The following is a 42393-nucleotide window of genomic DNA, read 5'->3' as shown; positions in this document are numbered from 1 at the left end:
CGCGCGGCGCCGGCCGGCGGCCTGGCTCACGTCACTGCGCCAGCTCGGCGACGCCGGCCTGCGCGAACTGCTCGTCCAGGTCGCCGCTGGGCGCACCCGCGACGCCGACGGCCGCGATCGGAGCGCCCTTCGACTGGATCGGGGCACCGCCGGCCAGGAACAGGGTGCCCGGGATGTCCTTCAGGTTCGGGGCCTGGGCCAGCCGCTTGGCCAGCTCCGAGGTCGGGGCGTTCCAGGACACCGCGGTGAAGGCCTTGCGCTCGGCCGAGACCGGGGCCTGCGGGCCGGCGCCGTCACCCTTCAGCAGCACCCGGGTGACACCGTCGCGGTCGACGACCGCGACCGACACGTGCTGGCCGGCCCTGGTGGCCGCGTCCAGGGCGGCCTGGGCGGCGCGGGTGGCGGCGTCGATGGTCAGGCCGCTGCTCGCGGCCAGGTTCTTGTTCTGGGTGTCGGCCTTCGCCGCCACCGGGACGGCCGGGGTGTCGGTGGACTCGGCGCTGGCCGAGACGGCGCCCACGGTGGCGGCGGCGAGCGCGGCGGCGGCGACGGTGCCGGTCAGCACCCGGGTGCGCACGGAGGTCTTCTTCATGGTCCAGCTCCTCAGCGGATCTGCGGGGTGGGTGTGGCGGGGTGGGGTGGGGCGGGGGTTCGGGGGCCGCCGGGCCGTTGGGGGGATCGCCCGGCGGCGTGCTTCGATCCTCCGCCCGGGGAAGACGCCGCCACATCGACGGTCCGGCGCGGACGTCCGGGCATGATGGTGGACGCCGGGGTCAACCGATCGGCTGATGCGGCCCCGGGCCGGACGGGTCACCATCGAGGGATCGACGCAGGTCGGTGCGAGGCCGGACCGCGACGGTACGGGCCGGTGCAGGCCGGTCCGGGCCGGCGCAGGCCGCGCCCGCACCACCCGTTCAGCCAGGAGCCACCCGTGCAGCAGCCCCGTCCGACCGCCGGCCGCGGCGCTGCGGACCGCACCGGCACCGGCCGCCGGGACGCCCTCGGCACCGGCGACACCCTCGACACCCGCGACACCGGCGACCCGGACGCGGGCCGGTTGGCACTGCTGCTGGACTCCGCCTTCCTGCTGCTGCTCGCCGCCTCGCTCAACCGCTACCTCACCCACCACTCCGGCACCGCGCAGGCGCCCTGGGTGATCGGGCTGAGCGCGGCCCTCGCGGTCGCCCGGCCGGCCGGGTCCTGGCTCGACCACCGCCGTCCGCCCGCCCCGGGCCGGCCCCGCCGGTGGCCGCTGGCCCTGGTGGTGGCCCTCTGGGTGGTGCTGGTGCTGCTCGCGCCGAGCTTCGCCTGGTGCGCCGTCCCGCTGATCTACAGCGTGCTGCGGGTACTGCCGGCGAGGGCGGCCATCCCGCTGGTCGGGGCGCTGACCCTGCTGGTGGTGATCGCCGAGATCCGGCTGCCCGGCGGCGCCGACGCCACGCTGGTCCTGCTGCCGCCCACGGTGGCCGGGCTCGCCACCGGCGTCTTCCTCGTCATGGCCCGGCAGGCCGCCCGGCAGCGCGCGCTGATCGCCGATCTGGTCCGCACCCGGCGCGAACTCGCCGCCACCGAGCGGCGGGAGGGCACCCTGGCCGAGCGCGAGCGGCTGGCGATGGAGATCCACGACACCCTGGCGCAGGGCCTGTCCAGTCAGCAGATGCTGCTCCAGGCCGCCGAGCGCACCTGGGACACCCACCCGGCGACCGCCCGCACCCACGTCCGCACCGCCGCCGAGGTGGCGGCCCGGAACCTGGCCGAGGCCCGCCGCTTCGTCCACGACCTCGCCCCGGCGGAGCTGTCCGACGGCCGCACCCTCGACCGGGCACTGCGGTCGCTGGCCGAGCGGGAGTCCGCCGAGAGCGGGCTGCCGGTCCGCTTCCACCTGGACGGCACGCCGGTGCCGCTGCCCGCGGCCGCGCAGTCCGCGCTGCTGCGGATCGCCCAGGGCGCACTGGCCAACGTCCGCGAGCACGCCGGGGCTTCGGCCGCCGCGATCACGCTGTCCTTCCTCGGCGACCAGGCCGTGCTGGACATCGCCGACGACGGACAGGGCTTCGACCCGGACGCGGCCGGCCCCGGGGGCGGGCGCGGGTACGGCCTGCCGGCGATGCGGGCCCGGCTGCGGCAGCTGGGTGGCAGGCTGACCGTGGAGAGCACGCCCGGTGAGGGCACCGTCGTCTCCGCCGCGATCCCCCTGACGCAGCGATGAGTCGGAGCACCCGTGCACCCGGCGCGGCAACCGGCCCGGAACGCCGACGGGCCCGGCGCGGCCATGACCTTGGAGCAGAGATGAGCACGACTCCCGTCCGGACGACCCCGGTCCGCCTGCTGGTCTGCGACGACCACGCCGTGGTGCGGGCCGGGCTGCTGGCGTTGCTGGCGAGCGCCGGCGACATCGAGGTGGTCGGCGAGGCGAGTACCGGGGAGGAGGCCGTCGCGCTGGCCGCCCGGCTGGCGCCGCAGGTCGTGCTGATGGACCTCCAACTCGGCGACGGCATCGACGGGGTGGAGGCCACCCGGCGGATCACCGTCGCCCCGGGCGGACCGCACGTCCTGGTGCTCACCACCTACGACACGGACGCCGACATCACCCGGGCCATCGCCGCCGGCGCCACCGGCTACCTGCTGAAGGCCGAACGGCCGGAGGAGCTGTTCGCCGCCGTGCACGCGGCCGCGCGGGGCCGCACGGTACTCTCGCCGCCGGTCGCCTCCAGGGTGATGGCGCAGATGCGGGCGCCCTCACCGCAGCTCACCGAACGCGAGCAGGACATCCTCGAACAGTTGGCGCAGGGGCTGGGCAACCGGGAGATCGCCCGGGCGCTGTTCATCAGCGAGGCCACGGTGAAGACGCACCTCGGCCGGATCTACGACAAGTTGGGCGTGGACACCCGGGCGGGCGCGGTGGCGGTGGCGAAGGAGCGCCGGCTGCTGCGCTGAGGCCGGACCCGCTCCCCGTTCCCCCGGCTGCGCTGGGCGCCCGCCCGGTGTCACTGCGTGCTGCCATGATGCTCGGAATGTCGGATTCCGAGCCGGTGCCCGCCCGTGGGCTCCACCGGCCCGGTGCGGGCGGCTCGGGCGCCGGCCGTCCCGGATCGGCCACAACTCCCTGGTCCGAGGCCTTTTCGGGTTCCGCTGAGGGCCTCGCCACAATGTGGATGTTTCGTGGATTTCGCTATTGACAAACCAACCACGCGGTTTGTTAGTTTGAGATCAACGACGTCCCCGGGGGTGGGGGCTCGCCGGGGCCTGTGCGGACCGCTCTCGCCGGAGGGTGTGGCCAGGGGGGAACGGCGGGTTTGCCCGGGGTGTCGGGGGGAGCGGCAGCGCCGAAGCCGCGCGACGAGGCGGCGTGGAGCGGGTCCGGGGGGACTCGCTCCACGCCTCCCCCGGTTCCCTTCCAGCAGCTCCCCCGGTTCCCTTCCAGCAGCTCCTCCGGCCTCCCCGGCGCGTCCCGGCGCGTCCCGGCCTACGCCAGGGCGCTCCAGTACGGACAGCGGACGTACGGCAGCGGCGGCGCGCAGTGGTCGACGCTCCCGGACAGCACCGGGCCCCGCTCCGAGCGGGCCACTCCCGGCGAACTCGCGGTCAGCCCGGCCTCGCCCGACTCGCCGAAGCGCAGTGCCAGCCGGTAGCCGTCCGGGGTGGTCGCGGCGACGCCCGGGCGCTCCTGGCCGGCGTTCAGCGAGGTGATCGTCCAGCCGCGCCGCCGCCAGTGCCGCTCCACCACGTCCGCCAGCACCGCCCGCCGGGGCAGCGAGACGACGGTGAGGAGGTCCCGGCCCCGGGTGACGTACCAGAGCAGCTCCGACTCGCGCCCCGGCAGCGGCAGCCGCGCCCCCGCCCGTGCGGGCGCCCCCTGCCAGACCGGCGCCGGACGGACCGCGTCCAGGGTGTCCTGGAGCAGCGTCTCGCAGTGCTCGGCGGCATCGAGTTGATCGACCGTCACCCCCGGCTCCGACCCCGGCCCGGACCCCGGCCGACGGACCGGCGCGACTCTCGCGCCTCCGGGGCCGCCGCCCGGACATCCGACGTTCAGCTCGGCACCACCTGACTGCACAGGGCCCTCCGTACTCCTCCCGGCGTTCAACCCGGGCAGGCATTCCGTCACTGCTTGGACGGCGGGCGGGTACGGGCAGTTCCCCTCCCGGCTCCATCCCTCACCGTTCCCACACCTCAAAGTGCACTGCACGGTGCAGTTGAATCACTGATCTGCACCGTGTAGTTTACTTCTCGTGCCGAGCCGCCGGGCCGAAACCGCCGTCCGGCCGCTTGCCGCACGTCTTCTGACCCACCGTCCGCCCCCTGTCGAGAGGACCCGCCATGCCCGTCATCACCGTCGGCACCGCCCGCATCCCCTACCGCGTCGTCGGCGACGGCCCCGACACCCTCGTCCTGGTGCACGGCACCGGCCCCGGCTCGGCCATGTGGGACGGCCTGCTGGACGCCTTCACCGACCGCTGCACCGTGCTGCTGCCCGACCTCTCCGGCAGCGAGGCCGCCGACGACGACGGCGCGCCGCTCACCCTGGAGGCGCTGGCCGCCCAGGTCGCCGCCGTGATCGAGGACGCCGGCCGCGGCCCCGCCGACGTCCTCGGCTTCTCGCTCGGCGCCGTCGTCGCCACCGCGACCGCCGCCCTGCACCCCGAGCGGGTCCGCCGGCTGATCGCCGCCGCCGGCTGGATCAGCGCGGAACAGGACGAGTACCTGCGGCTCTCCATGGCCACCTGGCTCTCGCTCGCCGACCACCCCGCCGCGTTCGGCGGCTACGCCACCCTCACCGCCTTCAGCCGCGGCTTCCTCGACCGGATCGGGCGCGCCGCCGTCCAGGCCAACACCGCCTACATGCAACCGACTCCGGGCACCCTGCGGCACATCGCCCTCAACCTCGGACTGGACCTCGGCCCGCTGCTCCCGCGCGTCCAGGCGCCCGCCCTGGTGATCGGCTGCACCCAGGACGCGACCGTCCCGGTGGAGAACGCCCGCCGGCTGCACACCGCCCTGCCCGGCAGCGCCTACGCCGAGTTCGACACCGGCCACATCGTGCTCGCCGAGGAGACCGAGGCGTTCACCGGCACCGTCCGGGACTTCCTCGCGGCCGCGTGACCGGCCGTCGCACGACCGACCGCCGCGCGACCGGCCGTCGTGCAACCGACCGCCGGGAGGGAGCGGGCGGCGGCGTACGGGAGGTCCGGCCGGCGGGCGCGCACGGCCCGGGCGACCGGCGCGCGGAGCACACCATTGCCCGAGAGGCAAGCCCTGCTCCAGAAAGGCCGATTACCGCGCATGGTGATCCTTATCGAATTGACTGAACGTCAACTTCAAAGGTGAGACTGCCTTGTCAGCGACATCCGCAAGGAGACCACCATGCGCATACTCTTCACCGGCCCCACCGCGGCCGGTCACCTCTACCCGATGGTGCCCACCGCCCAGGCGCTGCGCGCCGTCGGGCACGAGGTCCTGTTCGCCGTCGGACAGCCGGTCGAGCTGATCCGGTCCGCGGGCTTCCCCATCGTCCAGATCGGCGACGGCCGGAGCCTGCGGGAGATCATCGAGGAGGCTCTCGGCGGCAAGGTCGAGTACGTCAACCGAAACAGGACCCAGGACGAGATCCTCGACATGGCGGCCGCGATGTTCGCGCGCGCCTCCCGTCCCGACGTGGACGGTCTGCTGGCGGCCGCCACCGACTGGGGCGCCGACCTGATCGTCCACGACTCCTTCGCGGCCGCCGCCCCGCTGGTCGCCGCCCAGCTCAAGATCCCGTCGGTGGTGCAGAACTTCGGTGCCAGCCCCGGCGGTCCCATGACCGAGCTGGTGGCCTCGCACGTGTCCGACCTGTACGAGGAGCGCGGCCTGACCGGCCCGGGCATCGCCGCGGTGCTCAACGTCGGCCCGCTCGGCGGCGACCCGGACGGCCTGCCGATGCGCTACGTCCCGTACAACGGCGGCGGCATCGTCCCGGCCGAGTTCCTCCGCAAGGCCGACCGCCCGCGGGCGGTCGTCACCCTGGGCACCGTGCTCGCCGAACTCGACGGCGTCCGCGCGGTGGTCCGCCTGGTCGAGGCGGCGGCCGAGGTCGACGCCGACTTCCTGCTCGCGGTCGGCAGCGCCGACCTCGCCCCGCTCGGCACCCTGCCCGCCAACGTCCGCGGCCTGCCCTGGGTCCCGCTCAACGAACTGCTCGGCCGCGCCGACGCGCTGATCCACCACGGCGGCTCGGGCACCATGCTGACCGCCCTCCAGGCGGGCCTGCCCCAGCTGCTGCTCCCCCAGGGCGCGGACCACTTCCTCAACGCCGACGCCATCACCGCCACCGGCGCCGCCCTGAGCTCCACCTCCGACGCCGTCGACACCCCGCTGCTCACCCGCATCCTCACCGACGCCGCGCTGCGCGACGCCGCCCACCGCCTGCAGGCCGACAACGCCGCCCTGCCCACCCCGGCCACCCTGGTCCCCAGCCTGGAGGGCCTCGCCGCCCGCCGCTGATCCACTGATCCATTGCCGGCTCCGGCCCACCCGGACGGCGCACGACAGCCGCGGGCCGACCGGCCTGCGGCTGTCGGCCGTCTGCGGGCGCCTGTCGGCGGGGCCGGGTCGCGCCGGGGCTCGACGCACACCCGCGCCGGCCGGCTCCGCCCACCGGATACCAGCTGGCGGCGCCCCGGAACCAGATCGATCCCGGCCACTTCGACGCTCTGCCGCCCCACGAACACCGCACGCCGCACGCCGCACCGGGTGGGCGCGGCGGCCGGGGGCGGGACGGGTTCGTGGCCGTCAGTCGCCCCGGAGCAGGGCGCGCAGCCCGGCGGTGTCGACGACGTCGGCCCGGGAGGGGAGGACCCGGCGGAGCAGGACCTCGTGGACCTCCGGGTCCGGGTCGGCGACGCCGTCGGACAGGACGAGGAGCCGGTAGTCGCGGTCGGCCGCGTCGAGGACGGTGGACAGGACGGCGCCGCCGGTACCGAGGCCGCAGACGACCAGCGTGGTGATGCCGCGCTCGCGCAACTGCCGGTCGAGGTCGGTGGTGGACAGGGCCCCGTAGCGGGTCTTGCGCACGAGGATGTCGCCGTCCCCGGGCGCCAGGTGCTCGTGGACGGCGGCGGCGGGGTCCTCGTGGTGCATGGCGCGGTGCCGGGCCAGCGGCGCGAAGATGGCGTTGGCGGCCGGGACGGCGTCCCAGTCGGCCTCGGTGAAGCCGACGCGCACGTGGGCGATGGTGCCGCCCTCGGCGCGGACGTCGGCGATCGCCCCGGCCACCCGGCCGAGCAGGGCCTCGCGGTCCCCGTCCCCGGGCAGCGCGGCCAGGATCGCGGGCTGGCAGTCCAGGACGAGGAGGGCGGTGTGCGCGGGATCGAGTGCCCGGTCGGTGCTCATGCGGGTGTCCTCCGTACGGATGGTGCGGCCGGCGGGGTGTCCGGTACGGCGTCCGGCCGCGTCCGGTCGGGTTGGGGAAGCAGGAAGGGGGTGGCGAGGATGAGCAGTCCCGCGACCGTGAGGGCGGTGCGCGGGCCGGTGGCGTCGGCGAGCAGCCCGCCGAGCGCGGTGCAGACGGCGATGGACGCCTGCTGGCCGATCGACCAGGCCGACAGGGTGCGGGCGACGAGGTGCTTGGGCGTGCGTTCGAGCCGGTAGGTGGCGAGCACCGGGTTGAACAGGCTCATGTTGATGATGATCGCCAGCTCGACGGCCATCACGGTGACGAGCCCGACCACGCCGGGGCGGACGAAGGCCAGACCGATCAGCCAGACGGCCCGCAGGGTGCCGACGACCCGGAAGACCCGGTCCCGCCCGTGGCGCTCCACGACCCGCCGGGCCAGCCGGGAGCCGATCAGCCCGCCGAGGCAGGGGGCGGCGAAGGCGAGGCCGTACTCCCAAGGAGCGAAGTGGAGTTGGCGCAGGAGAAGGACGGCGAGCACCGGCTCGGTGGCCATGATCAGACCGGAGACGAGCATGTTGTTGAGGTAGAGCGCCCGCAGACCGGGGTCGCCCAGGATGTGTCGCCAGCCGTCGAGCACCGCGCCGGCCCGGAGCGGGCTCCCGCCGTTCCGGGCCGGGTTCCCGCCGGCCCGGACGGGCGGCTCCTCCCGGTCACGGATCGCGATGATGCCCAGCGCGGAGAGCAGGTAGCCGAGCGCGTCGGCCACCACGGTGGTGACCGGCCCGAACCAGCCGATCGCCGCCCCGCCGAGCGGCGGCCCGATCGCGATGGAGCTCCAATTCGTGGACTCGAAGCGCGCGTTGGCCACAAGCAGGTCCTCCGGCCGGACGAGCGCCTTGAGGTAGGCCCCGCTGGCCGCGCCGAACGCGATCTTGGCCGCGGCGATCACGATCGAGACCACGAGCAGCTGGACGAAGCCGAGCCACCCGAGGGCGTAGGCCACCGGGATCGTCGCCATGGCCGCGAACCGGATCAGGTCCGTCGCGATCATGACCGGCCGCTTGCGCCGGAACTCCACCCACGGCGCGAGCGGCACCGCGACCAGCGCACCCACCGCGGGCCCCACCGCGGACAGCGCGGACACCTCGGCGGGCCCGGCGTGCAGCACCAGGACGGCGATCAGCGGCAGTGCCCCGAACCCCAGTCCGGACCCGTACGCGCTCGCCGCGTACGCCGCCCACAGCCATCCGAACCGCCGGCCCAGTCGTTTCCCGCCCGTCATGCGCGATGCGCTCCCCTCGACGTCCCGACCCCGGCCGAACAAACCGGGGTTGACCGGTGAGAGCCAATCGGTCGCCACTACGGCAGGTCAAACAACCGATTCACCCACTCCGCACAACCTCTGGTTGTTCTCTAAGGTGGGTCGCGTGGACCTCGAAGCAGTACGCACCTTCGCCGCCATCGCGGAGGCCGGCCAGTTCCAGAAGGCCGCCGTCGACCTGTCCGTCACCCAGCAGGCCGTCTCCAAGCGCGTCGCCGCACTGGAGCGCGACCTCGGCGTGCGGCTGTTCACCCGCACCCCGCGCGGCGCCGAACTGACCATCGACGGGCAGGCGTTCCTGCCCCACGCCCGCGAGCTGCTGCGGGTCGCCGAGCGGGCGGTCGCGTCCGTGCGCGCCGGCCGCCGCCCGCTGCGGGTCGACGTGATCAACTCACGCGGCGCGGTCTCGGGCCTGATGCGCGGCTTCCACCGCAGCCACCCCGACATCGACCTCGACGTGCTGATGCTGTTCGACATCGACACCGCCGTCGCCGCCATCCGCTCCGGCACGATCGACGCGTCCTTCCGCGCCGTCGCCGCGCCCGGCAGGCCCCTGCCCGAGGACATCGAGTCCGTCCGGGTGCTCGACGAACCGCTCCAACTCCTCACCGGCCCCGACCACGCCCTCGCGGACGCCGGATCCGTGACCGTCGCCGAACTGGTCGGCCACCGGATCTGGATGCCCGGCATCGCCCCCGGCACCGAGTGGGGCGCCTACTACGCCGACCTGGTCGCCGAGTTCGGCCTCACCATCGAGGCCACCGGCCCCAACTTCGGCTCCGACGTGCTCCTCGACACCATCGCCGACACCCCGGCCCTGGCCACCTTCATGAGCGAGCGGACCCGCCTCGTCTGGCCCGCCGGCCACGGCCTGCGCCGCATCCCGGTGACCGACCCGACGCCCGTCTACCCCCACTCCCTCCTCTGGCACCGCGACAACCCCCACCCGGCGCTGCCCACGCTCCGCGCCCACCTCGCGGCCGCCCCCGCGGACCCCGCCGCCCCGGACACCTGGACCCCCGCCTGGGCCCTCCCCCACTGACCGCCCGAACCGGCCCGGCCCACCCCGGCCCGAACCGCCCGGCCAACGCGAAAGGGACAGAGCCGGACCAACCGAAACAGCGGCCACGGCGGGGGCCGTGCTCCACCCCGCCCGGGATCCCCGCCGGCGGCCACCCGTGAGAGGGACGTGGCCGGAGGGCGCGATGCACCGCCGTCGGGCGTAATGGAAGGACCCGCCCCGGCGGACTGCACCGGGGTGCCGGGGTCGATCGAGCCGGTGTCGAGTGCCCGCGCGGGAGCAGAACGGCGGCGGGAGCAGGACGGCGGCGGGAGCAGGACGGCGGCGGGAGCAGGACGGCGGCGGGCAGGGATGAGCGGTGAACAGCGATGAGCGGTGAGCAGCTGTCCGGCGCGGCGCGACCGGACCGGCCGGAGGGGCACGGCGAACGCCTGCTGGGCACGCTGCTCGATCAGACCCATGAGCTGCCGCCCCAGCTGATCGCCCCGCTGGTCGCCGCCGCGGTGCGCGGGCTCGGCGGCCGCGACCCGGCGCTCCTGCTGCAGGACTACGGCCAGCTGGTGCTGGTGCCGTTGCCGGGGCGGGGGTTGGCCGCCGGGGAGCCGGTGCCGATCGACGGCTCCCCCGCGGGTGCGGCCTTCCTGCGCGGTCTCGCCGTCGAGGAGCCGCGGCCCGACGGGGTACGGATGTACCTGCCGTTGCTGGACGGCGGCGACGAGGTGGGGGTTCTGGCCCTCACCCTGGACGCGGTCGACGAGGGCGACCGGCTGCTGCTGCGGCGCCTCGCCGCCCTGGTCGCCGATCTGCTGGTCACCAAGAGCGGCTACACCGACCGGATCTTCCAGGCCCGGCGCCTCGAACCGATGAGCGTGGCCGCGGAGATCCAGTGGTCGCTGCTGCCACCGCTGTCGCTGTCCGTTCCGCAGGTCGCCGTGGCCGGCATCCTCGAACCGGCCTACCAGGTGGCCGGGGACAGCTTCGACTACGCGCTCAACGACGGCCTCCTGCACGTCGCCACGATCGACGCGATGGGCCACGGGCTGGACGCCGCGACCATGGCGACCGTGGCCATCGGCGCGTACCGGCACGCCCGGCGCGCCGACATCGGACTCGCCGAGATCTACGCGTTCATGGACCGGGCCGTCGCCGAGCAGTTCGGGCCGGACCACTTCGTCACCGCGCAGATGATGCGCCTGGACACCGGGACCGGCCACCTGCAGTGGGTCAACGCCGGCCATCCCCAACCGCTGCTGATCCGCGACCACGTCGTCGTCGAGCGGCTGGAGAGCGAGACCACCCTGCCGGTCGGCTTCGGCGGTGAGGAGCCGGTGATCAGCGAGCGGGTGCTGCGGCACGGTGACCGGGTGCTGTGCTTCACCGACGGCCTGGTCGAGGAGCGCGAGGCCGGCGGGGAGCAGTTCGGGGAGGAACAGCTCATCGACTGGGTCAACCTCGTCGAGCGCTCGCAGGACGGGGTGCGGGCCGTGGTGCGCGCGCTCTCCCACGTCCTGAAGGAGAAGCGGGGCGGGCGGACGAGCGACGACGCGACCCTGTTCCTGATCGAGTGGCGCTGAGCGGGCCGCCCCCACCACGGCTCTCACGACCGGCCGGGCCGACCCGGTGCGGGCGGAGTACCGTGGGATGTCGGAGCGGCCCGTGCCGCCGCTCCCCCGAGGGCCGCCCCTCGCTCGGTGGGGTCGGGCCGCGTCCGCGGATAGGTGGCGAGCCATGTCGGACGAAGCCGGTGCCGCGTTCCCGGGCCTTCTGCCGGACCGGTTCCGGCAGGCCGCGCGGCCGGGGACGGTCCTGTTGCGCCTGGAGACCACACAGTCGCGCGAAGGCCTGCTCGACGGCGCGTGGTGGCCGCGTTCACGAGACGTCGGCGCCGAACTCCCTGGCCTGGTCAGGGCGTTGACCGAACACCTCGGCCCGGTGGCGAGGGTCGGGCTGGACACGGCAGCCTGGGACGACGTACCGGCCCGGCTGGTCGTCGACGGCCGGTCGGTGCACATCGACCGGTTCCCCGTCGGCGACGACACGGTGATCGTCACACGGGGCGACCACGATCACTTCAGCCTGCTGGTCGTCCCCCCGCAGGCGAGCCAGGAGGCGGCGCTCGCCGCGATGGCCCGCGCGGTCAAGGCCGGCGGAAGCGACTCGGCTCGGCAGATCCTCGTCGCCACCGGCATCGACTCCGAGCCACCGGGCGAGGCGTCCTGAGGGACGGTCCCGCGGGCCCGGCTCCTCGGACAGACAGGAAAGGCGGGACGGGGAGATGTCCGTCTACGTGAAGCTCTCGGCCGACGCCCGGGCACCGGCGGAGCCGTCGAAGGGGCCGTTGGACATGCAGTACGAGGACGGTGCGGACGGCGTCACCTTCGAGTACGACCTGCATCCGAGTGGTGCGCTGCGCGTCCTGCGGGTCTTCGAGGACACGCCGTACCGGATCGAGGTCTGCTTCGGCCCCGGGGCGTGGCTCCAGGTCGTGGGCAGCTACCTGCGGAAAGGCGCCGAGTACTGACGGCGATCCGCGTCGGCCCCCTCCGCCGTGCGGTTCCGGCGCAGAGGGACGGGGGCGAAGGCCGGTGCTACGACCGGTACGACGACGCCGATGACGCCGAGGACGCGGGTACCGGCCAGGAGGCGGCCCTGTTCCGGGCGACATCCGCCCGCCTGCCGGCCTCACCGGCACCGCCGGAGGGAGCGGGGGCCGACGGCAGGAAGTCGGAACGGGGCTGCCGCTCTGCCGCTCCACCGCCCGTCTCCGCGGCGATCAGGTCGCTCGCGATCCGGATGTCGGCCGGGTCGGCCGCCTCCGACATCAGCCGGGCGGCATCGACGGAATCCGTCTCCGGCGGGACGACCAGCAGGTTCAGCCGGCGCGGGGCGTACGAGAACACCGCGACCGTGTGCTCGTCCTGCTCGGTGGTGAACCAGCCCGCGTGGACGATGTGCCCGGTGACCGGGATGCGCCGGGGGATGACGGGCCACTGCGCGGGGTTCACGGTGATCCGGGTGATCCGGCCCCACCGCTCGTCGATTTCGGCGGCCAGGGCGGGGAGTTCGAGAAGAAGATCACGCGAGCGGGGCCACCAGGCTCCGTCGAGTCGGCCGGACCGCGCACCACGAGGTGCCAGGGAGAGCCGCACGGTGGGTTCCAGGGCGCGAGGCGTCGTCGCACGATCGAGCGTCGTGGCCATGATCAAGGACCTGCCTCCGGGCCCGGCCCGCGGGGCCGGGTCCGGCATTGCCGTTCGCCGGAGACGACGCCAGTATCCGGGTGCCGGCATGCGAAGTGCCTTCGGTACTGCCCAGGTTACTCTCGGTCCACTCCGAACCCTGCATGTCGCGGTGGGTTCCCACCCGACGCCTGCGGTAGGACACCGGAGTACGACGGGGCGGCGGCCCCTCAGACGCGCCCGTAGCGGACCGCCTGGTCGGCGAACTCCCGGGCCATCTCCTCGGAAACGGTCGGACGGGTGCGGTGGATCGCGTCCAGATAGACCTGGGTGCTGGGCTGGGTCCGCTCCCCCGTGTCGAGCGTGCGCTCGAACGTGCTCTGGGCGACCGCCATGGCGACCTGCCGGATGTCGGCGGGAGTGAAGCCCTCGCTGGCTTCCGCGAGGACCGCCGTGTCCGCGGCGGTACCCGTTTTCGCGGTGTAGCCGGCCCACAGCGCGTCGCGGGCCGCGGCGTCGGGTGGCCCGACCGGCAGGACGTAGTCGAACCGGCCGTGGCGCAGGAACGCCGGGTCCAGCGCGGCCACCGAGTTGGTGGCGCAGACGAGGAGCCGGCCGTCGCGGTCACGGAACCGCACGATCGACTTGAGGAGTTCGTTGACCACGCCGACCGACGCGGGGGCGGCGAGGCTGCGTGTCCCGGCGACCTCTTCGACCTCGTCGATGAAGAGCAGCACATGGTCGAGCTGCACCACCTCTTCAAAGCGGCGGCCGAGTCCGGTGGCCAGCCCGTCCTCGGAGACGAGCCGGGAGGGGAAGATCTCGATGAACGGCCAGCCGAGCCGGCCGGCCACGGCCTTGGCGAACGTGCTCTTGCCCGTGCCCGGCGGGCCGAACAGCACGACCGCGCGCGGCGGTTCCACCCCGTGGGCGTCCGCCAGCTCGGGGTTCGCCAGGGGCAGCACCAGTCGCCGTTCGATGAGCCGCTTCTCGTCGGCCATGCCCGTGAGCCGCTCCCAGAGACGGGCTTCGGGCATGACCGCGCCCAGCATCGCCAGGACCGTCGCGCCCTGGGCGCTGACGGCCTCCGACTTCTCGAAGTACGTGAGCCCCCGGTGGGGTTGGAATCCGGAGTTGACCAGTGCGGTGGCGCCGGTCTCCTCATCGGGCAGCAACGCCGCGACGATCCTGGCGCCGGCGTCCCGCAGACGGTGCTCCAGCGCGGACAGCAGGGCGGTGCCCATGCCCAGGTTCCGCCAGGCGGGGTGCAGGGCGATGCGCAGCACCCATGCCCGGTCCCCGTCCACCCGGCCCACCGCCGCGCCCACCAGATGCCCGTCCGCGACCGCGACGACGCTCGGATTCCGTGCCTGCAACGCGGCGACCACGTCGGAGAGACGGAAGGCGGCGGCGCGATCCGTGGTGGCGCTCTCGGCGTCGAGCCGAACCATCGCTTCGAGGTCGTCCGGAGTGAAGTCCCGGACATGCCATACAGCCATACGCCGCTCTCGCATACGCCGCTCTCGAACGTCGCGCGCCCCTGGACTTCCATCATCGGTCGACTCCGGCCCGGTCGCTCGCCAGGGCGGACGACCACGGCCGGTGCGCACCGAGGCGGGCGCCGCCCGGCTCCGGACATGACCGCCCGGACACGCTCGACCCGGAACGCCCCGTCGATCGCCACGGTGATCACCCGGAGGCACGACGAACATCAACTCCCGTGCATGGCACATGCGTTCGCAGCCATGAAGCCAGCTCCCCCGCGGCCCCCAGGGCGGCCCCGCCGCACCCGGCCCGGACAACGCGAAAGCCCCAGGTCGCTGACCTGGGGCTTTACCGCTGGAGCGGGCGACGAGAATCGAACTCGCGCTCTAAGCTTGGGAATCTTTGGGCTTCCGGGCCAAAAAGCGCTCCCGACCTGCACCGATACCGGCGCGACCAGCCCGCCGAACACCCGACGCAGACCGCCGGTGCCCGCCGTTCTCCACCAGTTCTGGCACGGATCTGGCACGCGCCGGACTCATCGCCGCAGCCCCCAAGTTCCGCCTCGCATTCGCCGAGCGCCATCGGGCTCGTGCGACCCTGCGGGACCTACGCACCACGAGACCCCGGACGACGACCATACTGGCCAGTTCCGCCCCACGCTCCGCCGTGCCGTTTCGCCTGATCAGGGTATGTCGACGACTCCGCCTCGACACCCGATGCCTCCCCACCCAAAGGCATCCTGCCGCACATGGCACCACCTGGTGACGTCCGCCCAGCCAGCAGGGCCTATGCGGGCTCTGCACAGCACGTCGCGTCTACCGCTCAGGCAAGTCAATGAGGGTGGGTTGCGATTGACTCTGGCCGCCGCCCGTCACCCGAAGATAGTCAGGATTCGGGACCATCTCGCGATGGAGGTACCGGAGGTCCGCGCCACAGCGCAAGGCGAGTCGCTCCTGGCGCGCGCGGTCGGCTGTCGAGATGGTCTCGCCGTTGCGGGTCGTGATGACGATCGCGGGTCGCTCCACCGAATCGACGGCTTCATTCAGTGCCGCCCAGACGAGGTCCCGGAAGGTTCCAGCACGGCCCCAGCAGACGTACCGAGCGGCGGCGTCGGCGATCGCGTAGCAGTGGTTCGGCTTCTCTCCAACCGAATCGGGCTTCATCGCCCAGCCGCTCCCACACGCCGCCCGAACAATTTCCTCCGGCCCTTGGAATCGATTTACCGCATAACGGACATAGTTCCCGATTCCCTCCTGGGCCCGGGCGTACTCCTTCATGGGGACGTCTTTGATCCAGACCCTGGCGTCCTTCTCCGGTCCATAGGAGAGCAGGATGCCGCCGACCTTGGGATCCTCGATCCACTTCCGGTACTGGTTGGTCTTGTCAGCGTTACTCAAGAACTCCCAGTCCAGGTCATTGGCCTGCTGGTAGATCTCGATGAGGAGGCGTTCACGGATGGGCGCAGGCAGCTGCTGCAAGGACACGGTCATTACTCCTGTGGGGCGAGGGCGGCGGGAAACTGGAGTCGGTGCTCGTCGTACGCGGTCTCGAGGCTGGCCGCATCCTTAATCCACTCGTCCATGAGAGTGGCCACCTTCTGGTCGCTGAAGTCGATGTTCGACGGGGTGAACCTGGCCAGGGTCTCGATTTCACCATCGCCGCCAAGGGCACGCTTGAGCTTGAGCGCAGCAGCGATGCGGCGGAGGTCGCTGACGAAGTCCAACACCGCGACCCGGTCCTTTCCCTCGCGCAAGCGGAGCCCTCGCCCGAGCTGCTGCACGAAGATCCGCCGGGAGTGAGTAACTCGCGCGAAGCAGAGGATGTTCACGTCTGGCACATCGACGCCCTCGTTGAGAATGTCGACCGCCGTCAGAATGGGCACCTCGCCTGAGCGGAAGGCAAGTAGGCGGTTCTGCCGCTCCCTCTTAGCGAGTCCGGCGTGGATGGCGAGGGCACCGGACCAGAGCGGGGTACGCCGCAGCATGTCGGCAAGCCGTTCAGCGTGTTCGATAGTGCGGCAGAAAACGATAGCCCGCGGATTGAGCGTGGTGGCCCATGTGGCGGCGAGCTCGTCGCGGATGGCTTCGTCTCGCTGCGGCAGGAAGAGCTTCGCGTTGAGTTCGGCCAATCCGTACGAGTGGTTACTGGCCTCGCGGACGATGTCCCAGTCGATGTCGTCGACGAACAGGCGGTAGTCGACCTGAGCGAGGTAGCCGCGCCGCATTCCATCCTCGATCCCCAGGGTGAAGCTGGGGGCGCCGAGCTGATGGGTGATGTCGTGCTTGTCGCCGCGCCATGGGGTCGCGGTGACGCCCAGGTGGCGGGCCGAGTTCAGGAGTTCCAGCAACTCGTCGTACTGGCCTTCTTCGCCCAGGTGGTGGGCTTCGTCGATTACTACGAGGTCTGGGCGATAGCCGAAGCGCGCGGCGGACAGCGCCGACGCGACTGTCGCGCACGTGAGTCCGGAGAGGTCATCAGGGCGTGTGTCCCCAGTGAGGAGGCGCGTTGAGACCTCTTTAGGCAGGTGACGCCAGAGCGCCCGCTCCAGTTGCTGGACGAGGTCCTTCGCGTGCGCGACGACCAGGACTTGGTCTTGGGGCTCGCCTCGCAGATGCTCCGCGATCACCTCACCACCGACGACGGTCTTGCCCAGCCCGGTAGCCAAGACGAGCAGCGCGCGGCCCGAGGCGTCGAGGTCGGCGGTCAACGCTTGCAGGGCCTCAGCTTGATAGGGCCGGAGCGTTACCTGCCCGAAGCGGCGGGGTACCCGATCGAAGCTCGTTGTTAGGTCCGTTCCTCCCCAAAGGAGGATTCCGGGACCCAGGCGTGCCAGATTCGCCACACGCTGCCGAGCGTCAGGACTGAAGCGGGTGTTGGTGACGACGACGGCGTGGTGTGCGCGGTAGTGATCCCGTGCGCGAGCGACCTCGTCCACCGCGTCGGCTCCTACGGCCCCACGTCGCTTCCACTTGCACTGGATTACCCAGGTCTCGCCTTTGTGACGGGCGAGGATGTCGCCGCCCTCGTCGCCGGAGCCGTCGATGTTGGACACGTCGGAGAAGCCCAAATGCCAGAGGAGGCGTTCGATGCGGCGGGGAAACTGCAGCGGTCCGGCGTCCAGCAGCGAGGCAGCGTTGAGGAATTGCATCCTGCCCTCCCTACGTGTTGTCGGCGAGGTCGCGCGCGATGAGACGGCAGCTGATCCTGATCCGGGCCAGCTCCTCCACATCGAGGCGTGGACGGTGCTGCTCCAGAAGCGCGAGGTCTCCGAGAGGGTTGATCAGCCGCTCCACGACGAGCGCTCGAGCCCCGGGATCACTGAGAGCGATGTATCCGCGCTTGAAAACGGATCCGTCAAGGAAAGTCTCGGGGGAGTCTTGGATGATGCGGATGACGGCGCTGGCCGGAACATATCGGATGAATTCGCCGTTGGTGACCGCGTTACTCCAAGGGGACGTTCCACCAGCCTCGACCGCGAACCGGCGCTCGGCGTCCGCTCGTTCGTCCTTCGTGAGCAACAGCCAGTGCACCGCCGGGTTCGCCGAGACGGGCGTCACCATGGCCAAGCGCACCTGTTCGAGGAGCCGCTCGGATTCCTCCGCCATCGCCGCCGGCGTCAGCCGGGGACTGGAGGTGTGGACCTTGAGCTGCGCGACGATCTCACTCAAGGGCATCGACACGTTATTCGCCCGAACCCGCATGAACTCCGCGACCTCGACGAGCGCCAAGTCGCGCATGTCCGTCCCGAATTCGCGGAAGATCGAGTGTCCGGTATCGATGAACACTTCCAAGCGCGGGGCTCGGACCATCGAGACGATCACAGGCGCGACCTGCCCGTCCTTGGTGACAAGGTGCTGGCTACGAACCGCCCAAGCCGTCAGATCGACGCGCCCCAAGTCTTCGAGGTAGTACGGGCCCGTCAGATCCACGATGGGGTCGGCGCTGTCACGGTATCGCTGAAGCCGCTGGTCCAGCGTCTCCACCGGTGCGGTAATGTCCTCGGGCGGTTCTTGGCCAGCAATGGTCGAGGCCGGCGCGGCACCGCCCTCAGCCTGGTCATCCGGGTCGAGGAGTCCGGCCCCAAACCCGGGGAGGATGTCGTCATTCCCCGGTTGAGGTTCCACTGTTACCGGATTGTCGTGCTGGTAAGCGGCGCGGTACCACGCCTCGTCGGTCTGATACTCGTAGTGGCCTGCCCGCATGAACGTGGCCCACTGCGCGGCCTTCTCATGGAGGGCGTTGCGTCCGTCACCCGGGATCAGGTAGTTGAGCCCCGGGTCCTGCCGGCGGAAGCCCGCGTAGAGCAGGGCGAGGGGGCTACGGTTCTCCAGCAGTCCGAGGTTCTTCGCGATCTTTGGGCGCAAGGGGCTTGTTCCGCGGACCTCACGCAGGACTTGCCGCCACTCGGCCGTCTCGAACTCGAAGGCGGTCTTCTGGTAGTTCGGAGCGACGTGATCGCAGTGGATCTCACCGACGATCCGGCCCATCTGCACAGCTCCGGAGTCGATGGGGTACTCGAGCTCCGCCTCAGCGAGGCTGTCCTCGTCCTCCCAGTAGAAGACCCGCTTGTCCTTAAGCATGATCTTGCGTCCGTTGCGGAGGAAGTCCAGCCCGTAGTCGGTGCGGTGGACGTAGCGCTGAATCCCGATCCAGCCCCAGATCTTGCGCTCCCTCAGTTCGAGGCGATCCTGCCCGCATTCCTCGCAAAGCTCGGCGTCGGCGGAACTCCAGTACCCGCAGGCCATGCAGGCGTTCTTGGCGCTCAGCACGTGGTTGATCTTCTGGACGGCGTGGATCTCCACGCCTTGGCGGGTGACGGTCCGCTTCTCGTCCCAGACGCAGGGCAGGCGCGGCTTGACCTTCTTGCCGTTGAGCGTAAGCAGGAAGCCCCTCTCCGCCAGCAGGTAGCTGTAGACCTCCCCGAGCTTGTCCCTGATCACGTTCTGCGTCTGCGGGCGGCAGAGCGTGGCGTACTGCTCCTGCTTGAGGTCGCTGATGGTGACGGTGGTGCCATGCTCGTCACGATTGGCCTTAGGCACCGCGCGGTATGGCGCCTGGTACTTGGAGGAGTTGGCGATCTGCACCAGGTCCAGCGTTACCTCGATCCAGTCCGGATCGCCTGCCCGACTGGTACGCACCGTGGTACGCCGACCGAGTCGCGCCGTACTGATGTTGAATCCCATCCCGAACAGGCCGAGAGAGCCATGTCGGCCGTTACTGGTCCAGCCCGCGCTGATGGCGTTGGTGACAGCCTTCAGGCTCATGCCCCGGCCGTTGTCCTGCACCGTGATCTCAGCCGTCGCACGCTGCGAGTTCGCCGGGGGAAGTGAGATCGCGACCGAGGGCCGATCCACCGTCCCGCTGGCCGCCTGGAATTCGTCGAAGGAGTTGTCGATCAACTCAGCCAGGCACTGCCAGTGTGAGAACTCGATATCACCGAGCACGCCCAGGATTCGCGGGTGCGGTGTGACGTTGATGTACTGGTCCTCGGTCACAGCCGACCCCCGTCTTGGTGGTGAACACATGCTTGGCAGGCGGATGTGCTCGCGCGACCATCAGCAGTCTGGCGTGCACCATCGACCCCAGTCGGGCACGCTCCAGGAGCATCCATCAGCATGCCCTCAACCCTAATGGGCGGCACCGGCGGGTGCGGGACAAAGATCTCGAACCCTGCTGATGCCACCCCGCAACCGGGAGGAGTGCCTCAGAGCTTCGCGTCTGGCGGACTCGGCCCATACTCCGGGAACCTGCGGAAGTCACCATCGATGCGAGCGGCCGAGTGCAGATCCCGATGGGGATTCTCGCCGAGGCCGGTCTCGACACTGGGAGTACAGTCCTCGCGTACAGCGACGGTGACGGCCGGATCGTCCTACGCAGGTTGACCGACGCCATCGATGGCTTGATGCTCGACGGGGAACTGTAGCTACGCCTCGCCGGACGCTCCGCGGACCGCCAAGATGACCCGCTTCGCCACGTCCTCCGGTGCCTCATGCTCCCAAGCCCGGATGACCGTCCAACCCGCCTCCTCCAGGATTCGGCTGGTCTCGGCGTCCCGCCGCTGGTTGTCGGCGAACTTCTCCTCCCAGAAGTCCACGTTCTTGGTCGCCGGTCGATGATGCTCCGGGCAGACGTGCCAGAAGCAGCCATCAACGAAGACCGCGACTCGCGCCTTTGGGAACAACACATCCGCACTGCGCCGGAGGCCCTGGAGCGGCCGCGCGTTGACCCGGTAGCGAAGCCCTTTCTTGAAAAGCAGAGAGCGAAGGACCTTCTCGGGCTTCGTGTCCTTTCCGCGGTTACCTCTCATCGAGGCACGGACCGCCGGGGTCGAGGCTGTCGAGTCCTCGGGCAGCGTCTCCTCCATCAAGAGGCCCATCGCCCAGGCCAGCCGCCAGCCCTCAGCCAGATTGGCCGCGCGGGTGTCCTGCTCCACCTCGCCCAGGTAGCGCTCTGGAGACTTCCGTCCGTCGCCCCAACGCAGGGACGCTCGGATCCGCCGCGTCTTAGGCAGGACCCTCAACGAGACCGAGGCGTGAGCGATCCGGCCCTCACCCAAGTCAACCACCCGTCGATGGCGACCACCCGCTGCTCGGTCCTGTTCAGCGGACAGAGCCTTCCGTGTCCTCCCCGGCCGCCCCTTCCAGGCGCGATCGGGGGGCAGCCGGTCATTCCAGCGGCTCTGGGACGGTTCCGCCGCATCGCTCACGACTGTGATCCCGGTGCCGCGTCGAGGGCCTTGGCCACCGCGTCAGCGAATACGGCACCGAGCTTCACCGGGACCGCGTTGCCGAGTTGCCGCATCTTCTCCCCCCTAGGGCCTTCGAGCTTCCAATCGTCAGGGAAGGTCATGACCCGGGCGGTCTCACGCACCGTCATGTAGCGATGCCTGTAGATGGTTCCGCCGGAAGTCTCAAGGTCGTCGGTCAGCATCACGGACTCGCCGCCAGGGACTCCGTGCACGCCGGCCTTCACAGTCTTGGCGGGACGGTCCAGTTCGTTGGGCGTGTGGCCCTTGTAGATGCGAGCGTCGGGCCATCCGATGTGGTCGGTGAACCCCCCGGCGCGGTACTCCTGGCGGTCAAGCCTGTCCCAGGGGATCTTCGGTAGTGGCTTGCCCTCGTTCTCATCGATGCCGGCGATGGCGTCCCGGAACGTACGCCAAGGCTTCGAACCGTCTGGGATGAGCGAAACGTCCTTGGGGATCCTGGCCATGACCCGGGCGCGGACATCCGCGGGCACCGATGAATGCCGCTTCCAATACGAGCCGTCGAGCATGGTCCGGAACAGCGCCTCCTCCGAGTACTGGGGACGCACATCCTTCTTGAATTGGTCGATGTCGACCCCCAGGTCCTCCCGGAAGGCGACGATGAAGATGCGGTTCCTGACCTGGGGGACCCCGTAATCGGCGGCGTTCACGCGCGTCATCACCACCTTGTAGCGCTCCGCCGGGTCACCGGCGGCCCTGCCCTTGGCCTCGATGAGGGCCTTGTCGTGCTTCTGCCAGCTGATCTCCGGATCACGCAGCTCGAAGGGCATCTCCATCTCGCGCAAGATGTACTCGAGGTACGGCTTGAACGATGGCCTGAGCAGTCCGACGACGTTCTCGCAGATGACGGCCTTGGGTCGAATCTGGCGCATCGCCTTGAACATCTGAGGGAACATGTTCCGCTTGTCCTCGTCCCCCTTGGCGATCCCGCCCAGGCTGAACGGCTGACAGGGCGGACCGCCGGCGAGCACGTCGACACGACCGAGCAGGTAGCTCATATCGAGGCCCTGAACGTCCCCCGCCGCGAGCGGCCACGGCTCCCCCGGCTCCGGGATCCGCTCCTCATCCCCGCGGGGCTTGGCCCCGTTCGCCTCCAGGGTCTGACAGGCTCGTGGGGCGAACTCGTTGAACAGCAATGGCCGGAAGCCCGCCCCATGGACGGCCATCGCGAGGCCGCCCGCGCCCGCGAACAGCTCGACAGCGGTGCGATCATCTTTCGACTCTTCTTGCAGTTCAGGCATTGCAAAAGCATACCGCGGAAATAGCGATCACCGGGACTGTTGTCAAGAAGTCTCACCTCACCTTCACGAGTGACCGAAGCGGTACGACCAGCGATCGAAGTGGCCGCCACAAGCGGGGACAGCACTGTTCCGATTCCCGCACGCCAGGGCGAACGGCCACATGGGCGATGCCGCCCAGGTCCGGTGATCAGGTCGCCGACCGGCCGCGAGGGAGCCTCCTAGCGGCGATCACCCGCGAGCCGGACGCTGGCACCGGCGGCCAACCCGTCTGCCCCTCAGCTGAATCGCCAGTTAGCGACAGAACCCGGTACCCGTCGCTGAGACCATTCACGGACGAGGGGGCCTACCGCGCCAGCTCGCAAACAAGCCCAGGCCAACGCTGGTGACCGCCGTGAACGCCTCAGACCCGGCGATCAGGAAGACGGCCGCCGCCAGCGTGGTCAGAAGCAACAGTGCGACCAGATCAAGCACCCGGTCACGGATCGGTTCCACCGACACCGGCCTTGACCTGGAGTCAACCCGAGGAGAGGAGGGCGAGGTGGGCTCTTCGATTTCATCCATGCGACCAGCACACCAGGCTCACCCGCCACGACTCCTATGGCACGAACAGGCTCAGACATACCCGATCGCCGCAGGCCGACGCCGTACAAGATGGTGCGCGGAGCGAACACCCAACTCTGTATGGTGGTGTTCGGCGAAATTCGGTCCTGTTCGGTAGCCAGCGCCCTACGCTGAGTCCCGCAGACCATCAGGGGGACATGCGTGGCGCATGGGGATTCTTCGGGGATGACACCCGAAGCCGCGTTCCAGCGAGGACTCGCCGACTTCGCCACCGGACTCCGGAGACTGCAGATCGAATGCGGCAACCCTTCCCAGCGCATGATCAGCCGCGCCGCACCCTCCGGGCGGCCACTGTCGGCCTCCGCGATCAGTGAGACCCTCACGGGTAAGCGTCTGCCCAGTCGAGACTTCCTCATCGCCCTCGTCCGGACGCTGCTCAGCCACTCGAACGATGGCCAGTCCCCTGTAGGCCGCAACGACCCAAGGGTCGAGTTCTGGCGCACGAGCTGGAACCGAGTGGCGCACCTACAGTCCGAGGCCCGTCACGCACCCGCAGCATTCAATTCGGCACAGTCGGTCACGGTTGCTGAGAGCGATCCACCACCCTCTGCACCCACTCAGCCGGGAAGCGACACACCAGCGAACCCTTCTGAGTCGCTGACGCATAGCCGAAGCTTGAAATTTCGCCGCGCGTCTGTGCTCCTGCCTCACTCCGGCTTCGTATGGTCTGTGGCGTTCTCCCCCGATGGCAAGCTTCTCGCGACCGGCAGCGCCGCTGGGAAGGTGACGCTCTGGGACCCCGTCACCCACCAGGCCATCAGCAATCCCGAGACTGCCCAGAAGAGCACAATCAGGTCGGTGGCGTTCTCTCCGGACGGACGTTTGCTGGCGGCTGCCAGTGACGAACATGGCGTATGCCTATGGGACGTGAGGTCAGATCAATCATCCGGAGCTCTCCAACTCACGAAGCGACAAAAGGTCGCAGCAGTCGCGTTCTCCCCGGATGGCACCGTGCTGGCCACCGCCAGCTTCGACCGAACGGTACGGCTCTGGGACCCATACACGTGCGAAGCGGTCGGCAAGCCGCTGACCGGACACACCGGCCCCGTCACGGCAGTCGCCTTCTCGCCCGAGGGGAGCGCATTGGCCACCGCTAGCTTCGATGGCATGGTGCGGCTCTGGGACCCAGCAACCCACCAAGCGATCGGCAAACCGTTGCTCGGCCACACCGGGCTCGTCAGGTCGGTGGCGTTCTCCCCCGACGGCAAGCTGCTAGCTAGCGCGAGTGACGATGGCATGGTGCGGCTCTGGGACCCAGCAACCCACGAAGCGGTCGGAACGCCCCTGGCCGGCCACACCGGCTCCGCCACTGCGGTGGCGTTCTCACCCGACGGCAGCCTGCTCGCCACGGCCAGCGACGATGGCATGGTACGGCTCTGGGACCCGGCCACCCACGAAGCGGTCGGAGATCCCCTGACCGGTCATGCCGTCCCCGTCAAGTCGGTGGCGTTCTCCCCCGACGGCAGCCTGCTCGCCACCGCTGGCTACGATCGCGTCGTGCGGGTATGGGAGGGCAAGGAGACATTGCCATTGCTTGTCCCGACGCAGCGCACTCGGGACAAAGACGACCCGCATGACAACCTGCTCAGCGAGGACGCCGAACTGCGCTCCCGACTAGGTGTTCTGACCGCACGCGGCCTCGCCAGTCGAAGCGTCCTAACCGCGCTCAAGAACGGCGAAGGCATCTATCTGGCGCCCCTTGTCGGACACCGTGACGCGGTCTGGTCAGCCGCGTTCTCCCCCGACGGAACCACACTGGCTACCGGGAGCGCCGACGATACGGTGCGATTCTGGGACCCTGCTGACCGGCAACCCGTCGGAAGGCCCCTGACCAATCACCGCGACTCCGTTCGGTCAGTCGCGTTCTCCCCCGACGGCACCCTGCTAGCAACCGCAGACCGTAGCGGGGCGGTTCGCCTGTGGGATGCGGGCACCCGGGTACCGGCGGGCGGGCCATTTGCCGACAACCTCGGCCCCATCACATCAGTGGTCTTCTCGCCCACCGGAGTCCTCCTTGCCATCGTTACTGACGCTGGCGAGGTACAACTGTGGTTGCCGGCCGCGCAACAGGCTGCCAGTGATCCTCTGGCCAGCCGACGTGGGGTCATCACCGGAGTTGCGTTTTCCCCCGATGGCACGCTAATCGCAACCGCCACCGATGCTGGCACGGTGACACTTTGGGACTCTGGCACGCACCAGCCGACCGGCGAACTCCGTGATGGCCACAGCGGCTCAGTCAGCTCCGTGGTGTTCTCCCCGGATGGCAGCTTGATCGCGACTGCCGGTCACGATCGCTCGATGCAGCTGTGGGACCCAACCACCCATCAGCCCGTCGGAAAGCCCCTTATGGGTCATGACGGTGCCGTTACAACCATGGCCTTCTCCCCCGACAGCGCACTCATCGCGACGGGGAGCAACGATCGCACCGTGCGGCTGTGGGACCCAACCACCCATCAACCTGTTGGTGAGTCCCTCGCCGGCCATCGCGGCACTGTGACATCGGTTGCCTTCTCCCCCGATAGCTCCGTGCTCGCCACCGGCAGCACCGATTGCACCGTTCGGTTGTGGGTGCCTCCCGCAGTCAACAGCTTCGCTCGACCTCAGGGCTAGGAGAGGGAGCTGCCCCTCTTGGACGCTGGCTTCGCGGTCCGAAAGCGTTCCAGGACGCGCTCGATCTAGTGCCGCATCAGGCAACGTTGGCCCTGGCGACGACTGCGCGTAGGCGTTCGTCGGCGGCGTGCTTGTTCCGCCAGATGATGTAGCGGCGGATCATGCTGCCCTGTTCCTTGTGGCTGGCGTGGTCGGTGCCGTCGAGCGCGAAGTAGCGCAGGGCGGTGAACTGGGCCTCGATCCGGTTGAGCCAGGAGCTGTTGGTCGGGGTGTAGGCGATCTCGACGTTGTTCGCGGCCGCCCATGTCCCGACCCGCTGGCACCGTTTGGTGGTCAGGTGCGGCGAGTAGTTGTCGGCCACGATCGCGATGCGCACGTCCATCGGGTGCAGCGAGCGCAGGTAGCGGCAGAACTCCAGGAACTTCGAGCGGTTCTTGGTCTTCTTGATGTGGCCGTAGAGCCGATCCTTGGCGAGGTCGTAGGCGGCGAACAGGTGCCGGACTCCGTGCGGGCGGGTGTAGGTCGCTCGTCGGCGGGGCCGGGGCTCACGGTCGGGGTCCTTGTGCCTGCCGCCGCGTTCGGCCCACTGGCGTCCGGGGTGGGGCTGGAGGTTGAGCGGCCCGAACTCGTCCATGCAGAAGACGACTTCGGGTTCTCCCTGCTCGGGTATGACCTCGCCGTCGGCGATCGCGTAGAGGTGCTCGACCCTTGCCTTCTTTGCGGCGTAGTCCGGGTCGCGGGAGGTCTTCCAGGTCTTCACGCGTTGAAGGAGACGCCCTCCTCGCGGAGCAGGACCCGCAGGCCCTCGTGGCTGATGTCGTCGACCACCCCCTCGGCGACCAGGAAGTCGGCCAGCTTGGCCAGGCTCCAGGTCGAGAACGGCAGGCCGTGCTCGGCCGGCCTGGACTTGGCGATCTTCTTGATCTCACGGCGCTCGGGCAGCGTGAAGGTCCTCGGCCGTCCGCCCTTGTACTTCGGGTAGAGCGAGTCGAAGCCGTCGGTGTTGAAGTTGTGGATCACGTCCCGGACCCGGTCCGCGCTGGTGAACGTCACCTCGGCGATCTTCGCCACCGCCATGCCCTGCGCGGACAGCAGGACCATCTGGGACCGCCTCCAGGTCACCACGGACCCGGTGCCCCTGCGGACGATCCGCAGCAGGCGCCTGCCCTCGTCGTCGTCAATCTCCCGCACTCTTACGCGTTCAGCCACGTGATCATTCTGGCCGCTCGGTTGCCACCTGGCGGCAACCGAGCGATGCGTCACAACGGGGCGAACGCAGTCTGATGCGGCACTAGTCAGGCGGTTCTTGCAGCGAGTTACGTATACCCATACTGCAAGAACATGGCGCCCTACAGGGCCTCTCACCTGCGAAGATCTTGACCGTTCTTGCAGTTCCGTACGGATTCTCCCGAAGATGCCGGCCCGCACCACACGATGTCGGAACCGGGTGACAGCATGCGCCTGTGCTGATCCCTGGATACGAGAACGATCCTCTTGCCATCGGCGAGGAACTGGTCCACCTGCCGGGCTTCTGGGCCGCGTATCTGCTTTGGCTCGCCGAGGGGGAGGATCTGGATCCCGAGCCCGCACTGTTCGGTGCAGACGGTGCGGACGTGGACGCCGCATACGAGCGGCTCTCCGACCCGACCGCCTGGCCCACCATCCGGCTGTCCATGCAGCATGGCCACAGCGTCCTGATCGTCCACCGCAACTTCGTCGAGGACGGAGGGGTCGACTACTACGTGGCCCACCCCGACTGGGACCGACCACGCTCACTGGCAAGGATCGACGGCCACTTCGCCGGCCCCGGGCTCGCCTGGTGCGAACTGGTCCACGTCGCCCGGCACCTCGGCGACGGGCCGGGGATCACTGACCCGGACGCCCGCCTGCTCCTCCTGCTGCCCATCCTCGGCGACGTCGACCTGCCAGCCGACGCCACCGCGACCGTCGCCGACGCCCTTGCAGCCATCGGCGCCCCGCCCGAGTCCACAGCCGCCCTCGCTGAGGCCCTGCTCGACCACCCCTTCTGGGACGGCGAGACGTGGTTCTTCGATGGGAGCTCTCCTCTCAGCGGCGCCACCACCACCCACCTCAGCCGCGTGCTGCTCTGCGGCGGCCCCTACGGCCCCCGCGACGTCCGCTTCGGACTCGCCCCCGACCAGGACACCCGCCTCGCCGAAGCCCTCGGCACCGGCGGCTGAGGACGGCTCCTGGCGCCCCCACCGAGCGCACCCCGCCCGGGGGGCGGCTGCCGTTCCAGGAGCGTTCTGGCACGGATCTGGCACGGCAGGCCCAGATTGGTCCAGACAATGCGAAAGCCGCAGGTCGTTGACCTGCGGCTTTACTGCTGGAGCGGGCGACGAGAATCGAACTCGCGCTCTAAGCTTGGGAAGCTCATGTTCTACCATTAAACTACGCCCGCCTGATGAGCCGTCAGAGACCGCTCGATCCAGTGTCACTGTACCCCATCTGCGACGGTGGTTGCACAGGGGGTCGGTGAACGTGGCGGAGCACGGTGGGGCGGGTGCGGGGGCGTACTGTTTGGGCCGCGTGCGAGTGCCCCGGTGGGTGGGGGCCGGGGCGGCGAGCCATGGTGAGGAATGTCCGGAACATCCCTTCGTGTGACGCTGTCCCGGGGCTCGGCCGCCGGGGCACGTGAGTACGGGTGAGTACTGGGTTAGGGATGGGAAGGGGATCGATGGAGCAGCGCGCCGTCGTTCGTTGTGCCGAGGGGCACCTGTTCAGCACCACCACGTTCCCGATGCAGAACCTCGGTCCGGGCCGGATCGGCCCCGGGCGGTTGATCCGATGTCCGCAGTGCGGACGGCTGCGGAGTTCGGTGCTGGCCGACGTGCGGGAGCTGTCGGAGCCGCAACTGGCGCGGGCGATGCGGCTGGAGGCCGCGGAGTTCCTGGCCTGAGGGCCGGCGGAAGGGCGGACGGGCCCCGGGCGGATTCGTCCGGGGCCCTTTCTTGCACGTAACCTCGAAGCGTGCTGCTCTCTGACAAGGACATCCGGACCGAAATCGACCGGGGCCGGGTCGTCGTCGACCCGTTCGACCCGTCGATGATCCAGCCGTCGAGTATCGACGTGCGCCTCGACCGCTTCTTCCGCGTGTTCGAGAACCACAAGTACCCGCACATCGACCCCTCGGAGGAGCAGCCGGACCTGACCCGGCTGGTCGAGCCGGAGGGCGACGAGGCGTTCATCCTGCACCCCGGCGAGTTCGTGCTGGCCTCGACGTACGAGGTCATCACGCTGCCCGACGACGTCGCGTCCCGGCTGGAGGGCAAGTCGAGCCTGGGCCGGCTGGGCCTGCTCACCCACTCCACGGCCGGCTTCATCGACCCCGGCTTCAGCGGCCACGTGACGCTGGAGCTGTCGAACGTCGCGACGCTGCCGATCAAGCTGTACCCGGGCATGAAGATCGGGCAGCTGTGCCTGTTCCGGCTCTCCTCGCCCTCGGAGCACCCGTACGGCTCGGAGCGCTACGGCTCGCGCTACCAGGGCCAGCGCGGCCCGACGCCGTCGCGCTCGTACCTGAACTTCCACCACACCAAGGTCTGAGCCGAAGGGCTCCGCAGAGCGCACGCACGACGGGCGGCCACCCCCTTCCGAGGTCGGAAGGAGGGGTGGCCGCCCGCGGCGTTCCTCAGGCCCGCTTCGGGCTGGTGACGGCGACCAGTTCGGTGCCGTCCTCGGACAGCCGCAGCTCGGTGCGCAGCTCGGCCAGCTCGCCGAGGTGGTGCAGGTGGGTGCCGCCGCAGAAGATCTGCGCGCCGCCCTCGGGCAGCTCGCAGTGCCACTGGCGGCGGGCGGTCAGCTCGGGGCCGGGCACCTCGATGCGGACCGGGGCGTCCGCGGCGACCCAGGCGGCCAGCCGGGCGTTGACGGCCTCGGTGAGGGCCGGCAGGGCGTCGGCGAGGGCCGGGAACTCCTCGGTGGCGTCCACCGTGAAGCCCTTCTTCTTCAGCGACTTGCCGAGCCGGTAGGTGTCGGTGCTGGCCGCGGTGTCCATCACCGAGCTCGCCATGGCGAGGCTGTCGAAGTCCGGGTGGCCGAAGGCGTCCGAGCGGCCCGGGTCCTTGCGCCAGCGCGGGGCGAGCGCGGCGTTCAGGGCGAGGGCGAGCAGGTGGCAGCCGCTGTGCGAGGCACTGAGGGCGCCCCGGCGGTCGGCGTCGACGGCGAGCGCGGCGGTGCGGCCGACGATGTCGCCGGGGTCGCCGTCGAGGACGTGCAGGACCAGCCAGGACCACTCCTCGTCACCGCGCCGGACCGGGATGTCGGCGCCGACCAGCAGCTCCCCACCGTCCGGGCCGACGGCGCCGGTCAGGCAGTCGACGACGGCCAGCCCGGTGCCGTCCACGGTCAGGGTGCCGAGGTCGGCCGGCTGGTCCGGCCAGGTGTGGTCGAGCGGGTGGAACGGGGTCGCCTCGGTGACGACGGCGTACCGGCCGTCGGCCAGCGGGTGCACCGCGAGCACCGGGGACTCGCCGGTCACCGCCCCGGCCGGGAAGCTGACGTGGGTGGTGGGGAGGGTCATTCCTGGCTCCGGTGAAGGTGGGACGACGAGGGTGGGCGGGCCCGGCGCTCGGCCGCGACCCGCCCCCATTCTGCCTTCCGCCCGCCGAAGGGTTCCGCCCACCGAAGCCCGCCGGAGCCGTCCGCCCGCCGAAACCCTCGGCCCGCCGGGCGCTCAGCCCAGCGTCGGCAGCTTGATCAGCACCAGCAGCGCGACCAGCTGTACCGCCGAGGCGGCCGCGGCCTTGCCCCAGGGCAGGTCGTGCAGCCGCCGGACCATGCTGGTCAGCAGGTACGCGCAGAGCATCCAGGTGACCCAGCCGACGACCTGGACGACGGCGCTGCCGGAGGGCAGCACCAGGTCGAGCAGCAGCCGGGGCGCGTCGGTGAGCCAGCCGATCAGCGCGGCCAGGCCGACGGTCGCCTTCCACGGGCCGTCGCCGCCGAGCTGGCGGGCCAGCGCGTAGGTGACTCCGCCGAAGAGCGCCCCGGTCACGGTGAAGCCGATGGCGGCGGCGAGGATGCCGGTCAGCGCCACGGTGAAGGTCGAGTTGACGATGTCGTCGTGGGTCAGCCCGATGCCGAGCACCGCGAGCGCGCCGTACAGCAGCGAGACGGTGAGGGCGGGCAGCCAGACCTGGTGGTCGCGGGTGCGGTCGAAGATGGCGGTCGGGGCGCGGAACAGGCCGGTGAACAGCTCGCGCCAGTGCGGCCGGGGCCCGGCGACGTGCGGAGCGGACTGGCCGCCGGCCCGGTAGACGGCGACGTTGTCCTGGCCGTACGGCTGCTGGTCGTACCCCTGGTCGGGCCCGTACCCGTGGTCGGGCCCGTACCCGTGGTCCGGACCGTACCCGTGGTCGGGCCCGTAGCCCTGGTCCGGGCCGTAGCCCTGCGCGGGCCCGTACGGCGGCTGCTGCGCATACGGGCCGCCGTCCGCGTACGGGTCGCCGGTCGGGAAGGCCCGGGTGCTGCCGGGCCGGTCCGCCGCGTACGGGTCGTACCCGTCCCCCGCCGGGTGCCCCGGACCGCCGGGCGGGCCGGCCGGACCGCCGGGACCGCCGGGCGTCGCCGCGTGCGGGGCCGTGAAGTACTCCGGCCCGTCCGTCCCCCCGTGCCCCCCGGGCACCGACGGCGGCGGAGGGGCCGACCACCCGCCGTGCGGACGGTCGGCGCCCTGACCGCTGTCGTATCGATTACCAGCCACGGTCCGAAGGTACCCGCCCGGCCCGGCCCGCGTCGGCCCCGGACGGAGCCGGGGCCGGTTTGCAGCGAGGCTGAGACGAACGGGGCCGAAAACCCGCCGGAACGACCCCCGGGAGCCCAACAGCCCGGCACCCCGGGAGCCCGGCAGCCCCCGGAGGCGCTACCGCTGCGCGCCGACCGACGGCCCGTGCACCGCCGCGGCCGCGCTGGTGCCGGCCGGGCAGCCGCCCGGCCCGGCCGTGGTGCGGACGGCGCCGACCGGCAGCAGGGTGCCGCAGGCGATCCGGATGCCGTTGGGCAGCTCGTTGTCCGACTCCACGATCGCGCCGTCGCCGATCACCGCGCCGTCCAGCGCCGAGCGGTCGCCGACGGTGGCGAAGGCGCCCACGATCGAGTCCTTGACCAGGGTGTCCGGGCCGATCACCGCGCCCGGCAGGATCACGCTGCCCTCGACGATCGCGCCGGCCTCGACCACCGCGTCCTCGGAGACCACGGTGCCGCCGCTGAGCACCGCGCCCGGGTGGACGGTGGCGCCGGGCAGCAGCAGGGCGTCGCCGGTCGGGCCGGGGACGGCCGGGGAGTCGACCTTGCCGAGCACCAGGTCGGCCGAGCCGCGGACGAAGGCCGCCGGGGTGCCCAGGTCCAGCCAGTACGAGGTGTCGACGACGCCGCGCAGCAGTGCGCCGGTGGCCAGCAGCTCGGGGAAGGTCTCGCGCTCGACGGACACCTCGCGGCCGGCCGGGATGCGGTCGATCACGGACCGGGTGAAGACGTAGCAGCCGGCGTTGATCTGGTCGGTGACGATCTGCTCGGGGGTCTCCGGCTTCTCCAGGAACTCCAGCACCCGCCCGTCCTCGTCGGTCGGGACGAGGCCGAAGGCGCGCGGGTCCTCGACCCGGGTCAGGTGCAGGGTGACGTCGGCCCCGGCGGCCACGTGGCCGTCGCGCAGGGCGGCGATGTCGACACCGGAGAGGATGTCGCCGTTGAAGACCAGGACCGGTTCGTCCGGGCCGCAGGTCAGCCCGGACGCGGCGTTGCGGATGGCCCCGCCGGTGCCCAGCGGCTCGCGCTCGGTCAGGTAGACCAGCTCGATGCCGTACGGGGTGCCGTCCTGGAAGTGGTCCTCGAACACCTCGGCCAGGTACGACGTGGCCAGCACGACGCGGGTGACGCCGGCGGCGGCCGCGCGGGCCAACTGGTGCGCGATGAACGGGACGCCTGCCACCGGCAGCATCGGCTTGGGGGTGTGGGTGGTCAGCGGACGCAGTCGCGTGCCCTTACCACCGACCAGCATGATCGCCTCGGTCATGGTCTGCGCTGTTCCCCTTGTGTCTCTGCGGCCCGGCCCGGCGGGCCGACACCTCGTCGTCGGTCTGGACCCGGCCGTCCGGCCGGCGCGGGTCGCCACCCGTCCGGGGCTTCCGTCCGGAACGGGTCGACCGGAACGAAGCCGGTCCGGGCCTACTGTATTTGCTTCCGACCGAATGCCCGTCCGGCGCCTGTGCGATTGCCGTCACTCCCCGTACGCCCGCCGTACCGGCGCGCGCCGTCGGGCCGCCCAAAAGCCCGGCCCGGCGGGCGCGTTCGAAGCGTCCACCGGGCCGGGCGGTTGTAGCAGAACTGTCGAACAGCGGGCTCTGCGACGGGCGTTACGCGTCCACCGTCGCGGGCTGCTCCTCGCTCCCGGCCGGCGGGAGGGCCTTCACCGAGTCGAGCAGCAGCTGGGCCACGTCGACCACCTTCAGGTGCTCCTTGGCCGCGCCCTCGTTCTTCTTGCCGTTGACCGAGTCGGAGAGCATCACCAGGCAGAACGGGCAGGCGGTGGAGACGATGTCGGGGTTGAGCGACAGCGCCTCGTCCACGCGCTCGGTGTTGATCCGCTTGCCGATGCGCTCCTCCATCCACATCCGGGCACCGCCGGCGCCGCAGCAGAAGCCGCGCTCCTTGTGCCGGTGCATCTCCTGCTGGCGCAGGCCGGGGACCTTGTCCATGATCTCGCGCGGCGGGCTGTAGACCTTGTTGTGGCGGCCCAGGTAGCAGGGGTCGTGGTAGGTGATCAGGCCCTCGACCGGGTTGACCGGGATCAGCTTGCCCTCGTCGATGAGGTGCTGGAGCAGCTGGGTGTGGTGGATGACCTCGAAGTGGCCGCCCAGCTGCGGGTACTCGTTGGCGATGGTGTTGAAGCAGTGCGGACAGGTGGCGACGATCCGCTTGACCGGGGCGTCCTCCAGGGCCGCGTTCAGCGTCTCCACGTTCTGCGCGCCGAGCATCTGGAACAGGAACTCGTTGCCCAGGCGGCGGGCGGAGTCACCGGTGCAGGACTCCTCCTTGCCGAGGATCGCGAACTTCACGCCCGCGGTGTGCAGCAGCTCCGCGAAGGCCTTGGTGGTCTTCTTGGCGCGGTCCTCCAGGGCGCCGGCGCAGCCGACCCAGTAGAGGTACTCGACCTCGGCGGGGTCGATGTCCTCGCCGATCACCGGCACCTCGATGCCGGTCTCCTTCTTGAGCTCCTTGACCCAGTCCAGGCGGGCCTTGGTGGCCATGCCCCACGGGTTGCCCTTGTTCTCCAGGTTCTTGAGCATCGTCCCGGCCTCGGTCGGGAACGAGGACTCGATCATCACCTGGTAGCGGCGCATGTCGACGATGTGGTCGATGTGCTCGATGTCCACCGGGCACTGCTCGACGCAGGCGCCGCAGGTGGTGCAGGACCACAGCACGTCCGGGTCGATGATGCCGTTCTCCTCGGCGGTGCCGATCAGCGGGCGCCCGGCCTCGGCCAGGGCGGCCGCCGGGACGTCCTTGAGCTGCTCGGAGGTGGCCTTCTCCTCGCCCTCCATGTCCTTGCCGCCGCCGGCCAGCAGGTACGGCGCCTTGCCGTAGGCGTGCTCGCGCAGGCTCATGATCAGCAGCTTCGGCGAGAGCGGCTTGCCGGTGTTCCAGGCCGGGCACTGCGACTGGCAGCGGCCGCACTCGGTGCAGGTGGAGAAGTCGAGGATGCCCTTCCAGGAGAAGTGCTCGACCTGGGAGACGCCGAAGACGGCGTCCTCGGCCGGGTCCTCGAAGTCGATCGGCTGACCGTCGCTGGTCATCGGACGGAGGGCGCCGAGCGCGGTGCCGCCGTCCTCCTCGCGCTTGAAGTAGATGTTGAAGAAGCCGAGGAAGCGGTGCCAGGCCACGCCCATCGAGGGGTTGAGGCCGATGGTGGTCGCCCACGCGAACGAGATGGAGATCTTCAGCATCGCGAACAGGTAGATCAGGTTCTCCAGCGTGCCGTGCGACAGGCCGCTCAGCGCGGAGACCAGCGGGTACGAGACCAGGTGCTCCGGCCCGTACGAGTCGACGCCGTTGAGGGCGCCCTCCAGGCCGCGCAGCATCAGGATGCACAGGCCGATGCCGAGGATCGTGTACTCGACGTAGAAGGCCTGCCAGGCGATCGAGCCGGCGAACCGGGACTTGCGGCCCGACCGGGACGGCAGGCTCATCAGCCGGATCACGATCAGGACCAGGATGCCCAGGGTGGTCAGGGTGCCGACCAGCTCGACGAAGAGCTGCCAGATCATCCAGTGGCCGATGATCGGCAGCGCGAAGTCGGCGTCGAAGAGCTGGCCGAAGGCGTTGACGATGGTCAGCACCAGGCTGAAGAAGCCCACCGCGACGAACCAGTGGGCGATCCCGACGATCCCCCAGCGGTTCATCCTGGTGTGGCCGACGAACTCGGTCGCGACGGTCTTCACCCGCTGGGCGGGCTGCCCGAAGCGGGTGGGGTCCGGCGCGCCGGTGCGGACCACCTTGTAGATGTACAACGCCGCACGGGCGGCGAGCGCGGTGCCGATCACGAATGTGACCAGCGAGATGACGATCGCTGCTAGCTGCATCGGCTCTCCGTCTCCTGCGGCTTTGCGGTTGAGCAGGCTCTGCGGTTCCACGTTCTTCGGGAACCGAGTGTACTGGTCGGTAACTTGCCGGGCCGACGGCCCGGACATTACCGGTGGACAACGGTTCTCCAGAAGATTCCCAAGCTATGGCGGCAGTCACGTGGGCGCACCCCCGCCACGGCGCGGCGGGACACTCCGGCGGCGGGCGCCCACCGATCCGCTCAGCAAAGTTGAGCGAGCCGCACTCATACCTGTTGACGCCGCCCACCGAGTCATGCATCCTTGAGCCCGTAAAGCTCAACTCTTCCGTGGAGGTATCTACGATGGCACGCGCGGTCGGCATCGACCTCGGTACGACGAACTCGGTCGTCAGCGTTCTGGAGGGTGGCGAGCCCACCGTCATCACCAACGCCGAGGGTGCGCGGACCACGCCGTCCGTCGTCGCCTTCGCCAAGAACGGCGAGGTTCTGGTCGGCGAGGTGGCCAAGCGCCAGGCGGTCACCAACGTCGACCGCACCATCCGCTCGGTCAAGCGCCACATGGGCACCGGGTGGAAGATCAACATCGATGGCAAGGACTTCAACCCCCAGCAGATCTCGGCCTTCGTGCTGCAGAAGCTGAAGCGGGACGCCGAGGCGTACCTGGGCGAGACCGTCACCGACGCCGTCATCACCGTCCCGGCGTACTTCAACGACTCCGAGCGCCAGGCCACCAAGGAGGCCGGTGAGATCGCGGGCCTCAACGTCCTGCGCATCGTCAACGAGCCGACCGCGGCCGCCCTCGCGTACGGCCTGGACAAGGACGACCAGACCATCCTGGTCTTCGACCTCGGCGGCGGCACCTTCGACGTCTCCCTCCTGGAGATCGGCGACGGGGTCGTCGAGGTGAAGGCCACCAACGGTGACAACCACCTCGGTGGTGACGACTGGGACCAGCGCGTCGTCGACCACCTGGTCAAGGTCTTCCAGGCCGGCCACGGCGTCGACCTGTCCAAGGACAAGATGGCCCTGCAGCGTCTGCGCGAGGCCTCCGAGAAGGCGAAGATCGAGCTGTCCTCGTCCTCCGAGACCTCGATCAACCTGCCGTACATCACGGCCTCCGCCGAGGGCCCGCTGCACCTGGACGAGAAGCTCACCCGCGCCCAGTTCCAGCAGCTGACCGCGGACCTGCTGGAGCGCTGCAAGGTCCCGTTCCACAACGTCATCAAGGACGCCGGCATCTCGCTCTCCGAGATCGACCACGTCGTCCTCGTCGGCGGCTCGACCCGCATGCCGGCCGTCGCCGAGCTCGTCAAGGAGCTGACCGGCGGCCAGGACGCCAACAAGGGCGTCAACCCGGACGAGGTCGTCGCCATCGGCGCCGCGCTCCAGGCCGGTGTCCTCAAGGGCGAGGTCAAGGACGTCCTGCTGCTCGACGTCACCCCGCTGTCCCTCGGCATCGAGACCAAGGGCGGCATCATGACCAAGCTGATCGAGCGCAACACCACGATCCCGACCAAGCGCTCCGAGATCTTCACCACGGCCGAGGACAACCAGCCGTCCGTGCAGATCCAGGTCTACCAGGGCGAGCGCGAGATCGCCGCGTACAACAAGAAGCTCGGCATGTTCGAGCTGACCGGCCTGCCGCCGGCGCCGCGCGGCCTGCCGCAGATCGAGGTCACCTTCGACATCGACGCCAACGGCATCATGCACGTCGGCGCCAAGGACCTCGGCACCGGCAAGGAGCAGAAGATGACCGTCACCGGCGGCTCCTCGCTGCCGAAGGACGAGGTCGACCGCATGCGCCGCGAGGCCGAGCAGTACGCCGAGGACGACCACAAGCGCCGCGAGGCCGTGGAGACCCGCAACTCCGCCGAGCAGCTCGTCTACTCGACCGAGAAGTTCATCGCCGACAACGCCGACAAGCTGCCGGGCGACGTCAAGACCGAGGTCGAGACCGCCATCGGCGAGCTCAAGGAGGCCCTGAAGGGCGAGGACATCGCGAAGATCCGCGAGGCCTCGGAGAAGGTCTCCACCACCGCGCAGAAGCTCGGCCAGGCGCTGTACGCCAACGCCGACGCCGCTGCCGGTGCCGCCCCCTCCGGTGACTCCGCCCAGGCCAAGGACGACGACGTCGTCGACGCCGAGATCGTGGACGACGAGAAGCCCAAGGGCGGTGCGGCATGACGGACAAGCCGCAGGGCGGTAAGCCCGGCGACGACTCCGCCGCCGAAGAGGCCGTGATCAAGGCTGCCGAGGAGGCCGCCGCGGCCGGCACCGGGGAATCCGGGTCGGACGACCTCGCCACCGCCAAGCGCGAGCTCGCCGAGCGCACCGGTGACCTCCAGCGCCTCCAGGCCGAGTACCAGAACTACCGCAAGCGCGTCGAGCGCGACCGGCTGACCGTCCGCGAGATCGCCGTCTCCAACATCCTGGAGTCGCTGATCCCGGTCCTGGACGACATCGGCCGCGCCCGCGAGCACGGCGAGGTCACGGGCGGCTTCAAGTCCGTCGCCGAGTCGCTGGAGACGGTCGTCGCCAAGCTGGGCCTGCAGCAGTTCGGCAAGGAGGGCGAGCCCTTCGACCCGACCATGCACGAGGCGCTGATGCACAGCTACTCCTCGGACGTCACCGAGGACACCTGCGTGCAGATCCTCCAGCCCGGCTACCGCATCGGCGAGCGGATCATCCGCCCGGCGATGGTGGCCGTCGCGGAGCCCCAGCCCGGCAGCCAGGCGTCCTCCCCGGACGCCGAGCCGAAGTCCGCCGACGCGGACAAGTCCGACGGTGGCTCGGACAGCTGACAACCTGTGACAGCTGACAACCAGTGCGCTGCGGAGTCGTACGCCGGCCAGTACGGCGGCCGGCTCCGCAGCGCTCTGTCAGCAGCCGTTTGCTCACCGGCTGTTGACAGCACAGTGACGATGGACATCGGGAGGTGGCGGAAGCCATGAGTGGCAAGGACTTTGTCGAGAAGGACTACTACAAGGTCCTCGGCGTGCCCAAGGACGCCACCGCCACCGAGATCAAGAAGACCTACCGCAAGCTCGCGCGCGAGTTCCACCCCGACGCCAACAAGGGTGACTCCAAGGCCGAGGAGCGGTTCAAGGACATCTCCGAGGCGTACGACGTCCTCTCCGACGAGAAGCGCCGCAAGGAGTACGACGAGGCCCGCAGCCTCTTCGCCAACGGCGGCTTCCGGGCCGGCGGCGGCCCCGGTGGCAACGGCAGCTACAGCTTCGACTTCGGCGACCTCTTCAGCGGCAGCCAGGGCGGCGCCGGCCAGGCCGGCGGCGGCCTCGGCGACGTGTTCGGCGGCCTCTTCAACCGCGGCGGCACCCGGCAGGCCCAGCCCCGGCGCGGCGCCGACGTCGAGACCGAGGTGACGCTCTCCTTCGAGGAGGCGGTGGACGGCGCGACCGTCCCGCTGCGGATGACCAGCCAGGCCCCCTGCCGAGGGTGCAACGGCACCGGCGCCAAGTCCGGCACCACCCCGCGGGTCTGTCCGACCTGCGTCGGCGCGGGCACCGTCAGCCGCGGCCAGGGCGCCTTCGCCCTCTCCGAGCCGTGCAAGGACTGCCGCGGCCGGGGCATGATCGTCGACGACCCGTGCCCCGACTGCCACGGCAGCGGCCGGGCCAGCTCGGCCCGCACCATGCAGGTCCGGATCCCGGCCGGCGTCCAGGCCGACCAGCGCATCCGGCTCAAGGGCAAGGGCGCCCAGGGCGAGCGCGGCGGGCAGCCCGGCGACCTCTACGTGACCGTGCACGTCGACCCCCACCCGGTCTTCGGCCGCAAGGGCGACAACCTCACCGTCACCGTCCCGGTGGCCTTCCCCGAAGCCGCGCTCGGCGCCACCATCGAGGTGCCCACGCTGAACGGCCCGACCGTGAAGCTCAAGCTGCCCCCGGGCAGCGCCAACGGCCTCACCATGCGCGCCCGCGGCAAGGGCGCCACCCGCAAGGACGGCACCCGCGGCGACCTCCTCGTCACCGTCGAGGTCGTGGTGCCCCAGCACGTCACCGGCGACGCGCTGAACGCCCTTGAGCAGTACCGCGAGGCCACCGCCTCCGACGATCCGCGCGCCGCCCTGTTCCGGGCGGCGAAGGGAGCGTGACGACCAGATGTCCCCGATGTCCCCGATGAACCCGATCGACCCCGACACCCCGATCGGCCCCGGCCTCGGCGAGGGCCTGCCCGGTGCCGGCCCCCGCCGCACCCGCCGCGCCGCCGCGGCCCCGCCGACGTACGTCCTCACCGAGGACACTCCGGTGTACGTCATCTCCGTGGCCGCCGAACTGTCCGGTCTGCACCCGCAGACCCTGCGTCAGTACGACCGCCTCGGCCTCGTCTGCCCCGACCGCACCGCCGGCCGCGGCCGCCGCTACTCCGCGCGCGACATCCAGCAGCTGCGCGAGGTCCAGCGGCTCTCCCAGGACGAGGGCATCAACCTGGCGGGCATCAAGCGGATCATCGAGCTGGAGAACCAGGTCACCGCCCTGCGGTCCCGGGTCGCGGAACTGGTCGACTCCCTGGAGGGCGCCGCCACCGCCCTCCAGCAGCGCGAGGCCGCCGTCCACGCGTCCTACCGGCGCGACCTCGTCCCGTACCAGCCCCCCACCCCGCAGTCCAGCGCCCTCGTCGTCTGGCGCCCCAAGCGCTGACCGAAGCACCCACCGGCCGCCGGCCCCTCCTCTCGGGGGGTGCCGGCGGCTGCCGTGCGGTGAGAGAGTGCGGTCGTATTCCCTCTCCGGGGGACTCACCAGATCTGGCATGCTAAAACTCGTTCAGCACCAGCGCTGATGGGACGCAGGTAGCACGGTAACGGCAAGGAGTCGCGAATGAGTGGACGAGAGCAACCCCTTGCCGCCAGCTTGACCATCCTCTCGCCAGAAGCACGAGAGCTATATCTCGCCGTCATCCGAGGAGACGGCAAACTGCCGTTGGACTCCGATGTCGACCAGGATGATCCCGCGCGGGACGAGCTGGTGAGGATCGGCCTTCTCATACCCGACAGTGATGATCCGAATGTTTTCGTGGCCGCCGACCCCGCGCAGCTCTCGACAAGCCTCAGCCATTCGTGGCAACGTCAGGCACTGGAACTCCTGTCACGCGCCGTATCGCTCCCCTCCGAACTGCAGGATCTGGCCCGGGAATTCCACACCCCGAAGCGGTCCGGAGGATCCATAGAGCATGTACGGGGGAAGGCGCTCATTCGGCAGCGGCTGGAGCAGTTCAGGGGTTCCGGGTTCGAGGAGGCCCTGGCGCTCCAACCTGGCGGCCCCCGGCAGCCGGATCTTCTCGCCGGAATGATCGCATACGATCTTGAGACGCTCCGCAGTGGGACGAAGATGCGGACGATCTACCACGCCAGCACCCGATACCACCAGCCGACCAGGGATTACGTCGCCACACTCGCCCAAGCCGGCGGCCAGTACCGCACTCTTGACGAGCCCTATACGCGGCTCATAGTGATGGACCGGCGCGTGGCGGTGATCCCGATCGACGATGACATGAGCCTCGCGGCCTTCATCTACGACCCGGCCGTCGTCGACTATCTTGCCAATGAGGTCTTCGAGCAGTACTGGAGCCGGGCCCTGGAATTCGAGGGCGACCGCACAGTGCCGCAGCAGGTCGTGTCACGCCTGCGTCAGACGATCATTGACCAGATGCTCGAAGGAACCAATCACCGAGTTATCGCGCGACGCCTTGGAATTAGCGAGCGGACACTGGCCAGACATATAGCCGAAATGCGAGACGACTACAAGGTCGACTCGCTATTCCAACTCGGATATGTCCTCGGCCGAAAGGCGCAGGAGACTTCCGACTGACTCGCCCAGCCGGCTTCAGGCGGGTCCGTTAATACTCTGGCACGCGGCCGTGCAGTTACCCGGCCGTGCAGTTACCGGCCGTGCTCACTGCCAGGAGATGTCGTCTGCGACGCTCACGGCGGCATTGACGGCAATCGTGTCGTGCGAGTCGGCAGCGCTCACGAGAGAGCCGGCACCGAGCACGGCGGCGACGGCAACCAATGAAAGCACAACCACGCGGACAAATTGGTGCATATCAGTCACGCCCTCACTTTTCTGGAGAATCGCCACTAGAAGCGTCAAGCAGGATAACGGTCCACATGGTGCCACGCCAGGGGGAGGCTGTCACCTGCTTCCGCATGCGGGGGTGTGCGTCATCTCTCTGCCAGTCATCCAGATGACACAGGCCAACCCTGGACGCGACACGGAGATGCGATGGACGATCAGTTCGCCCTCAATGGTCTCGGCAGGGCGCCACACCTTGCCAATGTACCGTCAAATACTAAACCGTTCAGCAGCGGCATCAGTCCACCGAGCAGACCACATCCAACGCATCGCCGACACTCACTCCCCCGGTCGGCCTTTCCCCGGAGTCGACATGACCGAGCCCTACCTGCGTCACCACGACAGCCAGGCCCCTGAGGGTCGGCGTGCACGTGTGTTCCTGGCCGCCCCGCTGATGCGACTGACCGGGCCGGCCGACAGCGTGGTGACCCTCGCCAGCCGGACGCGGCTGACGACGCTCCGCACCACCCTCCTGCGCAGCGGTGCCGCCGTGTACAGCGCGCACCACAGCGACGCCTGGACCATCTCCGGCCGCGCGCCGGAGCCCCGCGTCCCCTCCGACTTCCGCGCCCTCCAGTCCGCCGACCTCGTGTTCGCCTACGTCGGTGCCCCCCTCTCGGCCGGCGTGAGCCTGGAGCTCGGCTGGGCGTCGGCGCTGCGCAAGCCGATCGTCCTCCTGGTCGACGAGGCCATCACCCACAACCCGCTGATCGCCACCATCGAGCAGGTCGCCCCCGTCCTGCCGCTGGTCTTCGACGACACCTGGTCGCAGGAGGCCCTCAACCACACGGTCGAGACCGCGCTCGACTGGGCGGGCATGGCGCTCTCCCTGCGCGAGGGCTTCTGGACCGCCCCCGGCGAGCAGTTCAACGTCCCCCGGCAGCAACCCGCCGTCCCCGGCTACTGGCCGACCGGCGCCGCCACCGGCTGAGCGGCGGCTACCCACCGGACTCCCCCGTCCGGGATCCCCGCATCCGCCGGCCCGACCGGAACAGCGTCTCCGCGTCGTACAGCTCACGCAGCCGGGCGATGTGACCGGCCACCGTGCGCTCGCTCAGCCCCGTCCGGTCGGCTGCTCGCCCGCTGCGTGAGGCCGCGGGCG

Annotated in this window: 35 protein-coding genes, 1 tRNA gene and 2 pseudogenes; 19 read left to right on the top strand and 19 right to left on the bottom strand. The window is 70.3% G+C overall.

The window, feature by feature from the left end:
• Positions 1–31 precede the first annotated feature (31 nt).
• Positions 32–592 (bottom strand): GlcG/HbpS family heme-binding protein, encoded by a 561-nt coding sequence (locus ACWGKU_RS22015; protein WP_452191535.1) that lies wholly within the window; start codon positions 590–592, stop codon positions 32–34.
• Between the two features lie 339 nt (positions 593–931).
• On the opposite strand from ACWGKU_RS22015, the gene ACWGKU_RS22010 reads away from it, so the two are divergent.
• Together ACWGKU_RS22010 and ACWGKU_RS22005 are read left to right on the top strand one after the other, a co-directional pair.
• On the top strand, positions 932–2209 hold the full coding sequence (locus ACWGKU_RS22010; RefSeq protein ID WP_452179068.1) for a sensor histidine kinase: 1278 nt from the start codon (positions 932–934) through the stop codon (positions 2207–2209).
• A gap of 80 nt (positions 2210–2289) precedes the next feature.
• Positions 2290–2937 (top strand): response regulator, encoded by a 648-nt coding sequence (locus tag ACWGKU_RS22005; protein WP_401055080.1) that lies wholly within the window; start codon positions 2290–2292, stop codon positions 2935–2937.
• Positions 2938–3466: 529 nt separating this feature from the next.
• On the opposite strand, the gene ACWGKU_RS22000 is transcribed toward ACWGKU_RS22005, so the two are convergent.
• On the bottom strand, positions 3467–3946 hold the full coding sequence (locus ACWGKU_RS22000; protein ID WP_401054501.1) for a hypothetical protein: 480 nt from the start codon (positions 3944–3946) through the stop codon (positions 3467–3469).
• Positions 3947–4320: 374 nt separating this feature from the next.
• Between ACWGKU_RS22000 and ACWGKU_RS21995 the strand changes: the two genes are divergently transcribed.
• Together ACWGKU_RS21995 and ACWGKU_RS21990 are read left to right on the top strand one after the other, a co-directional pair.
• On the top strand, positions 4321–5103 hold the full coding sequence (locus ACWGKU_RS21995; RefSeq protein WP_452179069.1) for an alpha/beta fold hydrolase: 783 nt from the start codon (positions 4321–4323) through the stop codon (positions 5101–5103).
• 261 nt (positions 5104–5364) lie between these two features.
• Positions 5365–6483, top strand: a complete 1119-nt coding sequence (locus tag ACWGKU_RS21990) for a nucleotide disphospho-sugar-binding domain-containing protein (protein WP_452179070.1) — start codon at positions 5365–5367, stop codon at positions 6481–6483.
• Positions 6484–6771: 288 nt separating this feature from the next.
• Here the strand turns inward: ACWGKU_RS21990 and ACWGKU_RS21985 are convergent, their stop codons facing one another.
• Both ACWGKU_RS21985 and ACWGKU_RS21980 read right to left on the bottom strand, forming a co-directional pair.
• Positions 6772–7371: a cysteine hydrolase family protein gene (locus ACWGKU_RS21985; protein WP_452179071.1), complete on the bottom strand. Its 600-nt coding sequence runs from the start codon at positions 7369–7371 to the stop codon at positions 6772–6774.
• On the bottom strand, positions 7368–8657 hold the full coding sequence (locus ACWGKU_RS21980; protein ID WP_452179072.1) for an MFS transporter: 1290 nt from the start codon (positions 8655–8657) through the stop codon (positions 7368–7370). The genes ACWGKU_RS21985 and ACWGKU_RS21980 overlap by 4 nt, the downstream gene beginning before the upstream one ends.
• 145 nt (positions 8658–8802) lie before the next feature.
• On the opposite strand from ACWGKU_RS21980, the gene ACWGKU_RS21975 reads away from it, so the two are divergent.
• The 4 genes from ACWGKU_RS21975 to ACWGKU_RS21960 all read left to right on the top strand — a co-directional run bounded on the left by ACWGKU_RS21975 (position 8803) and on the right by ACWGKU_RS21960 (position 12238).
• On the top strand, positions 8803–9738 hold the full coding sequence (locus ACWGKU_RS21975; protein ID WP_380549877.1) for a LysR family transcriptional regulator: 936 nt from the start codon (positions 8803–8805) through the stop codon (positions 9736–9738).
• Positions 9739–10085: 347 nt separating this feature from the next.
• Positions 10086–11291: a PP2C family protein-serine/threonine phosphatase gene (locus ACWGKU_RS21970; RefSeq protein WP_452179073.1), complete on the top strand. Its 1206-nt coding sequence runs from the start codon at positions 10086–10088 to the stop codon at positions 11289–11291.
• A 154-nt stretch (positions 11292–11445) separates the two neighbouring features.
• Positions 11446–11937, top strand: a complete 492-nt coding sequence (locus ACWGKU_RS21965) for a DUF5994 family protein (protein WP_401052321.1) — start codon at positions 11446–11448, stop codon at positions 11935–11937.
• Between the two features lie 55 nt (positions 11938–11992).
• Positions 11993–12238 carry a hypothetical protein gene (locus tag ACWGKU_RS21960; protein WP_380549886.1) on the top strand — a complete coding sequence of 82 codons (246 nt, stop codon included), beginning with the start codon at positions 11993–11995 and terminating at the stop codon, positions 12236–12238.
• A gap of 67 nt (positions 12239–12305) precedes the next feature.
• On the opposite strand, the gene ACWGKU_RS21955 is transcribed toward ACWGKU_RS21960, so the two are convergent.
• From ACWGKU_RS21955 to ACWGKU_RS21935, 5 genes are all read right to left on the bottom strand, one after another.
• Positions 12306–12917 carry a DUF5994 family protein gene (locus tag ACWGKU_RS21955; protein WP_401052319.1) on the bottom strand — a complete coding sequence of 204 codons (612 nt, stop codon included), beginning with the start codon at positions 12915–12917 and terminating at the stop codon, positions 12306–12308.
• Positions 12918–13126: 209 nt separating this feature from the next.
• The gene (locus ACWGKU_RS21950; protein ID WP_452179074.1) at positions 13127–14395 is read right to left on the bottom strand and encodes an ATP-binding protein; all 1269 of its coding nucleotides are present in this window, start codon (positions 14393–14395) and stop codon (positions 13127–13129) included.
• A gap of 801 nt (positions 14396–15196) precedes the next feature.
• Positions 15197–15865 carry a hypothetical protein gene (locus tag ACWGKU_RS21945; RefSeq protein ID WP_402969290.1) on the bottom strand — a complete coding sequence of 223 codons (669 nt, stop codon included), beginning with the start codon at positions 15863–15865 and terminating at the stop codon, positions 15197–15199.
• Positions 15866–15870: 5 nt separating this feature from the next.
• Entirely contained in the window at positions 15871–17529 is a 1659-nt protein-coding gene (locus ACWGKU_RS21940; RefSeq protein ID WP_452179075.1) for a DEAD/DEAH box helicase family protein, read from the bottom strand.
• A gap of 10 nt (positions 17530–17539) precedes the next feature.
• The gene (locus tag ACWGKU_RS21935) at positions 17540–19876 is read right to left on the bottom strand and encodes an ATP-binding protein (protein WP_452179076.1); all 2337 of its coding nucleotides are present in this window, start codon (positions 19874–19876) and stop codon (positions 17540–17542) included.
• Positions 19877–20115: 239 nt separating this feature from the next.
• Here ACWGKU_RS21935 and ACWGKU_RS21930 point away from each other — a divergent pair, with 239 nt between their 5' ends.
• Positions 20116–20304 carry an AbrB/MazE/SpoVT family DNA-binding domain-containing protein gene (locus tag ACWGKU_RS21930; RefSeq protein ID WP_452191536.1) on the top strand — a complete coding sequence of 63 codons (189 nt, stop codon included), beginning with the start codon at positions 20116–20118 and terminating at the stop codon, positions 20302–20304.
• On the opposite strand, the gene ACWGKU_RS21925 is transcribed toward ACWGKU_RS21930, so the two are convergent.
• The 3 genes from ACWGKU_RS21925 to ACWGKU_RS21915 all read right to left on the bottom strand — a co-directional run bounded on the left by ACWGKU_RS21925 (position 20305) and on the right by ACWGKU_RS21915 (position 22949).
• Positions 20305–20814, bottom strand: a complete 510-nt coding sequence (locus ACWGKU_RS21925) for a very short patch repair endonuclease (RefSeq protein ID WP_452179077.1) — start codon at positions 20812–20814, stop codon at positions 20305–20307.
• A gap of 269 nt (positions 20815–21083) precedes the next feature.
• On the bottom strand, positions 21084–22388 hold the full coding sequence (locus ACWGKU_RS21920) for a DNA cytosine methyltransferase (protein ID WP_452179078.1): 1305 nt from the start codon (positions 22386–22388) through the stop codon (positions 21084–21086).
• Positions 22389–22715: 327 nt separating this feature from the next.
• On the bottom strand, positions 22716–22949 hold the full coding sequence (locus tag ACWGKU_RS21915) for a hypothetical protein (RefSeq protein ID WP_402969275.1): 234 nt from the start codon (positions 22947–22949) through the stop codon (positions 22716–22718).
• Between the two features lie 225 nt (positions 22950–23174).
• On the opposite strand from ACWGKU_RS21915, the gene ACWGKU_RS21910 reads away from it, so the two are divergent.
• Entirely contained in the window at positions 23175–25619 is a 2445-nt protein-coding gene (locus tag ACWGKU_RS21910) for a WD40 repeat domain-containing protein (protein WP_452191533.1), read from the top strand.
• A gap of 76 nt (positions 25620–25695) precedes the next feature.
• On the opposite strand, the pseudogene ACWGKU_RS21905 reads toward ACWGKU_RS21910, so the two are convergent.
• A pseudogene (locus ACWGKU_RS21905) lies at positions 25696–26828 on the bottom strand (IS630 family transposase).
• A gap of 254 nt (positions 26829–27082) precedes the next feature.
• On the opposite strand from ACWGKU_RS21905, the gene ACWGKU_RS21900 reads away from it, so the two are divergent.
• Complete coding sequence (locus ACWGKU_RS21900) at positions 27083–27820, top strand: hypothetical protein (protein WP_452179079.1); 738 nt, start codon at positions 27083–27085, stop codon at positions 27818–27820.
• A 147-nt stretch (positions 27821–27967) separates the two neighbouring features.
• On the opposite strand, the gene ACWGKU_RS21895 is transcribed toward ACWGKU_RS21900, so the two are convergent.
• A tRNA-Gly gene (locus tag ACWGKU_RS21895) sits at positions 27968–28041 on the bottom strand.
• A gap of 276 nt (positions 28042–28317) precedes the next feature.
• Here ACWGKU_RS21895 and ACWGKU_RS21890 point away from each other — a divergent pair.
• Positions 28318–28539 carry a hypothetical protein gene (locus ACWGKU_RS21890; RefSeq protein WP_380351225.1) on the top strand — a complete coding sequence of 74 codons (222 nt, stop codon included), beginning with the start codon at positions 28318–28320 and terminating at the stop codon, positions 28537–28539.
• Positions 28540–28610: 71 nt separating this feature from the next.
• Positions 28611–29186 carry a dCTP deaminase gene (dcd, locus tag ACWGKU_RS21885; protein WP_380548121.1) on the top strand — a complete coding sequence of 192 codons (576 nt, stop codon included), beginning with the start codon at positions 28611–28613 and terminating at the stop codon, positions 29184–29186.
• Between the two features lie 85 nt (positions 29187–29271).
• Here dcd and ACWGKU_RS21880 read toward each other — a convergent pair whose 3' ends face one another.
• The 4 genes and pseudogenes from ACWGKU_RS21880 to ACWGKU_RS21865 all read right to left on the bottom strand — a co-directional run bounded on the left by ACWGKU_RS21880 (position 29272) and on the right by ACWGKU_RS21865 (position 35218).
• On the bottom strand, positions 29272–30162 hold the full coding sequence (locus tag ACWGKU_RS21880; protein ID WP_359897744.1) for an alanyl-tRNA editing protein: 891 nt from the start codon (positions 30160–30162) through the stop codon (positions 29272–29274).
• Between the two features lie 153 nt (positions 30163–30315).
• Positions 30316–31344: a YIP1 family protein gene (locus ACWGKU_RS21875; RefSeq protein WP_452179080.1), complete on the bottom strand. Its 1029-nt coding sequence runs from the start codon at positions 31342–31344 to the stop codon at positions 30316–30318.
• A 243-nt stretch (positions 31345–31587) separates the two neighbouring features.
• Positions 31588–32652, bottom strand: a pseudogene (locus ACWGKU_RS21870) (sugar phosphate nucleotidyltransferase); the annotation flags it as partial.
• Positions 32653–32992: 340 nt separating this feature from the next.
• A complete protein-coding gene (locus ACWGKU_RS21865) occupies positions 32993–35218 on the bottom strand; it encodes a heterodisulfide reductase-related iron-sulfur binding cluster (protein WP_452179081.1) in 2226 nt (741 codons plus the stop codon).
• Between the two features lie 323 nt (positions 35219–35541).
• Here ACWGKU_RS21865 and dnaK point away from each other — a divergent pair, with 323 nt between their 5' ends.
• The 5 genes from dnaK to ACWGKU_RS21840 all read left to right on the top strand — a co-directional run bounded on the left by dnaK (position 35542) and on the right by ACWGKU_RS21840 (position 41027).
• Positions 35542–37383 carry a molecular chaperone DnaK gene (gene dnaK / locus ACWGKU_RS21860; RefSeq protein WP_359897741.1) on the top strand — a complete coding sequence of 614 codons (1842 nt, stop codon included), beginning with the start codon at positions 35542–35544 and terminating at the stop codon, positions 37381–37383.
• Entirely contained in the window at positions 37380–38000 is a 621-nt protein-coding gene (gene grpE / locus ACWGKU_RS21855) for a nucleotide exchange factor GrpE (protein WP_359897740.1), read from the top strand. The genes dnaK and grpE overlap by 4 nt, the downstream gene beginning before the upstream one ends.
• Positions 38001–38146: 146 nt before the next feature.
• Positions 38147–39313, top strand: a complete 1167-nt coding sequence (gene dnaJ / locus ACWGKU_RS21850) for a molecular chaperone DnaJ (protein WP_401048555.1) — start codon at positions 38147–38149, stop codon at positions 39311–39313.
• Between the two features lie 16 nt (positions 39314–39329).
• Complete coding sequence (locus ACWGKU_RS21845) at positions 39330–39860, top strand: heat shock protein transcriptional repressor HspR (protein WP_359897738.1); 531 nt, start codon at positions 39330–39332, stop codon at positions 39858–39860.
• Positions 39861–40037: 177 nt separating this feature from the next.
• The gene (locus ACWGKU_RS21840; protein WP_401052664.1) at positions 40038–41027 is read left to right on the top strand and encodes a hypothetical protein; all 990 of its coding nucleotides are present in this window, start codon (positions 40038–40040) and stop codon (positions 41025–41027) included.
• An 84-nt stretch (positions 41028–41111) separates the two neighbouring features.
• Here ACWGKU_RS21840 and ACWGKU_RS21835 read toward each other — a convergent pair whose 3' ends face one another.
• Positions 41112–41297 (bottom strand): hypothetical protein, encoded by a 186-nt coding sequence (locus tag ACWGKU_RS21835; RefSeq protein ID WP_401052662.1) that lies wholly within the window; start codon positions 41295–41297, stop codon positions 41112–41114.
• Positions 41298–41604: 307 nt separating this feature from the next.
• On the opposite strand from ACWGKU_RS21835, the gene ACWGKU_RS21830 reads away from it, so the two are divergent.
• Positions 41605–42222, top strand: coding sequence for a TIR domain-containing protein (locus ACWGKU_RS21830; RefSeq protein WP_143204511.1), 618 nt, complete (start codon positions 41605–41607; stop codon positions 42220–42222).
• Positions 42223–42393 lie beyond the last annotated feature (171 nt).

It is taken from the genome of Kitasatospora sp. NPDC054768, assembly GCF_053612025.1.
This window is presented reverse-complemented; position numbering and strand designations above follow the sequence as displayed.

Coding starts and splice junctions, on each gene's coding strand:
- ACWGKU_RS21990 (WP_452179070.1), top strand. CDS start 5,365: ATGCGCATACTCTTCACCGGCCCCACCGCGGCCGGTCACCTCTACCCG.
- ACWGKU_RS21840 (WP_401052664.1), top strand. CDS start 40,038: ATGAGTGGACGAGAGCAACCCCTTGCCGCCAGCTTGACCATCCTCTCG.
- ACWGKU_RS22015 (WP_452191535.1), bottom strand. CDS start 592: ATGAAGAAGACCTCCGTGCGCACCCGGGTGCTGACCGGCACCGTCGCC.
- dnaJ (WP_401048555.1), top strand. CDS start 38,147: ATGAGTGGCAAGGACTTTGTCGAGAAGGACTACTACAAGGTCCTCGGC.
- ACWGKU_RS21830 (WP_143204511.1), top strand. CDS start 41,605: ATGACCGAGCCCTACCTGCGTCACCACGACAGCCAGGCCCCTGAGGGT.
- ACWGKU_RS21955 (WP_401052319.1), bottom strand. CDS start 12,917: ATGGCCACGACGCTCGATCGTGCGACGACGCCTCGCGCCCTGGAACCC.
- ACWGKU_RS21915 (WP_402969275.1), bottom strand. CDS start 22,949: ATGGATGAAATCGAAGAGCCCACCTCGCCCTCCTCTCCTCGGGTTGAC.
- ACWGKU_RS22005 (WP_401055080.1), top strand. CDS start 2,290: ATGAGCACGACTCCCGTCCGGACGACCCCGGTCCGCCTGCTGGTCTGC.
- ACWGKU_RS21920 (WP_452179078.1), bottom strand. CDS start 22,388: ATGCCTGAACTGCAAGAAGAGTCGAAAGATGATCGCACCGCTGTCGAG.
- ACWGKU_RS21970 (WP_452179073.1), top strand. CDS start 10,086: ATGAGCGGTGAGCAGCTGTCCGGCGCGGCGCGACCGGACCGGCCGGAG.
- dnaK (WP_359897741.1), top strand. CDS start 35,542: ATGGCACGCGCGGTCGGCATCGACCTCGGTACGACGAACTCGGTCGTC.
- ACWGKU_RS21995 (WP_452179069.1), top strand. CDS start 4,321: ATGCCCGTCATCACCGTCGGCACCGCCCGCATCCCCTACCGCGTCGTC.
- ACWGKU_RS21880 (WP_359897744.1), bottom strand. CDS start 30,162: ATGACCCTCCCCACCACCCACGTCAGCTTCCCGGCCGGGGCGGTGACC.
- ACWGKU_RS21890 (WP_380351225.1), top strand. CDS start 28,318: ATGGAGCAGCGCGCCGTCGTTCGTTGTGCCGAGGGGCACCTGTTCAGC.
- ACWGKU_RS21940 (WP_452179075.1), bottom strand. CDS start 17,529: ATGCAATTCCTCAACGCTGCCTCGCTGCTGGACGCCGGACCGCTGCAG.
- ACWGKU_RS21965 (WP_401052321.1), top strand. CDS start 11,446: ATGTCGGACGAAGCCGGTGCCGCGTTCCCGGGCCTTCTGCCGGACCGG.
- ACWGKU_RS21845 (WP_359897738.1), top strand. CDS start 39,330: ATGTCCCCGATGAACCCGATCGACCCCGACACCCCGATCGGCCCCGGC.
- ACWGKU_RS21865 (WP_452179081.1), bottom strand. CDS start 35,218: ATGCAGCTAGCAGCGATCGTCATCTCGCTGGTCACATTCGTGATCGGC.
- ACWGKU_RS21960 (WP_380549886.1), top strand. CDS start 11,993: ATGTCCGTCTACGTGAAGCTCTCGGCCGACGCCCGGGCACCGGCGGAG.
- ACWGKU_RS21985 (WP_452179071.1), bottom strand. CDS start 7,371: ATGAGCACCGACCGGGCACTCGATCCCGCGCACACCGCCCTCCTCGTC.
- ACWGKU_RS21910 (WP_452191533.1), top strand. CDS start 23,175: ATGACACCCGAAGCCGCGTTCCAGCGAGGACTCGCCGACTTCGCCACC.
- grpE (WP_359897740.1), top strand. CDS start 37,380: ATGACGGACAAGCCGCAGGGCGGTAAGCCCGGCGACGACTCCGCCGCC.
- ACWGKU_RS21950 (WP_452179074.1), bottom strand. CDS start 14,395: ATGGCTGTATGGCATGTCCGGGACTTCACTCCGGACGACCTCGAAGCG.
- ACWGKU_RS21980 (WP_452179072.1), bottom strand. CDS start 8,657: ATGACGGGCGGGAAACGACTGGGCCGGCGGTTCGGATGGCTGTGGGCG.